The 52,036-nt window shown below is 63.2% G+C and carries 44 protein-coding genes (1 of these 44 only partly in view); 27 read left to right on the top strand and 17 right to left on the bottom strand.

The features are described from left to right. Nucleotides 1-851: 851 nt before the first annotated feature. From rpsT to EB815_RS33385, 4 genes are all read right to left on the bottom strand, one after another. Entirely contained in the window at nt 852-1,118 is a 267-nt protein-coding gene (gene rpsT, locus EB815_RS33400; protein WP_056569958.1) for a 30S ribosomal protein S20, read from the bottom strand. Between the two features lie 181 nt (nt 1,119-1,299). Next, nucleotides 1,300-2,073: an enoyl-CoA hydratase gene (locus EB815_RS33395; protein WP_056569959.1), complete on the bottom strand. Its 774-nt coding sequence runs from the start codon at nt 2,071-2,073 to the stop codon at nt 1,300-1,302. Between the two features lie 88 nt (nt 2,074-2,161). Continuing rightward, nucleotides 2,162-3,052 carry a bifunctional DNA-formamidopyrimidine glycosylase/DNA-(apurinic or apyrimidinic site) lyase gene (gene mutM, locus EB815_RS33390; protein ID WP_056570454.1) on the bottom strand — a complete coding sequence of 297 codons (891 nt, stop codon included), beginning with the start codon at nt 3,050-3,052 and terminating at the stop codon, nt 2,162-2,164. Next, the gene (locus EB815_RS33385) at nt 3,045-4,286 is read right to left on the bottom strand and encodes a phosphopentomutase (RefSeq protein ID WP_056569960.1); all 1,242 of its coding nucleotides are present in this window, start codon (nt 4,284-4,286) and stop codon (nt 3,045-3,047) included. The genes mutM and EB815_RS33385 overlap by 8 nt, the downstream gene beginning before the upstream one ends. Nucleotides 4,287-4,678: 392 nt before the next feature. On the opposite strand from EB815_RS33385, the gene EB815_RS33380 reads away from it, so the two are divergent. Continuing rightward, on the top strand, nt 4,679-5,602 hold the full coding sequence (locus EB815_RS33380) for a phosphate/phosphite/phosphonate ABC transporter substrate-binding protein (RefSeq protein WP_065005398.1): 924 nt from the start codon (nt 4,679-4,681) through the stop codon (nt 5,600-5,602). Between the two features lie 6 nt (nt 5,603-5,608). Here EB815_RS33380 and EB815_RS33375 read toward each other — a convergent pair whose 3' ends face one another. The 3 genes from EB815_RS33375 to EB815_RS33365 all read right to left on the bottom strand — a co-directional run bounded on the left by EB815_RS33375 (nt 5,609) and on the right by EB815_RS33365 (nt 7,418). Further along, the gene (locus EB815_RS33375) at nt 5,609-6,232 is read right to left on the bottom strand and encodes a TadE/TadG family type IV pilus assembly protein (protein ID WP_056569962.1); all 624 of its coding nucleotides are present in this window, start codon (nt 6,230-6,232) and stop codon (nt 5,609-5,611) included. A 34-nt stretch (nt 6,233-6,266) separates the two neighbouring features. Continuing rightward, nucleotides 6,267-6,857: a TadE/TadG family type IV pilus assembly protein gene (locus EB815_RS33370; RefSeq protein ID WP_056569963.1), complete on the bottom strand. Its 591-nt coding sequence runs from the start codon at nt 6,855-6,857 to the stop codon at nt 6,267-6,269. A 138-nt stretch (nt 6,858-6,995) separates the two neighbouring features. Next, nucleotides 6,996-7,418, bottom strand: a complete 423-nt coding sequence (locus EB815_RS33365; protein ID WP_056569964.1) for a pilus assembly protein N-terminal domain-containing protein — start codon at nt 7,416-7,418, stop codon at nt 6,996-6,998. A gap of 356 nt (nt 7,419-7,774) precedes the next feature. Between EB815_RS33365 and EB815_RS33360 the strand changes: the two genes are divergently transcribed. The 9 genes from EB815_RS33360 to EB815_RS33320 all read left to right on the top strand — a co-directional run bounded on the left by EB815_RS33360 (nt 7,775) and on the right by EB815_RS33320 (nt 16,912). Next, nucleotides 7,775-7,951, top strand: coding sequence for a Flp family type IVb pilin (locus EB815_RS33360; protein WP_056569967.1), 177 nt, complete (start codon nt 7,775-7,777; stop codon nt 7,949-7,951). Nucleotides 7,952-8,137: 186 nt separating this feature from the next. After that, nucleotides 8,138-8,656, top strand: a complete 519-nt coding sequence (locus EB815_RS33355) for an A24 family peptidase (protein ID WP_056569971.1) — start codon at nt 8,138-8,140, stop codon at nt 8,654-8,656. Between the two features lie 221 nt (nt 8,657-8,877). After that, nucleotides 8,878-9,693 carry a Flp pilus assembly protein CpaB gene (cpaB, locus tag EB815_RS33350; protein WP_065005397.1) on the top strand — a complete coding sequence of 272 codons (816 nt, stop codon included), beginning with the start codon at nt 8,878-8,880 and terminating at the stop codon, nt 9,691-9,693. Next, complete coding sequence (locus EB815_RS33345; RefSeq protein ID WP_056569975.1) at nt 9,690-11,222, top strand: type II and III secretion system protein family protein; 1,533 nt, start codon at nt 9,690-9,692, stop codon at nt 11,220-11,222. Before cpaB ends, EB815_RS33345 begins: the two co-directional genes overlap by 4 nt. 14 nt (nt 11,223-11,236) lie before the next feature. After that, nucleotides 11,237-11,974 (top strand): CpaD family pilus assembly protein, encoded by a 738-nt coding sequence (locus EB815_RS33340; protein ID WP_065005396.1) that lies wholly within the window; start codon nt 11,237-11,239, stop codon nt 11,972-11,974. A 50-nt stretch (nt 11,975-12,024) separates the two neighbouring features. After that, nucleotides 12,025-13,314: an AAA family ATPase gene (locus EB815_RS33335; RefSeq protein ID WP_056569985.1), complete on the top strand. Its 1,290-nt coding sequence runs from the start codon at nt 12,025-12,027 to the stop codon at nt 13,312-13,314. A gap of 23 nt (nt 13,315-13,337) precedes the next feature. Further along, entirely contained in the window at nt 13,338-14,840 is a 1,503-nt protein-coding gene (locus EB815_RS33330) for a CpaF family protein (RefSeq protein ID WP_056569987.1), read from the top strand. Between the two features lie 23 nt (nt 14,841-14,863). Continuing rightward, complete coding sequence (locus tag EB815_RS33325) at nt 14,864-15,877, top strand: type II secretion system F family protein (RefSeq protein ID WP_056569988.1); 1,014 nt, start codon at nt 14,864-14,866, stop codon at nt 15,875-15,877. A 9-nt stretch (nt 15,878-15,886) separates the two neighbouring features. After that, nucleotides 15,887-16,912, top strand: coding sequence for a type II secretion system F family protein (locus tag EB815_RS33320; protein ID WP_056569991.1), 1,026 nt, complete (start codon nt 15,887-15,889; stop codon nt 16,910-16,912). An 81-nt stretch (nt 16,913-16,993) separates the two neighbouring features. Here the strand turns inward: EB815_RS33320 and EB815_RS33315 are convergent, their stop codons facing one another. Further along, on the bottom strand, nt 16,994-17,815 hold the full coding sequence (locus EB815_RS33315) for a tetratricopeptide repeat protein (protein WP_065005395.1): 822 nt from the start codon (nt 17,813-17,815) through the stop codon (nt 16,994-16,996). Nucleotides 17,816-17,944: 129 nt separating this feature from the next. Here EB815_RS33315 and EB815_RS33310 point away from each other — a divergent pair, with 129 nt between their 5' ends. From EB815_RS33310 to pdeM, 5 genes are all read left to right on the top strand, one after another. Next, nucleotides 17,945-19,309, top strand: a complete 1,365-nt coding sequence (locus tag EB815_RS33310) for a leucyl aminopeptidase family protein (RefSeq protein WP_081294922.1) — start codon at nt 17,945-17,947, stop codon at nt 19,307-19,309. A gap of 169 nt (nt 19,310-19,478) precedes the next feature. Then, entirely contained in the window at nt 19,479-19,829 is a 351-nt protein-coding gene (locus EB815_RS33305; RefSeq protein ID WP_010913361.1) for a MarR family winged helix-turn-helix transcriptional regulator, read from the top strand. Further along, nucleotides 19,813-20,718 carry a C40 family peptidase gene (locus tag EB815_RS33300; protein WP_081294921.1) on the top strand — a complete coding sequence of 302 codons (906 nt, stop codon included), beginning with the start codon at nt 19,813-19,815 and terminating at the stop codon, nt 20,716-20,718. Before EB815_RS33305 ends, EB815_RS33300 begins: the two co-directional genes overlap by 17 nt. A gap of 102 nt (nt 20,719-20,820) precedes the next feature. Next, entirely contained in the window at nt 20,821-23,355 is a 2,535-nt protein-coding gene (locus tag EB815_RS33295) for a ligase-associated DNA damage response DEXH box helicase (protein WP_056569997.1), read from the top strand. After that, nucleotides 23,352-24,068 (top strand): ligase-associated DNA damage response endonuclease PdeM, encoded by a 717-nt coding sequence (gene pdeM, locus EB815_RS33290; protein ID WP_056569999.1) that lies wholly within the window; start codon nt 23,352-23,354, stop codon nt 24,066-24,068. Before EB815_RS33295 ends, pdeM begins: the two co-directional genes overlap by 4 nt. A gap of 3 nt (nt 24,069-24,071) precedes the next feature. On the opposite strand, the gene EB815_RS33285 is transcribed toward pdeM, so the two are convergent. The 3 genes from EB815_RS33285 to EB815_RS33275 are packed head-to-tail and all read right to left on the bottom strand — an operon-like array spanning nt 24,072 to nt 28,674. Beyond that, nucleotides 24,072-25,007, bottom strand: a complete 936-nt coding sequence (locus EB815_RS33285) for a dimethyl sulfoxide reductase anchor subunit family protein (RefSeq protein WP_065005394.1) — start codon at nt 25,005-25,007, stop codon at nt 24,072-24,074. 5 nt (nt 25,008-25,012) lie between these two features. After that, nucleotides 25,013-25,747 carry a 4Fe-4S dicluster domain-containing protein gene (locus tag EB815_RS33280; RefSeq protein WP_056570002.1) on the bottom strand — a complete coding sequence of 245 codons (735 nt, stop codon included), beginning with the start codon at nt 25,745-25,747 and terminating at the stop codon, nt 25,013-25,015. Next, nucleotides 25,744-28,674: a molybdopterin oxidoreductase family protein gene (locus EB815_RS33275; protein ID WP_056570006.1), complete on the bottom strand. Its 2,931-nt coding sequence runs from the start codon at nt 28,672-28,674 to the stop codon at nt 25,744-25,746. The genes EB815_RS33280 and EB815_RS33275 overlap by 4 nt, the downstream gene beginning before the upstream one ends. A gap of 269 nt (nt 28,675-28,943) precedes the next feature. Between EB815_RS33275 and EB815_RS33270 the strand changes: the two genes are divergently transcribed. Continuing rightward, nucleotides 28,944-29,846 (top strand): LysR family transcriptional regulator, encoded by a 903-nt coding sequence (locus EB815_RS33270; protein ID WP_056570010.1) that lies wholly within the window; start codon nt 28,944-28,946, stop codon nt 29,844-29,846. A gap of 17 nt (nt 29,847-29,863) precedes the next feature. Here the strand turns inward: EB815_RS33270 and EB815_RS33265 are convergent, their stop codons facing one another. From EB815_RS33265 to EB815_RS33250, 4 genes are all read right to left on the bottom strand, one after another. Beyond that, the gene (locus EB815_RS33265) at nt 29,864-31,120 is read right to left on the bottom strand and encodes an Hsp70 family protein (RefSeq protein ID WP_056570012.1); all 1,257 of its coding nucleotides are present in this window, start codon (nt 31,118-31,120) and stop codon (nt 29,864-29,866) included. A 174-nt stretch (nt 31,121-31,294) separates the two neighbouring features. Next, nucleotides 31,295-32,086 (bottom strand): TIGR02186 family protein, encoded by a 792-nt coding sequence (locus EB815_RS33260; protein WP_056570014.1) that lies wholly within the window; start codon nt 32,084-32,086, stop codon nt 31,295-31,297. Then, nucleotides 32,086-33,009: a sulfite exporter TauE/SafE family protein gene (locus EB815_RS33255; RefSeq protein WP_056570016.1), complete on the bottom strand. Its 924-nt coding sequence runs from the start codon at nt 33,007-33,009 to the stop codon at nt 32,086-32,088. Before EB815_RS33255 ends, EB815_RS33260 begins: the two co-directional genes overlap by 1 nt. Before the next feature lie 192 nt (nt 33,010-33,201). Then, entirely contained in the window at nt 33,202-37,215 is a 4,014-nt protein-coding gene (locus EB815_RS33250) for a peptidoglycan-binding protein (RefSeq protein ID WP_056570017.1), read from the bottom strand. 458 nt (nt 37,216-37,673) lie between these two features. On the opposite strand from EB815_RS33250, the gene EB815_RS33245 reads away from it, so the two are divergent. The 8 genes from EB815_RS33245 (at nt 37,674) to EB815_RS33210 (ending at nt 47,214) form a co-directional block, all read left to right on the top strand. Further along, entirely contained in the window at nt 37,674-38,135 is a 462-nt protein-coding gene (locus EB815_RS33245) for a MerR family transcriptional regulator (RefSeq protein ID WP_081295036.1), read from the top strand. 277 nt (nt 38,136-38,412) lie between these two features. Further along, nucleotides 38,413-40,203: an acyl-CoA dehydrogenase gene (locus tag EB815_RS33240; protein WP_056570018.1), complete on the top strand. Its 1,791-nt coding sequence runs from the start codon at nt 38,413-38,415 to the stop codon at nt 40,201-40,203. Between the two features lie 102 nt (nt 40,204-40,305). Next, entirely contained in the window at nt 40,306-41,475 is a 1,170-nt protein-coding gene (locus EB815_RS33235) for an acyl-CoA dehydrogenase family protein (protein ID WP_081294920.1), read from the top strand. Between the two features lie 33 nt (nt 41,476-41,508). Beyond that, nucleotides 41,509-42,717, top strand: a complete 1,209-nt coding sequence (locus EB815_RS33230; protein WP_056570020.1) for an acetyl-CoA C-acetyltransferase — start codon at nt 41,509-41,511, stop codon at nt 42,715-42,717. 13 nt (nt 42,718-42,730) lie between these two features. Continuing rightward, nucleotides 42,731-44,950 (top strand): 3-hydroxyacyl-CoA dehydrogenase NAD-binding domain-containing protein, encoded by a 2,220-nt coding sequence (locus tag EB815_RS33225; RefSeq protein WP_056570025.1) that lies wholly within the window; start codon nt 42,731-42,733, stop codon nt 44,948-44,950. A gap of 65 nt (nt 44,951-45,015) precedes the next feature. Continuing rightward, nucleotides 45,016-45,561 carry a thioesterase family protein gene (locus EB815_RS33220; RefSeq protein ID WP_056570026.1) on the top strand — a complete coding sequence of 182 codons (546 nt, stop codon included), beginning with the start codon at nt 45,016-45,018 and terminating at the stop codon, nt 45,559-45,561. Nucleotides 45,562-45,686: 125 nt separating this feature from the next. Beyond that, a complete protein-coding gene (locus tag EB815_RS33215) occupies nt 45,687-46,325 on the top strand; it encodes a S24 family peptidase (RefSeq protein WP_056570027.1) in 639 nt (212 codons plus the stop codon). A gap of 10 nt (nt 46,326-46,335) precedes the next feature. Next, a complete protein-coding gene (locus tag EB815_RS33210; RefSeq protein ID WP_348626803.1) occupies nt 46,336-47,214 on the top strand; it encodes a thermonuclease family protein in 879 nt (292 codons plus the stop codon). On the opposite strand, the gene EB815_RS33205 is transcribed toward EB815_RS33210, so the two are convergent. Continuing rightward, nucleotides 47,180-48,826 (bottom strand): lysine--tRNA ligase, encoded by a 1,647-nt coding sequence (locus tag EB815_RS33205; protein WP_056570029.1) that lies wholly within the window; start codon nt 48,824-48,826, stop codon nt 47,180-47,182. The two genes, EB815_RS33210 and EB815_RS33205, sit on opposite strands and share 35 nt — an antisense overlap. Before the next feature lie 173 nt (nt 48,827-48,999). Between EB815_RS33205 and EB815_RS33200 the strand changes: the two genes are divergently transcribed. Beyond that, a complete protein-coding gene (locus EB815_RS33200) occupies nt 49,000-49,413 on the top strand; it encodes a tellurite resistance TerB family protein (protein WP_056570030.1) in 414 nt (137 codons plus the stop codon). A 60-nt stretch (nt 49,414-49,473) separates the two neighbouring features. Here the strand turns inward: EB815_RS33200 and EB815_RS33195 are convergent, their stop codons facing one another. Next, nucleotides 49,474-50,283, bottom strand: coding sequence for a transporter substrate-binding domain-containing protein (locus EB815_RS33195; RefSeq protein ID WP_171883372.1), 810 nt, complete (start codon nt 50,281-50,283; stop codon nt 49,474-49,476). A 301-nt stretch (nt 50,284-50,584) separates the two neighbouring features. Between EB815_RS33195 and EB815_RS33190 the strand changes: the two genes are divergently transcribed. Both EB815_RS33190 and EB815_RS33185 read left to right on the top strand, forming a co-directional pair. Continuing rightward, nucleotides 50,585-51,316, top strand: coding sequence for a helix-turn-helix transcriptional regulator (locus EB815_RS33190; protein WP_056570038.1), 732 nt, complete (start codon nt 50,585-50,587; stop codon nt 51,314-51,316). Nucleotides 51,317-51,414: 98 nt separating this feature from the next. After that, nucleotides 51,415-52,036, top strand: partial view of an acyl-homoserine-lactone synthase gene (locus tag EB815_RS33185; RefSeq protein WP_056570040.1) — the 5' portion only. 17 nt of this gene lie beyond the right edge of the window; 622 of the gene's 639 nt are visible here — the first part of the coding sequence; its start codon is at nt 51,415-51,417; its stop codon lies off the right edge, out of view.

The raw sequence follows: 52,036 nt of genomic DNA, 5'->3' as shown, positions 1-52,036 counted from the left end.
GATCGAGTTCCTTGTTTTGTACCTGTTTTTCCGCCGGGGATGCGCCTCCTGCATCCTTCTTCCAGCGACTGCGCTTTGCTACAACGTCCGCTGCCGCCGCTGGCAGTGAACATCGCCCATTGTCTCAGGGAACCGGTGCCGGCCCATGGAAGCCAGTCCGCGTTGGGTATGTCAGGGCAATACAACACCGTCCGGCGAAAACGCCGGCGCGCCGTCGACCTGCCATGTCTAGTTACGCCAGTCCCCTACCGTATCGAAAAAGAGCAAACCAAACCCATCCGCGGACTTGATCCGCGTCGCAAATCCCGCCAATTTAAGCTGGCCGCGTCAGGCTGGGTTAAGGGCCCAGAGGCCCGTCCCTTTCGATGGATCGACATTACCGAAATCGCTGTGGATAGGGCAAGGCCACGTCTAACGGATTTTTAAGGAATCTGGTTACCTCGGGCGCGTCGTAGCGCCATGCCACGGCGGTGTATTTTGACAAAGCCATTGTGATTCAAACCCTTTTCCGGCGAATATGAAAAAGACTGGCCGGCGCGAAATATTCTGAAATAATTTGCTTGACAGCCAGTTGTCCTCCCGCCTCCCCGGGGCGCTGTGGACAAGCTGTGGATGACCACAGATAACTATTTGAAAAATAGCGCTTATTTCTGAGAATTAAGAAATTCTAAGCGGATGCTTTTCAAGCGTGCCAACCATCAGCGGACATGCATGTGCCGGCAAAGCATTTCGAAGCTTGGAATCCGCTTTGACCGCCGTTTCCGAGTATTCTTTTTAAGTGCTTGCCGGCAAACGAAAAAACCCGGCGTGATCGGCCGGGTTTTAAAGAAGATCAGTCTGAAAAGGCGATGTCAGGCAGACAACACCTTGAGGCGCTGGGCCAGGCGCGACACCTTGCGGGACGCGGTGTTCTTGTGGATGACGCCCTTGGTCGCGGCGCGCATCAATTCCGGCTCGGCGGCCTTGAAGGCGGCCTGTGCGGCGGCCTTGTCGCCGGAAGCGAGTGCTTCCTCGACCTGGCGGACATAGGTGCGCACGCGCGAGCGGCGGTTCTTGTTGATCGCTGCGCGGCGGACGATCTTGCGCGTTGCCTTTTTGGCCGAGGATGTGTTGGCCATGATGCCTCTCTTCTGATCTGGTCGGCGCACGCGGCATGCCGCAGGGCGCAAAAAACAAACGGGCAGCCACGGGGCCGCCTCGGTTGGTGCGGCTTATAGTTCAGCTTTTCCGGCGCGTCAACGCTGCCCGGCGTTCTTTTTGGTCGCCGCCCCAGGGTTTCGATCGTCGGCCGGCAACGCTTTACCGATTGGTGAAATTCGGCTTCCGCTTTTCGGCGAAAGCCGCCATGCCTTCCTTCTGGTCTTCGAGCGCGAAAAGCGAATGGAACAGGCGGCGTTCGAACCGCAAGCCCTCCGCCAGCGTCGTCTCATAGGAGCGGTTGACGGCTTCCTTGGCCATCATCACCGACGGCAGCGAGAAATCGGCGATCTTGGCCGCCGCCCTGATCGCCTCCTCGATGAGTTCGCCGGCGGGCACGACCCGCGACACCAGGCCTGAGCGCTCGGCTTCCGCTGCATCCATCATCCGTCCGGTCAGGCACATGTCCATCGCCTTCGACTTTCCGACGAACCGGGTCAGGCGTTGCGACCCCCCCATGCCGGGAATGACACCGAGCGTGATTTCGGGCTGGCCGAATTTGGCCGTGTCGGCGGCAATGATGAAATCGCACATCATCGCCAGTTCGCACCCGCCGCCAAGGGCATAGCCGGCCACCGCCGCAATGATCGGCTTGCGCGCCCGCGTGAACTCTTCCCATCCGACGAAGAAGTCCTGGCTGTAGGCGTCCACATAGGAGATCGCCTGCATCTCCTTGATGTCGGCACCGGCGGCAAAGGCCTTGTCGGAGCCGGTAACAACCATGGCGCCAATGCCGGGGTCGGCGCCGAAACCGTTCACCGCCGAGACGAGTTCGGCAAGGATCTGGGAATTAAGCGCATTGAGCGCCTTTGGCCGGTTCAGCGTGATCAGTCCGACCTTGCCGCGCGTCTCGGTGATGATCGTTTCATAGGCCATGGCTGCTTCTCCTCGCGATCCGGTCTATCTCTTTGTTTTGACGCATTCCCAAGCGCCATGCGCCTTCCCGGGAAAACCGTTCACTAACTCAGCTCTGACACGTCCGGCAATAGAAGGTCGAGCGTCCGCTCTGCACGATACGCTCGATGTGGCCGCCGCAGCCGGGTTTCGGGCACGGCTGCCCCTCGCGGTCGTAGACGGCGAAGGAGTGCTGGAAGTAGCCCAGCGATCCGTCGGTGTGCACATAGTCGCGCAGCGACGACCCTCCGGCGGCGATGGCATCGGATATGACCGAGCGGATCGCCTCGGCCAGGCGTTCGCTTTGTTCCCTGGCCTTCTTGCCCGGCCTGGCGATGGTTCCCGCCTCGCGCAAGGGCGACAGGCCGGCACGCCAAAGCGCTTCCGAGACATAGATATTGCCAAGTCCCGCGATCAGCCTCTGGTCGAGAAGAGCTGCCTTGAGAGGCGATCTGCGGCCTTTCAGCAGCGAGGCGAGCAGCACGCCGTCCAGCGTATTGCCCGTGGGCTCGACGCCCAGCCCGGCCAGCATCGGATGCGTCTCCGGCGATCCTTCCGCGAACAGCATGAAACCGAAACGGCGCGGGTCGTTGAAGATTACGCGCGACAGGGCACCGGCGGCGGAGATCACATGGAACACGACATGGTCGTGCACCGTGCTTTTCGAGCGTTCGTGATGGAACACGCCTGGTGTGTCGCTGTCATCGTCGGTCTCGATGCGAAAGGAGCCCGACATGCCGAGATGGCAGATCAGCAGCGGGCCATCCTGCACATGCATGGTCAGATATTTGGCACGGCGGCCAAGCGCCGTGATCGTCCTGCCGGTCAGCCGTTCCGAAAACCGTTCGGGAAAGGGAAACCGGAGATCCGGCCGCCGCGCCTCGACCCTGGCCAGACGGGCACCTTCCAGGACAGGCTGCAGGCCGCGCCGGACCGTTTCGACTTCGGGCAATTCAGGCATGGCCGCCAATCATCGCATGGAAGGAAGTTCCGTGGCGTCCGGGTGCCAGCCCGAGGTGTTCGGCGACGGTCTCGCCGATATCGGCGAATGTTGTTCTCAGTCCGATGTCACCACCTATCAAACCGGGGCCCGTGCCGATCACCGGTATGCGTTCACGCGTATGATCGGTCCCTCGCCAGGTCGGATCATTGCCGTGATCGGCCGTCAGGATGAGAAGGTCGCCCTGTCGCAGCCTTGCGAGTGCTTCCGGCAGCCGCCGGTCGAAGGCCTCGAGTGCGGCCGCATAGCCGGCGACATCGCGGCGATGACCGAATTCAGTGTCGAAATCGACGAAATTGGCGAAAACCAGATCGCCGTCGGCGGCATCGTCCATCGCGCCGAGCGCCTTGTCGAACATGGCCATGTTGCCGGCGGCCTTGCGCACTTCCGAAATTCCGCGATGGGCGAAGATGTCGCCGATCTTGCCGACGGCGATCACGCGGCTTCCCCGCTCGGTCAGCCGGTCGAGCAAGGTCGGCTCCGGCGGCGGCACGGCATAGTCGTGGCGGTTGTACGTTCGTTCGAAGGTCGCGGCGGTTTCACCGACGAACGGCCGTGCGATCACGCGCCCGATTCTGAGCGGATCAACCAGACGGCGCACGACCTGACAGAACTCATAAAGCCGTTCCAACCCGAAATGGACTTCATGCGCGGCGATCTGCAGGACCGAGTCGACGGAAGTGTAGCAGATCGGCTTGCCGGTGCGGATGTGCTCCTCGCCGAACCGTTCGATGATTTCGGTGCCCGGCGCATGGCAGTTGCCGAGAATGCCTGAAACCTCGCCCTCGCGGATCATCGCCGCGGTCAGATCAGCCGGAAAGGCGGGAACCGTATCCGGGAAATAACCCCAGTCGAAACGCACCGGCAGGCCTGCGATCTCCCAGTGGCCGGAGGGGGTGTCCTTGCCGCTCGAAACTTCCTGCGCCGCGCCATGGAAAGCATTGGCGAGCAGATCCGTACCGAAATGGGCAAAAGCCAATCCTGTCGCCGTCTCGGCTGCCTTGCCGAGCCCGAGTGATGCCATATGAGGGACAAACAGCGGCCCTTGCCGAAGCCGCTCGCGATCCGCGCGCCCTTCGGCGCAAGCTTCGGCGATGTGCGCGAGCGTGTTGGCGCCGGCGTCGCCATAGCGTTCGGCGTCGGCCGCGCCGCCGATGCCGAAAGAATCCAGGACGAAGAGGAAAGCACGCGCCATCGGGTCATTATCGCCAGTTTGGACGCCCAGACATAGGATCCCACGGCGGCATTGGCAATTCGGAAACCAAACGGCAACGGCTTGGCGCGATAGTCCAGTGCATGTCGCCCAAAAGTGCGCAGCGGTTTTGGGGCAATGACATGCGCAAACCAAGGGCCCATGTCGCCCAAAAGTGCGCAGCGGTTTGGGGCAACGACATGCGCAAAACAAGGGCGCATGTCGCCCAAAAGTGCGTAGCGGTTTTGGGGCAACGACATGCGCAAAAAACCAAGGGCCCATGTCGCCCAAAAGTGCGTAGTGGTTTGGGGCAACGACAAGCTCAATCCAGGATGTAAAGTGTCGCGGGCAGCGGGCATGGATATGGACCGAAGAAAACGCAGGACGGCCTTGTCATGAATGCCGCGCGGAAGGCATGCGCCGCCCTTGTGGCCGTGCACGGCGCGCTTTGGTGTGGTCCGGCGCGGGCCGACTGGCGTGATGATATCGGCACGTTTCGCATCGGTATCGTCGCCGAGCCTGGCGCCGGCAACACCGTTCCGGGGCTGGCGCTGTTGACGCAATCCTTTACCAATGCGCTTGGCATGAAGGTGGAGTTCGTCGTCGCGCGCGACTATGCGGCACTGATCGATGCTCAGGCCAATGCCCGGATCGAATATGCCATCTATTCGGCGACGGCCTACGCGACGGCGCTGCAGCGTTGTGGATGCATCGAGCCGCTTGTGGCTCCGGTCGATTCCGACGGGGCGGCCGGCATCCGCTCCGTGCTGCTGACCAGGGACGGCAAGCTGCCCGACCTGGCGGCGATGGAGGCGCACCGGATCGCCATGCCGCCGCCGGACAGCGTCGGAGGTTCGCTTTTGCCGCTGGCGGGCCTGGCCGCCGAACACGTCAAGATCGCTGAAGATTCACCGTTTCTGGTCCATGCCGATTCTTCGTCCGCGGCGGAAAAAATGCTCTTCGATGGCCAGGCTGACGCTATGTTCGGCTGGGTGACGGCGACGGCCGACGGCCAGCCCTTGTTGTCTGACGGCACGCAGGCAAGGTTGGAGGAGGCCGGCCTTGCGCCGTCGGCATTTCAGGTTGTGTGGATGTCGGGTTTGCTGAGATACGGTCCCCATGCCGTGCGCAGCGATCTCGACCCGGAAGCCAAGCGCCGGCTGACCGTCTTCCTCACCAACCTCAAATCGACGACGCCGGATGTCTACGATCTTCTGGAATCAAAACACTCCGGCGGCTTTTTGACCGTTGCCCCAAAGGACTATGCGATGGCGGAGGCGGTCGTGCGCATGGTGACGTCTGATGGTGGTCAGCAGTAGAAGTCTTCAGCAATCGCTGCAGGGGATCGTCAGGCTCCTGCGCGGGCGCAGATAGTAGGTCTCGCCCATCGGGATTGTCGTGGACAGGGATTGGGTCAGTCCAAGCTTCTGTTGGGTGTCCGGCTGCCAGTTGATAATTGGCGAATAGGCGAGGTTGCTCTCGACCCGGATGAGGAAGGTGCCGGCGACCCTGAGCGTTGCCGGAACAGTGGTGGTCGCGGGCAGGGCAGTGGCGATGCTGTAGACGCCATCGACCACCTTGCGCGACCACACCACGTTCACGTTGGGTGGCGTATCGGCGGTGACCTGTATCGCGGTGATGGTGATGTTCGGTGTCGAGCGGTTGTAGGGCTGGATGGTCGAGGTGCCGATTTTCATGATGGCGTCGAGATCCGCCTTGACGATGGTCGGCTGCTGCGTGACGAGGTCGGCAACCATGCTGCCGATGCGGCTGACCTTCTTGCTGGTCTCAATGGCCTGCGAAGCCTCCATGGTCATGAAATACATGACCAGCAGGATCGGCACGATCAGGGCGAACTCGACCGCCGCCACCCCACGGCGATTGGAGCGGAACCCAACCACCTTGCCCCAGATCCCCGCAATTCCCGGATGTGCCCCCGCACGCATCATGTCATTGCCTTTTTTCTTGTTGTCGTCTTCGAACTCAATTGTCGAACGGCTCGTTCTGCCAGGTCACGGACGCGAAGTGCAGCGTCCTGCCTCCGCTCAGATTGGCCATCGACTTGGCCATCAGATCGGTCATGACAGGCCATTTGTAGAAGACCCGCAGCATGTTCTTCGATTCCGCCAGGCCAGGCGTGTTCGCGAAAGTCTGTGAATTCGTGCCTTGCATCAGCACGACGTCGCCGTTCTGGATCTTGAAGCTCGCCGTCGCCGCGTCGGCGAAAGTCGGATACTCGCGAAGATCCACAAGCAACTGTTGCGGGCAATCCGTGGAGACGATGATCTGAAGTCTGCCGCAGATCAGGGTCGTCAGCTTGTCCCCGGCCACATCGGCCGGCTTCAACTGGCCCGTGCGCAACTGGCGCGCGACATCGTCGGTGATGTTGGCCATCACCTCCTGGCCGGCAAACGAGATGCAGCTTTCAAGGATGGCGAACACAAGGAGGGCGAACGGCAATGCGAGCAGCGCGAACTCCAGCGCCGTGCTGCCACGCCGGTCGCGAACGAAGCGCCTGAAAGACCTGGCGCGCTCCACCTTGTGCCGAACTGTCGAGCCGAATCCGTTGCGCATGCCTTGTCCTGCCATCCCTGGACGGTCCTGGCAGGTGTCCTAACGCAAACCAATTGAAGTCCGGTTTGGATGATCGTTAAAGTCGGTGAGGGCGTCTTAACTGGCCGGTAACCTGGACGGCCGCCGGGGCCATGCAGCCTATCTGCTGACGTTCATTTCGGCTTCGGAGGATTTCTCGGCCTCGCTCTTGTAGGAGCTCTCGCAATAGGGCGTGCAAGACATGGTTTGGACCTCGGCGCGCCGGTAGATGCGAACCGACGAGGCTGCCTGCCGCACGACGGTAACCTGTGCGTCGACGATCGGGCTGCCGTCCTGGTCGAGAACGACGAGATTGGTGACACCAAAACCCTTGCCGGTGAGCACGATCGTCGAGGCGTCCTGGACGGAGGCATCGGCGATTGCCGGGTTGCCGACGACGATCGTGTCGGCGGGGCGCGACAGTTTCACGATCTTGGCCTGATTCATGGTGACTTCTATATCGGCGCCGGCTCTGGCTGGCGTGATCAGGCTCGTGGCGGCAAGAAGCACGGCAATCAGGATTGAGGATCTCTGCACGGCCATCGAGGCGCTCCAAGCAAGCAAACTGTTCAACGGAACATGAACGAGATTGGTGAACCAACAGTTAAGTCGGCTTGCTGGCGCCGGATATGGCGATCGGTACAGCTGTTCGCATGGTCGATCCGCTCTGGGTCACAAGATTCCTTAAGTCCTTGCCCTTTGCGGCGTTGGCCTGGGGAACGGTACTTTAGCCGGCGCTTAGCATGGAGTTAACCAAGCACTCCGTTCGAGCCGGGAAAGGAATCGGTAAGGCTGTTTATTAAGCCGATCGAAAGAGCTTCTCCCTAGATTGGCAGCATCCGATCAACCATCACAGAAGTTGACGGAAGTGCTGTAACACGTGGAGTAGGAGCTCTCGAATGTCTAACCTTTTTGCACGTTTCGTGAAGGACGAATCCGGCGCGACCGCTATCGAATATGGTCTGATCGCCGCTCTCATCGCGCTCGCCATCATCACCGGCGCCGGCGCACTCGGCAATGCGATCAACGCCAAGTTCACTTCCATCGGAAGCACCCTGAACAGCAGCGGCAGCTGATCTGCTTATTGTTGAACGCTCCGATAGCGTTCCAGACAGGGGCCGCCACATGGCGGCCCCTGTTTTATTCTGTTTGTCCATGTCACTGCCAATACCAGCCATCTTTTCGTTTCGGGCCTCATCAATCGTTAATCGAACGAGCCTAGGTTGAGCCCCTTGGAATTCTGACAATAGGCATGAGCGCCGATGCTTGAAGCCCTGATCTTCGTCGTCTTTCCGTTCTGCATGCTTTTTGCCGCGATCTCCGACATGCTGTCGATGACGATTGCCAATCGCGTGTCGGTGTTGCTTGTCGCCGTCTTTGCGCTGGTTGCGCCGCTGACGGGTATGGAATGGGCAGCCTACGGTTGGCATTTCGCCGCCGGCGCCCTGGTCCTTGCCGTTACGTTCGGCCTGTTCGCGATGGGTGGCATGGGTGGAGGCGATGCCAAGCTGCTCGCCGCCACGGCCGTGTGGATGGGGTTGAACGTTCATCTTGTCGAATACCTGGTTGTCTCGACATTTATCGGCGGCCTGCTGACGCTTGCCATTCTCGTCTATCGGAAATCGCCGCTGGCGGTTATTACCGGCCGCAATCCATTCCTGCGTCATTTCGCGGATGACACGACCGGGGTTCCCTATGGGATCGCGCTCGGCCTGGGCGGACTGCTGACCTATCCGGATTCGCCCTTGATGGTGTGGGCGCTGGCAAGGCTGGCGAGCTGAACGCGATCTGAATTCCGTCACCTTGATCGGGTTGCCCGACCGGCTTTGGAAAGCGCCGGCGGCCGGGACCCTCTTTTGCATCCGTGGCCGGGCGATCCAGCTAATTTATGTAAACCTTAAATTAATCACGATCGTAAGCATTGCATTAACCTTGTTTTGACGATTGCCGCTGCAAAGTCCGGCTTGGCTAGGTGGTTTGCCAAGGGCGAGGGTTCGGACAGATGCCAGCATCCCGACTGATTATTCTGAGCGTGGCGGTGGCCGCGGCAGGTGGCGCTGGCTATGTCGCAAAAAACATGGTCGCCGCGCCGCCGCCCCAGATCGTCGTTAATTCGGGTCCCCAGGCTCCTGCCGTGCCCCTGCAGGACGTGCTTGTGCTCTCGGGCGACGTCGCTATGGGCAACGCGCTCCAGAACAACATCTCCTGGCAAACCTGGCCGGCCGACGGCGTCAACGCGAATTTCATCACCAAGGCAACCGCTCCCGACGCCCTCGACAAATTGAAGGGGTCGATTGCCCGTGTGCCGATGTACGCGGGTGAGCCCGTGCGGCGTTCCAAGCTGATCGGCGAGGGGCAGAGCTTCATGTCGTCCATCCTGCCTTCGGGGATGCGGGCGGTCGCCACCGCCATATCGGCCGACACTTCGGCAGGCGGCTTCATCCTGCCAAACGATTTTGTCGACGTCATCATGACGCGAAGGGCGGATGCCAACAGCGGCAGCACCGGCTTCAACACTGAAACCATCCTCAAGAACATCCGCGTCCTGGCGATCGACCAGACCATCCAGGAGGACGAGGAGGGCAAGAAGACCAGGGTCGGCCAGACCGCCACGCTGGAGCTCACGCCCAAACAGGCGGAGATCATCACCGTTGCCCAGCAGATGGCCGATCGCCTGACCCTGGCGCTGCGGGCGATCACGGACACCCAGGAAAAGAATGTGGACGAGGCCGACTATCTCGTTTCCGGCAATGGCCGCAAGGGAACGGTGAGATTGATCAAGTCGGGTGAAGTATCCGAAGTAGGGGCAAGGAAATGAGGCTAAGCGGTAAACTGCCGGCAATCGCAGCCGCGGCATTCGGCCTGCTGCTCGTCGGAACGAATGTGCAGGGCGTCGTCGAGGCCAAGAGTACGCAGGTGACGGCTACGACAGCCACGCAGCGCGTCAAGCTGGGCCTCAACAAATCGGTGGTCATAGATCTGCCGAGCGATGCCTACGACATTCTTGTCGCCAACCCGAGCGTTGCCGATGCGGTGACCCGCACCGCAAGGCGTATCTACCTGTTCGGCAAGTCGGTCGGCGAGACCAATATCTTCGTCTTCGGTCCGAACGGCGAACAGATCGCCAGTCTGGATCTGGCCGTCGAACGCGACGTTGCCGGTCTGGAAGGCTACATCAAGCGCTTCCTTCCGACCTCGGCCGTCAAGGTGGAACTGCTGAACGACAACGTCGTCCTGACCGGAACCGTCGATACGCCGCTGGATGCGAAGCGGGCGGTCGACCTGGCGACGATCTTCGTCTCGGGCGGTGAAGCGACGACGGGTCAGTATTCGCAGACCGCGGCCGGCGGCTCGGCCCAGAGCGGTGTCGACATCAACAACCCCGACCAGGAACGACGCGTCTCGAAGATCGTCAATCTCCTGCAGATCATCGGTGACGACCAGGTCACGCTGAAAGTGACCGTCGCGGAAGTAAGCCGGTCCGTGATGAAACAGCTCGGCGTCAACATGGTCGGCAGTGGCGGCAGCAACGGCATTAGCTGGGCCGCACTTAGTTCGCCCAACTACGGGTTGGGCAAGCCGCTTTCGTCGACTTCGGGCCTTGGGTTCGCTACTTCGGGTCTGCAGTCCTACATCAATGCCATGGAACAAAGCGGCGTCATGAAGACGCTTGCCGAACCGACCCTGACCGCTGTTTCGGGCGAGAAGGCTACGTTCAAGGTTGGTGGCGAGTACAATGTGGTCTCGGGGCGTACGAGCAACGTATCGTCCGACAACCAGACCGGCCAGACGACATATACTTTCGACAAAGTCGAATACGGCATCGGCCTTGAGTTCCAGCCCGTGGTGCTCTCGGCGGGCCGGATCAGTCTCAAGGTCAGGACTTCCGTATCGGAGCCGACGACGGAAGGTGCCGGCTCCTTGGAAGCGGGAGGCTTGAAGCAACTGGACTTGCAGGGAATGGCGGTTTTGTCGATCCGCAAGCGGCTTGCCGACACGACCGTCGAATTGCCGTCGGGTGGTTCGATGATGATTGCCGGCCTGGTGCGCGATGACGTCCGTCAAGCCGTTGCGGGACTGCCCGGCCTCACCAAGATACCGGTGCTCGGTGCGCTCTTCCGCAGCAGGGACTTCGTGCGCAACGAAAGCGAACTCGTCATCATCATCACGCCCTATCTGGCGAAGCCGGTGGCACGCAACGATCTCGCCAAGCCGGACGACAATTTCAATCCTCCAAGCGACGGCGCCGGCATGTTCCTTGGCAAGGTCAATCGCGTCTACGGCACCATGCAGACCGACAAGCCCAACGGCCGGTATCACGGCGTTGTCGGCTTTATCTACAAGTGAATGGGGAAGCGGACATGTCTCAGTCAGCGTTGAACACAAGGGGCATCGTCACGACGATGCGCACCGGCCGTTCGCGGACCAGCCTGCGGGCGCTCTCGATCCTGGCGGTGGCGGCAACGGCTTTGCTGGCCGGCTGCGCCCAGCGCGACAGCATCACCGTGGGCGCCATTCCGGACGACTATCGCACCAACCATCCGATCGTGATCGCGGAGAAGAACCAGAAGATCGACCTTCCCGTCGGCGCCGGTGACCGTGGCATGACCGGTTCGCAGCGCGACACGCTGCTCGGTTTCCTCGACGGCTATGACAAGAGTGCCGCTCCGACATTGACGATCCAGGTTCCCAGCGGATCGGCCAATCAGGTTGCCGCCTCGGCGGCCGGCCGCGATTTCGCCCGGCTGGCGGTCGCCAGCGGCGTCAAGCGCAACCGGATCATCGTGGTTTCCTATCAGGCCGGATCGAGCGAGGTATCGGCCCCGGTTCGCGTCTCCTATATCGCGGTGAGGGCCCAGACCGACAAATGCGGACGCTGGCCCGACGATCTGACGGAGACGTCGGAGAACAAGCACTATGCCGACTTCGGCTGTTCCTATCAGAACAATCTCGCCGCCCAGATGGCCAACCCGGCCGATCTGCTCGGGCCGCGCAAGCAGACCACCATCGACGCGGAAAACCGCGGCGCGGTGATCGATGTCTATCGCAACAGGGGCATTTCGGATGAATTCCTCGGCAATTCGGAAGTGACCTACTAAGCCGCCCTTGGGAAAGAGAAGACACGGAAAGAACAGGCCACGGAAAGAGCATGACCATGAGCAACCTTGCCTATGACGCCACCGTGGACGGCGGTGACACCTCACCGCAGGACATCGCCGCGATGCAGGCGTTGCGGCCGGTCCCGCGCATCTCGATCCAGGCATTCTGCGAGACCGAGGGCGTTGCCAATCCGGTCGAGCGCGCCGGCGAGGACCGCCGCATGACCAAGGCGCATCTCAAGGTCCATATGGGCGGCGTTCCCACGGCCATCGAGTTCTATCAGTCGGCACCGACGCCGAACCTGATCCTGCTGGAATCACGCAGTGAACCCAAGCAATTGCTGGAGCAGCTCGCCCAGCTCTCCGAACACTGCGATCCATCCTCGAAAGTGGTGGTTATCGGCCATTACAACGACGTCGGTCTCTATCGCGAGCTGATTCGCTCCGGCATCTCCGAATATGTCATCGCGCCGGTGTCGATGGCCGACATCGTCAGCGTCGTGTCGTCGATTTTCGTCGACCCTGAGGCCGAACCGCTCGGCCGTTCGGTGGCCTTTGTCGGTGCCAAGGGCGGCGTCGGCTCCTCCACCATCTCCCACAATGTAGCCTGGGCAATGTCCTCCCTGTTCAAGTCCGAGGTCGTCGTTGCCGACCTCGACCTCGCCTTCGGCACGGCCAACATCAATTTCGACCAGGACCCGGCACAGGGCATCGCCGAAGCGGTGTTTTCGCCCGAACGCATCGACGAAGTCTATCTCGACCGGCTGCTGACCCAGTGCGCGGAGCACCTGTCGCTGCTCGCGGCGCCCTCGACGCTGGAACGTGTCTACGACTTCGATCCCGATGCCTTCGCGCAGCTTGTCGATACCGCGCAGCGCAGCGTACCCCTTCTGGTACTGGACGTTCCCCATGTCTGGACGGGATGGGCCAAGAACACGCTGGTCAAGGCCGACGAGATCGTCATCACGGCGACGCCGGAACTGGCCAATCTGCGCAACACCAAGAACCTGATCGACATGCTCAAGCGGCTTCGCCCCAACGACCCGCCGCCGAAGCTCATCATCAACCAGGCCGGCGTCCCCAAGCGGCCGGAAATTTCGCCGTCCGATTTCGCCGAGCCGCTCGGCCTGACGCCGATGGCGGTCATCGGCTTCGATCCGTTGCTGTTCGGCAATGCCGCCAACAACGGGCGTATGCTCGGCGAAATGGATGCCAAGAACCAGATTGTCGCGACCATCAATGAGATTGCCCATGTGCTCACCGGGCGAAGCGAAATCCGGACGAAAAAGAAGGCCGGCTTGGGCAGCCTGCTCGGCAAGCTCTCGCGCAACAAGAAATGATGCTTTGGAACCGGTAGTCGATCATGTTCGGTAAAAGAGGCAACGACGACGGCAACCGGTTCACACCGGAATTCCGCCAACCAGCACCGGCGCCGGCCGCGCCGCCGGTCGCGGGTTCGACGGATACGGCGGTTCTTGGCCGGGCCGCGGCACCGCCGCCAAGCGCAACGGTCGCTCCACCAGCCCGGCGTGCGGTAGAGGCGCCACCCATCGCGCCGGAGGCGAGGCGGGGCCGCGAAAAGAGCGAGACCTACTACGACACCAAGAGCCAGGTTTTCTCGGCGCTCATCGACACGATCGACCTGTCGCAACTTGCCAAGCTCGAACCCGAAAGCGCGCGCGAGGAAATCCGCGACATCGTCAACGACATCATCGCGATCAAGAACTTCGCGATGTCGATCGCCGAGCAGGAAGAATTGCTCGAAGACATCTGCAACGATGTGCTTGGCTATGGGCCGCTTGAGCCATTGCTCGCCCGCGACGACATCGCCGATATCATGGTCAACGGGTCCAAGAACGTCTACATCGAAGTCAATGGCAAGGTCGAGCAGACCACCATCCGCTTTCGTGACAATCAGCAGCTTCTCAACATCTGCCAGCGCATCGTCAGCCAGGTCGGCCGCCGCGTTGATGAATCCAGCCCGATCTGCGACGCACGCCTTCCCGACGGCTCCCGCGTCAACGTCATCGCGCCTCCGCTCTCCATCGATGGAGCCGCACTTACCATCCGAAAGTTCAAGAAGGACAAGCTGACGCTCGATCAGCTGGTCAAGTTTGGCGCCATTTCTCCGCAGGGAGCCGAGGTTCTCAAGATCATCAGCCGCGTTCGCTGCAACATCGTCATCTCCGGCGGCACCGGCTCGGGCAAGACGACACTGCTCAACTGCCTGACCAACTATATCGACCGCGAGGAGCGCGTCATCACCTGCGAGGATTCGGCCGAACTGCAGCTGCAGCAGCCGCATGTCGTTCGCCTGGAGACCCGACCGCCCAACCTCGAAGGCGAAGGCGAAGTGACGATGCGCGACCTGGTCAAGAACTGCCTGCGCATGCGGCCCGAACGCATCATCGTCGGCGAGGTGCGCGGACCCGAAGTGTTCGATCTTCTACAGGCGATGAACACCGGCCATGACGGCTCGATGGGAACGATCCACTCGAACAGTCCGCGCGAATGCCTTAACCGTATCGAATCCATGATCGCCATGGGCGGTTACTCGCTGCCGCAGAAAACCGTGCGCGAAATCGTCGTCGGCTCCATCGATGTGATCATCCAGGCGGCGCGTCTGCGCGATGGATCGCGTCGCATCACCCACATCACCGAGGTCATCGGGATGGAGGGCGACGTCATCATCACGCAGGATATCGTCCTCTACAACATCAAGGGCGAGGACGCCAACGGCAAGCTTCTGGGCGAGCACGTCTCGACCGGCATCGGCCGCCCGCATTTCTGGGACCGTGCCCGTTACTACGGCGAGGAGCAGCGCCTCGCCGTTGCGCTCGAGGCCATGGAGAAACGCGCTGACTGACGTGGCGTTGAGGGCTCTGCTCGATGTTTGGAATTGACGGCACCGTATTGGCGTTTGTCGTGCTCGCCGGCTTCAGCGCCGGCGCGGTCGCCTATGCATTCCTGTTCAACCAGATCAGCAATGAGAAACAGGCCGGCAAGCGGCTTGAAACGATCAAGGCGGCGGAAACGGACCGCTCCATCGTCAAGGCCACCCGCGACCGCGCCGCGGACGCGGCCAAGCGCCGTAAATCTGTGCAGGATTCGCTGAAGGAGCTCGACGAGAAGCAGAAAGCCAAGGACACCGCCGTCAAGAAGCCGCCGCTGAAGGCGCAAATCCGGCAGGCCGGGATGAAGGTTTCGATCGAGCGCTTTTACATCTATTCCGCCATATGCGGCCTCGCGCTGACCATGGTCGCATTCATGGCCGGGGCGCCGACGCTCGTCCTGCCGGGCGTGCTGCTGGCAGGCGCGCTTGGCCTGCCGCGCTGGTTCGTTTCGTTTCGCCGCGCCCGGCGCGTCAAGGCATTCCTCAACGAATTTCCAAACGCCCTCGACATCATCGTGCGCGCGGTCAAGTCCGGCCTGCCGCTGAACGATGCCGTGCGCCTGATCGCCAACGAATCCCCCGAGCCGGTGAAGACCGAGTTTCGCCGCATCGTCGATTCGCAGCAGATGGGCCTGTCGATCCCCGACGCGACCTTGAGGATGCCCGAAACCATGCCATGCACCGAGGCGAGTTTCTTCGGCATCGTCATCCAGATCCAGTCGCAGGCCGGCGGCAACCTGTCCGAGGCGCTGGGCAACCTCTCTCGCGTCCTTCGTGACCGCAAGAAGATGAAGGCCAAGGTCCAGGCGCTGTCCATGGAGGCGAAGGCGTCGGCCGCCATCATCGGCGCGCTGCCTTTCATCGTCGCCTTCCTGGTCTACCTTTCGAGCCCGCTCTACCTGATGCCGCTCTTCAACACCAGTGTTGGCAATCTGATCCTCGGCGTTTCCGCCGTCTGGATGTCGATTGGCATCTTCGTGATGCGCAAGATGATGAACTTTGATGTCTAGGGCCGCGGCATGAGTGAACAAGTCATCAAGTCACTGACGGATCCGGCGTTTCTGATCGCGGTGCTGGTCGCCATCGCCGTGTTCGCGACCGTCTTTACGCTGCTGCCGGCGCTTGGCGGCAACCAGCTCAAGGCGCGCATGAAAACGGTCGCGCTCGAGCGCGATGAGCTTCGCGCCAAGCAGCGCGCGCGGCTTGCCACCGAGGCCGATCGCCGCCGCAAGGGCCTGCGCGAACAACAGTCGATCGGCATGCGCAACATTGTCGACCGGCTAGACCTGCGGCGCGCGCTTGCCGACGAGAACACCTTGCAGAAACTCAAGGTCGCCGGCTTTCGCGGGCAGAACCCGCTGACGCGATTCCTCTTCTTCCGTCTCGTGCTGCCCTTTGTCGGCTTCGCGCTGGCCCTGGTCTACATATTCGTGCTTGGAGGCTTGCCGGACAAACCACTGGTCGTGCGGCTGTTCGTCTGCGTCCTCGTAGCCTATGGCGGCTTCTACGCACCGGTTGTTTATGTCAACAACCGCGCCACCAAGCGCAAGCAGTCGATCCAGATGGCGTGGCCTGATGCGCTCGACCTGATGCTGATCTGCGTGGAGTCGGGCATGTCGGTGGAAGCCGCGCTGCGCAAGGTTGCCGACGAGATCGGCGCCCAGTCGGTGGCTCTGGCGGAAGAATTCATCCTCACCAACGCCGAGCTTTCCTATCTGCAGGAACGCAAGCAGGCCTATGAGAATCTTGCCAGCCGTACCGGCCTGGAATCGGTCAAATCGGTGTCGCAGGCGCTCGTCCAGGCCGAACGCTACGGCACGCCCGTGGCGCACGCGTTGCGCGTGCTTGCCGCCGAAAGCCGCGACATGCGTATGAACGCCGCCGAGAAGAAGGCCGCCGCCTTGCCGCCCAAACTCACCGTGCCGATGATCTTGTTCTTCCTGCCGGTGCTCTTCGCCATCATCCTGGGACCCGCCGGTATCCAGGTCAGCCAGCGCGGCATCTTTGGCGATCATTCCGGGGCGCCGGCGTCGACCAGCCAGTAAAAATCGCGGCAGGTTCTCGCCCAAAGACAAAAGCCGCGCTGCATGCAGCGCGGCTTTCAACGTCTGTCGGCGAAATCGTTGTCAGTTGGTTGCCGGTTTCGCCTTGTCCTGGTCCTTGAGCTGGGTCCAGGCATTCTGCTGGGCCAGCATCTGCCTGAGATAGGCGACATTGGCCTGTGCCTGTTCGGGCGATAGCTCCTGCGAGGCGATTTTCTCGGCTTCGTCGAAACGGCCCTGCAGACCGACGACCAACGCCAGGTTCTGGCGCACACGGCTGTCGGCCCCGGGCTGCTGGGCGGCCGAGCGCATATAGGTCTCGGCGGTGCGCAGATCCCCTCCCAGCACATAGGACATGCCGAGATTGGAGAGAACCGAGGGCTCGTTCGGCTTGAGTTCGAGGGCCTTGCGGTAAAGCTGGCGCGCGTCGTCCTTCTGGCCGAGCTGGTCAAGGATGGCTGCCTCCGCCGAGACCAGCTTCCAGTCAGGGTATTCCGGCGTCTGCGCGCGACGCACGGCGTCGAGCGCTGCCTCGAACTGGCCGTTGGCGGCCAGCGCCTTGCCATAGGCGGCGAGCACGTCGCGGTCCTTGGGGTAAGCGATCGCCAGCTTGCGCATCACGGCGAGCGACTGGTCGGCATCGCCATCCATCTGCAACGCGGCCGCGAAATTGGTCGCGATTCGCTTGTCGTTGGGGTTCCTGGCGTAGGACTGGCCAAGGGCGGCCGTGGCATTGTGCAGTTCTCCGGCCGACATGGTCTCCAGCGGTTTGCCGCCGGTGCGGCCGATCGAGCCGGTGGTGAGCTTGTCGGTTCCGCAGCCGGCGACGCCCGCCGCGAGCGCCAGCATGAGGGCCGTGGTGACGAGCCGTTTTCCCCTGGCATTCACTGTGCGGTCGGTCGGCATCGCTACCCAAGCCTCCATTCATGCGCGGCCATTGCGTGGCCATCTTCCCTCCCGGAGAAATATTCTGTTAACCCTAACGGAGAGTTAAGAAACGCCGACTCGATTTGGGTTCGGCATGGAGAACATCGAATGCCTGTCGAACTCGTCGAGAAGAAATTGGACGGCGCGTTGCCGGTGCACCTGGTGGCCAGGGACGGTCTGGAGACCGCGGGCCTTGCGCCGTCCACGGTCGCCTGGGCCAGGGCCAACGGCTTTTTCGGCGAGGCAGGCAGGACGCTGGCCGTGCCCGGCCAAAACGGCGCGCTTGCCGGGGCCTTGTTCGGCATTGGAGACGGTGAGGGGGCGCTGGCACTGGGTGTATTGTCCAGAAACCTGCCGGAAGGCGACTGGCATTTCGCCGCGACGCCGGCCGAGCCGGAACTCGCGGCAATCGCGCTGGCGCTCGGCGGCTATGTCTTTACCCGCTACGGCAAGAAGTCAGGCAAGGCGCTGCGCTTCGATCTGCCGGCCGGCGTCGATGCAGGGCGTGTTCGCCGCATCGCCGATGGCGTGTTCCTGGCACGCGACCTGGTCAACACGCCGACCAGCGACATGGGACCGGACGATCTGGAGATGGCGGTGCGGACCTTGGCCGGGGTTCATGAAGCCGAAGTCTCCGTCATCAAGGGTGACGACCTGCTCGCCCAGAATTTCCCGATGATCCATGCCGTCGGCCGTGCCTCGACCAGCGCGCCGCGCCTGATCGACATGACATGGGGGTCGAAGGCCGCGCCGAAGGTGACGCTGGTCGGCAAGGGCGTCTGCTTCGACACTGGCGGCCTCGACATCAAGCCGTCATCGGGCATGCTGCTGATGAAGAAGGATATGGGCGGCGCTGCCAACGTGCTTGGCCTGGCGTCCATGATCATGGCCGCGGGATTGAACGTGCGGTTGCGGGTGCTGATCCCCGCGGTCGAGAATTCGATCTCAGGCAATGCTTTCCGACCGGGCGACGTGCTGGCGAGCCGCAAGGGCATCACTGTCGAGATCGGCAACACGGACGCCGAAGGGAGGCTCGTGCTGGGCGACGCGCTGGCGCTAGCCGACGACGAGGAACCGCAGCTCCTGGTCGACATGGCGACGCTGACGGGAGCCGCCCGTGTCGCGCTTGGCCCCGATCTGCCGCCCTTCTACACCGGTGACGAGGCACTGGCCTCGGATTTGGCGGCGGCTTCCGCCGCGGTCGAGGATCCGCTGTGGCGCATGCCGCTGTGGCGGCCTTACGATGCGAAACTGTCATCGAAGATCGCCGACATCAACAATGTCACCACGGACGGGTTCGCCGGCTCGATCACCGCTGCCCTGTTCCTCAAGCGCTTTGTCGAGAAGACCGCGAGCTGGGCGCATTTCGACATCTTCGCCTGGAACCCCGTCGACCGCCCGCACGGTCCTGCCGGCGGCGAAGCCCAGGGTATCAGGGCTTTGGAGCAGGTCATTTCGAGACGGTTTGGATAGAGCAATTCCAGGAAAGGCGTGAAACGGTTTTCGTCCGGAATTGCGTAAACAAATAGTAGAGCAGTTAGCCGTTTCCGTGAAATGGTGAACTGCTCCAGACCCGCCAACAGAGCCGGCAAATTGCTGAAACTGAAACGGAACCGAAACAATTTGGCGTCATGCTGGTGCGATGTCGATTGCGATGCGCCCGAGCCAGGCCTTGCGACTGTGGCAGCAAGTGATGCTGTCGCAGGTGCGTGACGACGCACCCGACCTGACCATGCGCCAGACGGCGATCCTGTTCACCATCTATCTCGATCCGCCGCCACACACGGTGCGCGGACTGGCTGCTCGCCTCAACGTCACCAAGCCCGTCATCACGCGCGCGCTCGACACGATGGGCGCGCTGAAGCTGGTCTCGCGCCATCGCGACGAACTCGACAAGCGCAATGTCCTGATCAAGCGAACGGTCGAGGGCGCGCTCTTTGTCGAGCGCTTCGGCGATGGTATCATTGCCAGGGCGCATGAACTGCCCATCTGACCACCAGCCATTTGACCGGATTGCCGATTTGACCGCCAGGGATGCCCGCCTTCACGCTTTCCGTTCCGACCTTGCCGACGCAAGGCTGAAGGGCGAGGTCGTCGCCGACCGCTTCGTCGCCGGCCGGCCGGCGCGGATTTCGGCATCGGTGGCCGATATCCGCAAGGCGCCCAGGGCGGATGCGGGCATCAACACGCAAGCCCTGTTTGGCGACGATGTGCTGGTTTTCGAGGATGCCGAGGGCTGGGCCTGGATCCAGGCCGAACGCGATGGCTATGTCGGCTATGTCGACGCAACCATGCTGGGCGGACGGGACCACGCGCCCACTCATATCGTTTCGGTGCCCCGCACCTTCCTCTACCCCGGCGCGGATCTGCGCTTTCCGATCGCGGGACGGCTATCAATGGGATCGACGGTGACCGTGACGGGGAGCGCCGAGACGCGCGGCACGCATTATGCCGTCCTGCCCTCTGGCGAGGCGATCATCGCCGCCCATTTGCGGCCCATCGGCGAAGTCGCCGCCGACTATGTCGCGGTGGCCGAGGCCTTTCTTGGGACACCGTATCTTTGGGGTGGCGCGTCCGGCTTCGGCATTGACTGTTCGGGCCTCGTGCAACTGGGGATGCGCATGGCTGGCCGGGACGTGCTGCGCGATTCCGACATGCAGGCGGCAAGCATCGGCGAGCCGCTCGATCCAGGCCCGGACCATGCCGGATTGCGCCGGGGCGACCTCGTTTTCTGGAAAGGTCATGTCGCGGTCATGACCGATACCGAGACCATGATCCATGCCAATGGCCACACCATGCTGGTCTCGCGCGAAGGGCTGAAGGATGCCATCGCCCGCATCGGGTACCTCTATGGCGGCCCGACGGGGTTCCGGCGGCCGTAAGCTTCTTCCTCCTCCCGTATGGTGACGGGGAAGAGCGCTCCTCGATCCCCTTTTGTTCCGATTTCCCTTGGCGATTGCCCGTGGCCGCGCTACCTCTGGCGCGTGACAGTTGAGCCGCGCCTTGCCGAACAGAATGCCACCGTGGCCCTGCCCGAGCCATTCCTCAGATGGTTCGCGGAGAAGGGCTGGTCGCCGCGCGCCCATCAGATCGAATTGTTGGCGAAGGCTCAAAGCGGGCAATCGGTGCTGCTGATCGCGCCGACCGGGGCTGGCAAGACGCTGGCCGGCTTCCTGCCCTCGCTGACCGAACTGGCCGTCAGGCCAAGGCGAAAGCCGGGGCAGGCGCATCGCGGCATACACACGCTCTACATCTCGCCGCTCAAGGCGCTGGCCGTCGACATCGAGCGCAATCTCGGCAAGCCGGTCGAGGAGATCGGGTTGCCGATCAGCATCGAGACACGCACCGGCGACACGCCGTCGCACAAACGCCAGCGGCAGAAGCTGGTGCCGCCCGATATTCTGCTGACCACCCCCGAGCAACTCGCGTTGCTGATCGCTGCCGGCGATGCCAGGCGCTTCTTCGAAGACCTGCGCTATGTCGTGCTCGACGAACTGCATTCCCTGGTGACGTCGAAACGCGGCCATCTGCTGGCACTCGGCCTGGCGCGGCTGCGCAGCTTTGTGCCCGGCCTGCAGACAATCGGCCTGTCGGCGACGGTGGCCGAACCGGACGAACTGCGACGTTGGCTGGTCAGCCAGAATCCACCCGGCGACATGTCCGAATTGATCGTCGTCACGGGTGGCGCGAAGCCTGAGATCTCCATCCTCGATTCCGAAGAGCGCGTGCCATGGGCAGGGCATTCGGCCCGCTATGCCACGCCGGAGATTTATCGCGAGATCAAGCGCCACAAGACGACGCTGCTGTTCGTCAACACCCGCAGCCAGGCGGAACTGCTGTTCCAGGAATTGTGGCGGGTCAACGAGGACACCTTGCCGATCGCGCTTCATCACGGCTCACTCGATGTCGCCCAGCGCCGACGCGTAGAGAAGGCGATGGGCGAGAACGCGCTGCGTGCCATCGTCGCCACCTCGACGCTCGATCTCGGCATCGACTGGGGTGATGTCGATCTGGTCGTGCATGTCGGCGCGCCGAAGGGAGCGAGCCGGCTGGCGCAGCGCATCGGCCGCGCCAACCACCGCATGGACGAACCGTCAAAGGCGATCCTCATCCCCGCCAATCGCTTCGAGGTGCTGGAATGCCGGGCCGCGCTCGACGCCAACTATCTCGGTGCACAGGATACACCGCCGCTGGTCGATGGCGGCCTCGATGTGCTGGCGCAGCATGTGCTCGGCTGCGCCTGTGGCGCGCCCTTCCGCGCCGATGATCTGTTCGAGGAGGTGCGAACGGCGGCACCCTATGCCAGCCTCGATCGGCCAACCTTCGACCGCGTCATCGATTTCGTCGCCACCGGCGGCTACGCGCTGAAGAACTATGAGCGCTACGCCCGGATCCGCCTGAACAAGGATGGCCTATGGCGGGTTTCCAATCCGCGCGTCGCTCAGCAATACAGGCTCAATGTCGGCACCATCATCGAAGTGCCGGCGCTCAACGTGCGTTACGTCAAGGCTGGCAGCAAAGGCTCGGCTACGCGAGGCGGCAGCGTTCTCGGCAGGATCGAGGAGGCCTTCCTCGAAACGCTGACGCATGGCGACACCTTCATGTTTGCCGGCAAGGTGCTGCGCTTCGAAGGTATTCGCGAGAACGAATGCTTCGTGTCGAACGCGCCCGGCAGCGATGCCAAGGTGCCCTACTATGGCGGCGGCAAGTTTCCGCTTTCGACCTATCTCGCCGAACAGGTCCGCATCATGCTGGACGATCCGCAGCGCTGGAAGAAGCTGCCCGAGCAGGTGGCCGACTGGCTGCGATTCCAGGCCGACAAATCGGTGCTGCCCAAACGCGATGACCTGCTGATCGAGACCTTTCCGCGCGGCAACCGCTATTATCTCGTCGCCTATCCCTTCGAGGGCAGGCTGGCCCACCAGACGCTCGGCATGTTGCTCACCCGCCGTCTCGACAGGGCAGGCGCACGACCACTCGGCTTCGTCGCCACTGACTATGCGCTGGCCATATGGTCGCTGGGCGACATGGGTGCGATGTTCAAGGCCCGCAAACCGTCGCTCGGTGCCCTGTTCGACCAGGACATGCTGGGTGACGATCTCGAAGCCTGGCTGGCCGACAGCTGGCTTCTCAAGCGCACCTTCCGCAACTGCGCTCTGATTTCGGGGCTGATCGAGAAACGCCACCCGGGTCAGGAGAAAAGCGGCCGCCAGGTCACCGTGTCGACCGACCTCATCTACGACGTGCTGCGCAGCCACGAACCGGACCATATCCTGCTTCAGGCGACACGCGCCGATGCGGCGGCCGGTTTGCTCGATGTCAGCAGACTTGCCGACATGCTCTCGCGCATCCAGGGTCGAATCATGCATAAGAATCTGGAGCAGATTTCGCCGCTCGCCGTGCCCATCATGCTCGAGATCGGCAAGATGCCGGTGAACGGCGAAGCCGACGAAACCCTGTTGATGGACGCGGCGACACTGGTCGAGGAGGCCATGGGGCCGGAGATGGTCAAGGAATGAATTTTTCGCTGGCGCGCACGTCGCTGATTGGTGAGGCCGACCTTGTCGGTATCGCCGGCGAGCGCGCGGTCTGCGATCCGCGCGGCGTGCTCTATTTTCCCGAGTTTCGGCTTCTGGCGGTGTCCGACCTGCACCTGGAAAAGGGCTCGTCGCTGGCAAGGCGCGGCACGCTGATCCCGCCTTACGACACCGGCGCGACCTTGCTGCGGCTGCAAGCGGTGATCGCGGATTATCAGCCTTCGATCGTCATCAGCCTGGGCGACAGCTTCCACGATGGCGGTGGCGCCGAGCGCATGCATGCAAGCTTCCGCGAGCGGCTGGAAGCGCTGATGGCAGGTCGCGACTGGTTCTGGGTCGCCGGCAATCATGATCCGGAAGCGCCGGCCGACCTGCCCGGCGAAACGGTGCGTGAACTTGCCATCGGTTCGTTGCTGTTCCGGCACGAGCCATCCAAGATGCGCGTCGAGGGCGAGATTTCAGGCCATCTGCACCCTTGCGCGCGGATCGTGCAACAAGGCCGCTCGGTGCGCAGGCGCTGCTTTGCCGGCGATGGCGGCCGCATGATCATGCCGGCCTTCGGCGCGTATACTGGTTCGCTCAATGTGCTCGACCGCGCCTATGCCGGCCTGTTCCGGCTGGAGACGCTGATGGCTTACATGCTTGGCACCCAGCGCATCTTCGCGATTTCCGGTTCGATGCTGCGGCCGGGCTGACTGTCAACGGCCGTAATAAAGGGTGACCGTATGCTTCGCCTCGGCGAAGAACAGCCAGCGCTCGACCAGCATGCCGGTGAACTGGACGATCGCCGCGAACCCTGAAAACACCGCCGCAAAGGGCCAGGGCAGGACGAAGGCGGCGGTGAGCAGCAGGACGGGCAGAGCGAAGGCCAGCAACTGCGTGATCCGGCGCAGCTTCGCACCGTGCTTGCGCGCGATGCGAAAGCCCATTTCCTTGAGCAGGTAGTTTTCCTCGGTATGCGGCCATTCCAGCGACCGCACCGTCCCGCCGGCCAGACCGGTCGCGGTGTTGGCGGTGGTTGGGATCTCGAGCCGGTCATTGTGCCGCCAGGTCGCGAGCTTCCAGCCCCAGCCGAACACCGTCAACAGCACGCACGCCGCCAGAAGCATTTTCGAGCCGATCGCAAAGCCCTGGCATAGTGCGTTCAGAAGCACACTGCCGGTCATTGCCGCGAAGATCAGATAGGCCGGCAAAGTGTAGCGGCTATGCCACTGGGCAATCGGCTTCAGTGACGCATAGATCATCCCTGTGGTGCAGACCGTGACGATCGCACCGATGGCGGCCAGCAATCCGGCAATGGCCACCCAGCCATCGGTGTGGCCCAGGAACACCCAGCCGATGCCGAACAGTCCCGCCGGGATGAAGGTAATGACCGACGACACGCCTTCGCGCGACAGCCAGGAACTGCGCCACTGCGAGAACGCTCGCCAGGCGCGCTCGGGTCGGCCGAGATGACCGGTCGAGGACAACAGTCCCGCCGCGATCAGGCCGAGCGCCAGCGCCAGGCCGACGAGGCCGAGCCAGAAATCGGCCGGGATGATCTGGAGCCCACCGAGCACGCCAAGCAGCGCGAGCAGGCCGTAGCCGGCCCCCGTGGCGGTGGTGAAGAAGACAACGGAGAAGGCTGGATGCATGGATGTCAGTTCGAAAGCATGCGGTCGACCCAGCCGAGGAAACCGCCTTCGGCCCGCACCGGCTCCAGTGCGGGGGCTGTCACCGATGCGGCGCGTTGCGTATGGGCGCGCGGGGGCAGGTATTTGTTGGTCGGGCGATAGCCGAGTTCCGGCATCAGGTCGACCCCGCCGCGCTCCGCCACCAGTTGCGAGACAGCCGAGAGGGGATCGCCGAGATCGCCGAAGTGCCGCGCGCTTGTCGGGCAGGCGGCGACGCAGGCCGGCACGCGGTCTTCCTCGGCCAGATTGTCGTTGTAGATGCGGTCGACGCAGAGCGTGCATTTCTTCATGACACCGACATCGGTGTCGAATTCGCGCGCGCCATAGGGACAGGCCCAGCTGCACAATTTGCAGCCGATGCACTTGTCCTCGTCGATCAGCACGATGCCGTCCGAGGCCCGCTTGTAAGAGGCGCCGGTCGGGCAGACGGTGACACAGGCCGGCGTCTCGCAATGCAGGCAAGAGCGGGGGAAGTTCACCGTGCGCCCACCCATCTCGGTGGTGTGCTCATAGCTGTGCACGCGGTTGAACCAGACGCCGTCGACGTTGCCACCATAGGGATCGATATCGGTCAGCGGCGCCATGTGGCCGCCGGTGTTCCATTCCTTGCAGGCGGTGACGCAGGCCTGGCAGCCGACGCAGGTGTCGAGATCGATGACGAGGCCGAGCTTTTTGCCGGTTTGACTTGGCAGACAGGTCATTCGGCCGCCTCTCGTGCTCGGCGAAACTCGGCGCCGAAAGTCAGCTTGTCGGGCGAGGGTTCGAAATGCGGCGGCTGGCGGAATCGCTCGAATTGCGGCTCGGTGAAGCCGGCTTCCTTATCAGGGCATTTGACGATGCGCACGCGAAGGTCGAACCAAGCTGCCTGGCCTGTCACCGGATCAGAGTTGGAATAGCGCTTCCCCTGCGCGTCGGCCGAGGTCTGGTCGCCGATGACATGGTTGAGCAGGAAGCCGCGATTGCTCTCTGCCGCATCATCCTTCAGGCCCCAGCTGCCGCGCCGCTTGCCGATCGCGTTCCAGGTCCAGACCGTGCTTTCATTCACCCCGTCGATCAGCTTGATCTGGCCCTTCACCCTGCCGTTGATGCTCTCGATCCAGACCCAGTCGTCATCGACGAGACCGAGGCCGGCGCCGGTCCGGTGATGCACGAACAGCCGGTTCTGGCTGGTGATCTGCCGCAGCCAGGCATTCTGCGAGCCCCAGGAATGATACATGTGCATCGGTCGCTGTGTCAGCGCATGCAGCGGATATTTCTCGAGGTCGACGGCCGCTTCCTCGAAGGGCATGTACCAGAACGGCAGCGGATCCATGTAGCTCTCGATCCGCTGACGCTCGCCTTCCGGCGGCAGGACACGGCCATGGCCGCGCGCGGCGAGGCGGAAGCGCTGCATCGGCTCGGAATAGAGCTGGAAAATGATCGGCTCGGCCTTGGGGATAAAACCCATCTGCACCGCGAAATCGAGATAGGAGCGGTTGGCCATCTTGTAGTAGCGCTGGTCGTCGGCAAAGTCGTGGTGCCAGAAGCCGCCATTGTCGATGTAGCGCTGCAACTGGTTCGGATTGGCCTCGCCCTTGCCGATCGCGGTGCCGCCCTTGCCGCGCCATCCGGCCAGCGGACCGATGCCTGATGTGCGCTCGTGGTTGACGATGTAGTCCGCATAGTCGGCATATTTGGCCGTTCCGTCGTCATTGACGAAGCCGGGGAGTCCCAGCCGCGCACCCAACTCGATCAGCACCGACTGGAACGGCCTGACGTCGCGGTCCGGCTCGACGACGGGATGGCGGATGGCATCGCCCGGCCCGTCGGCGTGGCTGATCGGCCGGTCGAGCAGGCTGATGCAGTCATGGCGTTCGAGATAGGTGGTGTCGGGCAGCACCAGATCCGCGAACGGCACGGTCTCGGAATAATAGGCGTCGGAATAGATGATGAAGGGTATCTTGTAGTTCCCGGCCCCGTCATGGTCGGTCAGCATGGCAATCGTCTCGACGGTGTTCATCGAGGAATTCCAGGCCATGTTCGACATGTACATCATCAGCGTGTCGATCGGATACGGGTCGCCGGCCCACGCATTTCGGATGACGGTGTGCATCAGTCCGTGTGCCGCCAGCGGAGCGTCCCAGGAATAGGCCTTGTCGATGCGAAGCGGCGTGCCGGCCTCGTCGACCAGCAGATCGTCCGGCCCGCAGACGAAGCCGAGCGGCATGCCGTCGAGCGGCGTCATCGGCTTGACGGTCTTGCCGGCGGGTTTCGGGCCAGGCGGCGCTGATCTGGGGTAGGGCGGCTTGAAGCGGAATCCGCCGGGAACGTCCACCGTGCCCAGCAGCACCTGCAGCAGGTGGATGGCGCGGCATGTGTGAAAACCGTTCGAATGGGCGGAGATGCCGCGCATGGCATGCATCGAAACCGGCCGACCCTTGATCGTTTCGTGCCGGCGCCCGGCCCAGTCGGTCCAGGCAACCGGCAGTTCGATCGTCTGCTCGAAGGCGACATGGGCGAGTTCGGCGGCGATCCGGCGGATCGTATCGGCGGCGATGCCGCAACGCTCGGCGACCGCATCGGGGGCATAGCTCCCGTCAAGATATCGGTCGGCGATCAGCTGGAACACCGGCGTGCACCGGCGTCCGTCGACTTCGAAGCTGCCGGTCAGCGCCGGCTTCGCCTCCGGGTCGGTTGCCTTGGCGGCGGTCTTCGCCACCCTGTCCCACGCCAGCGGATTGCCGTCGGCATCCCTGACGAACAGCCCGTCGTCGGAGGCGCCAGGCTCCTGCACGACGAGGATATGGGCGTTGGTGTAGCGCAGCAGATAATCGAGATCGACGCGGCCAGCCTTCAACAGCTCGTGGATGAGAGCAAACACGAACAGGCCATCCGTGCCGGGCCGGATGCCGATCCAGTCGTCGGCAATGGCATTGTAGCCGGTCCGGCACGGATTGATCGAGACCACCTTGGCGCCGCGCGCCTTGAGTTTGCCGAGGCCGATCTTGATCGGGTTGGAATCATGATCCTCGGCGACGCCGAACAGCATGAAATATCGCGTGTTGTCCCAGTCGGGCTCGCCGAACTCCCAGAACGAGCCGCCGATCGAGTAAAGGCCTCCGGCCGCCATGTTGACCGAACAGAAGCCGCCATGGGCGGCGAAATTCGGCGTGCCGAACTGGCTTGCCCACCAGCCGGTGAGAGACTGCGACTGGTCGCGGCCGGTGAAGAAGGCGAGCCTTTTGGGATCGTTCCGGCGTATCGTCGAAAGCCGCTCTGTCGCGATCGCAAACGCTTCTTCCCATTCGATCTCGCGAAACTCGCCGGAGCCGCGCGGGCCAGTGCGCAGCAATGGCTTCTTCAGCCGGGCCGGGCTGTAGTGCTGCATGATGCCGGAACTGCCCTTGCCGCAGATCACGCCGCGATTGACCGGATGGTCCTTGTTGCCGTTGATGTAGCGGACCTTGCCGTCCTTGATGTGCACGTCGATGCCGCAGCGGCAGGCGCACATGTAGCAGGTGGTCTTGGCGATGCTGTCGGAAATGCCTGGCGACGTGTCGACACCGTCGCCTTCATCAGGCGCGCGCGTGTCGGCAAGTGGGCGTTGCGATGGTGCCGAATTCGCGCCGCGCGGCGGTCGGTGGCTCATGATCCGGCGGTACCCCCGGACTTGGCCCGCGTCTTCGGCCCGGGGCCGCGCATATAGTGTTCCTCCGGATGATAGCGATCGCCGGCCAGCCGCCGCCTTATGCCACGGGCCCAATGGGCAAGCAGGGATCTGAACCGCCCGATCATTTTATTCGCTGCGACCTGAAGGCCAATTTTTTCTAACTTCACCGGAAAAAGTAGAATAAAGCTATTGATCCGTCTAATCAGTTGTTCTTGTAAATTCGATCGATATTGGTTCTTAATACATCCATGACCCTGGATCAGTTGCGCATTTTCGTCGCCGTCGCCGAGCGCGGCCACATGACCAAGGCGGCGGAGCTTTTGGGCATTTCCCAGTCGGCGGCATCGGCCGCCATCCGCGCGCTGGAAGAGCAGCACGGCGTCCATCTGTTCAACCGCGTCGGCCGCAACATCGAACTTGCCCAGACTGGTCACCGGTTCCTGCCGGAGGCCAAGGCCGTGCTGGAGCGGGCCGCCGCCGCGCGCAATGTGCTGGAACATGTCTCCCAGACGGTCGCCGGCAGTCTGTCGATCGCCGCCAGCCTCACCATCGCCAGCTACTGGCTGCCGCGCCGGCTGGCGTCTTTCCATGAGGCCTATCCGGCGGTGCGGCTGAGCGTCAGCATCGGCAACACAAGGCAGGTCGAGGCCAGTGTGCTGGATGGGACCGCCGATCTCGGCCTGGTCGAGGGGCGCACCGAATCCGACATATTGCGCCGCGCCAAGGTCGATACCGACCGGCTGATGCTGGTGGTTGCCGCGTCACATCCCGGGATTACCGAAATTGCGCCGAGCCGCCCGGATATCAGGGGCTTGCGCTGGATCATTCGCGAGGGCGGTTCGGGCACGCGCGAGGTGCTGGAGGACCTTGCGCGGCGCGAGGGGATTTCGCTTGCCGATTTGCGGATATTCCTGGTGCTGCCCAGCAACGAAGCCGTCCGCCAGGCGGTCGAGGCCGGGGCCGGCGCCACCATCATTTCGGAACTCGTCGTCGGACGCGCCGTGGCTGAGGGCAGCCTGAGGGCCGTGCCGATTGAACTGCCGAAGCGCGACTTCGCCATGATCACGCACCGCGATCGGCAGGCAAGCCTGGCCCAGATGGCGCTGAAGGCACATCTGGCTACAGAGATGAGCGGGTCCGCGCCGGGGTAGAATATCAGTGAAACCGTTCAGCCGAACTTGCGCTGGGCATCCAGAGCCAGGCCAAGCCCGACCGAGCCGAACATGTCGCCGTCGATGACGGAAGCGTGCGGCACCAGCGACAGGATTTCCCGCCTCGCCAGCGGTATCGCCGTCGAGCCTCCGGTCAGGAAGACCGCCGTGATGTCGGACGGCCTGACCTGCGCATCGCGGATGGTCTCAGCCACCGTTGTGGTGACGCGCTCGATATCCCTGGCGATCGTGGCGTCCAGCCCGTCGCGCGTGATCTCGGCGGCGAACTCCACGTCGGATAGCCGCACCGCGACTTCCGCCGATGACTGGTCGGTCAGCTCGATCTTGGCCTTTTCAACCAATGCCGCCAGCGCGTGCCCGTAGCGGTGCTCGACGATGTGGATGAAGCGGTCGACCAGATCGGCGCGCGCGGCCTCGTAGCGGATCTGGCGCAGATGCGTCATCGCCTTGGCGGTGTAGACCAGGTTGATGCGCTGCCATGTCGCGAGATCGATAAAATAGCTGGCCGGCAGATTGCGCTTGCCGTCCCTGGTCGGAGAGAGATAGCCGAGCTGCGGCATGACATGGGCGATGCTGAGCAGCCGGTCGAAATCCGTGCCGCCAATATGAACACCCCGGCTGGCCAGGATGTCGTCCTTGCGGTCCGGGGATCGGGCCCGCTCGGGCGAGACGCGCACGACGGAGAAATCCGACGTGCCGCCGCCCATGTCGATGATCAGCGCCAGTTCCTCGCGCGTCACCCTCTGCTCATAGTCGAGCGCCGCCGCGATCGGCTCGAACTGGAAGGCGATCTGCTTGAAGCCCTGCGCGTGCGCGGCCTTTTCCAGGTCGCTCTGGGCATTGGCGTCGGCTTGCGCGTCGTCATCGACGAACTGCACCGGGCGGCCGAGCACCACGGTCTCCACCTGGTCGCCGCCATCCTCCTCCAGCCTTTTCCTGAGATGCCCGAGGAACAGGCCGATGATCTCCATGAAGCCGATCGAGCGGGCCTTGATGCGTGTCTTTTCATGCGCCAGCGAGCTGCCGAGCACGCTCTTCAGCGAACGCATCAGCCGGCCTTCCACGCTGTCGGTGTAGTTGGCGATCGCCTGGCGGCCAAAGAAGATGCGGCCATCCTCGAAATTGAAGAACACGGCACTCGGCAGCGTGACCTGGCCGTCCTCAAGCGTGACGAGGCGAGGTTGCCCGTTGCGGACCACGCCGACAGTGGAGTTCGAAGTGCCGAAGTCGATGCCGGCGAATGCTGGTCGCAAGGCAGCCTCCTGTCATTGGCGCCAGGCAGTGGATCGGCGCTCGCTGTAGACGCGTGCGCTGCGGTTTCGGGCGACCGAACCACTTTGCCGAATTGAATTGTGCGTGCTTGCCCGGTGGGCGGGGAGGTGCGGTCTATAGCATGAGGCGGGAAAGGGAAACCCCCTTTGGGATGCCTAGTCTTTGCGGAAGACCAGCCTGCCGAGCCAGCCTGTCAGCATGGCCAGCGATATGGCGAAGACGCCATAGAGGAAGGAGTAGTCGTGGGCGACCCGGAAGATCGACTGTTCGAAGCCGGACTTGCGGATTTCGAGCTGGGCCGAGCTCTCCTTGATGAATAGGCCGCTCCTGAACAGGAAGGCGCGCGCCTTGTGGGTGCCGACCGGCACATTCGGCGCAAGCCTGACGGTGGCGCGGAACAGGTTCTGCGACAGGAATTGCACCCCGCCGACATTTTCGCTGTAGAGGCCGGTCGCGGCCTTGCGTTCGCGCAATGCCGCGGTGAATTCCTGGATCGTTGCCGGACTGTCGCCGGCGTCGGCGGGCTGCATATAGAGGTTGGAGGCGCCGAGCGACAGCTGCTTGTAGCTGTTCGGTTCGGTGATGTCCTGCAGCGGCCGCGTCGTCGCCACCGAATAGGACATCGGCACGTTCTCGAAGGTTTCGGAATCGAGATTGACCCACACGCCAAGCACCCGGTCCTTGCGGCGCACCACCACCGGTCGCGGCGGGCCTTCGAGCACGACGATGACATCGTAGCGGTTCTGACGGGCTATAAGCGGGTCGGGATTTTCCAGCGAACCGAAGATAGTCAGGTCGGCGCCGGAAAAGCCGGCGGTGATCGAGACATTGTCGGTGGAGAGCCCGATCTGGATGCCTTCCGGCAAGGGCGACTGTGCCTTCGCCGGTGCGGCGGCCGCAAGCAATGACAGGAGGATGGCGGCTGCGAACGCTTTAGGGCCCGTCATCAGTTGAGGCCCACGCCGGACAGCGAATAGAGATTGGGCGGGGTGACGAAGAGATCGATGGCGAGCCTTATCGCCACGGCCAGCACCAGCAAGGCCAGCAACGCCCTGAGTTGCTCGCCGCGCAGCCTCTGGCCGGCCTTGGCGCCATATTGCGCGCCGGCCACGCCACCCGCCATCAACAGGAAGGCCAGCACGACATCGACCGTCTGGTTGGTGGTGGCGTGGACCAGCGTTGTATAGGCGGACGTGAAGATGATCTGGAACAGTGAGGTACCGATAACGACATTGGTCGGCACCTTGAGCAGATAGATCAGCGCCGGCACCATGATGAAGCCGCCGCCGACGCCCATGATCGACGACAGGAAGCCGATGCCGGCGCCAAGGCCAAGCACGGGGATGACGCTGACGAACAGCTTAGACGCCCTGAAGCGCATCTTCAGCGGCAGCCGGTGGATCCAGTTGTGCTGGCCGGATTTCTTCAGCACCGGGGCGGCACCGCTGCGTGTTGCGCGCAGTGCATTGATGCTCTCGACCAGCATCAGTCCGCCGACCGTGCCGAGCAGCACGACATAGAGCAGCGAGATGAACAGGTCGAGCTGGCCAAGCCGGCGCAGGAAGGCGAAGACGTAGATGCCGGCGGTGGAGCCGACGATGCCGCCGGCCAGAAGCACGCCGCCGAGCTTGAAGTCGAGCGTGCCTCGCTTCATGTGAGAAAGGACGCCTGAGACGGAAGAGGCGATGACCTGGTTGGCGCCCGTGGCAACCGCGATCGCCGGGGGAATGTTGTAGAAAATCAAGAGTGGCGTGATGAGGAACCCGCCACCGACGCCGAACATGCCCGACAGGAAGCCCACCGCCGCGCCCATGGCCAGCAGCACGAAGACGTTGACGGAAATTTCCGCAATCGGGAGATAGATGCCCACCCGTCAGTCTCGATCAGTTTGCCTGTCGGCGAATACAGCCGTTGTGAGCAGTCTCGCACCGAAAAGCCAATTTTTCCTTGCGCCGACGCGGCGGCGGGGTCAAACCCCGTCGCCGCGCCGAAACAAAAAATATCTCAATCAGTTAACAGGCAAATGTATGGCAAGAGCGTCGTGTAAACGACGCTTGTTCTGTTATTTGCGCGCCAGCAGCGCCCGGACCAGTTTCTCATCGACGGCGCCGGTCGCCGGCAGCTTGTTGTCGGTCTGGAAAGCGATGATCGCGTTCTTGGTCTTGTCGCCCATGACGCCGTCGGCGCCGCCGGCATCATAGCCGTTCTTGTTGAGGATGAGCTGGATGTTCTTGACCGCCTTCTTCATGTCGATGCCGGCGGTCGTTTGCGGCGTACCTTCCTGCCAGGACTCGGGAATGTCGGCCGAATTGGATGCCGCGTTGAGCGGCTTGGCCTTCCACAATTCGGTCGCGGCGCGCGCCCGCTCAAGCTGCTCGGGCCGCAGCGCGTTGGCAATCTCGTCGCGCTTGGCGGCCGCGTCCTTGTCGCCGGTCTTGGCGACGAGCGCGAACCATTTGTAGGATTCCTCGAGGTTCTGCTTCATGCCGACGCCCTTGGCGGCGAGGATGCCGAGATTGAACTGGCTGTCCTTGACGCCGAGGTCGGCAGCCTCCTGGAACCAGTGCGCTGCCGATTCATTGTCGGTCACGCCATCGGCGGCCATGGCGAACAGCACGGCCAGATTGTGCATGGCACTGGCGTTGCCCTGTTCGGCGGCCAGCTGGTACCAGGTCTTCGACTTCTTGATGTCGCGCGCGACGCCGATGCCCTTCTCGTAGAAATTGCCGATGCGGTATTCGGCCGGCGCGAAACCGAGTTCAGCCGATTTCTCGTACCATTTGGCCGCTGCCGCCATGTCTTCCTTGACGCCGCGCGACTCGGCATAGCGCGAGCCGATCTCGAACAGCGCCTTGGCGTCGCCATTGGCGGCGGCATCGCGCAGTGCGGCCGGGCCGGCATCGGCCGGAATGTCGAACTTGGTCGCGGCTGCCGGTGCATCCGTCGGCGCAACGGCACCGGTGGTGAGTTTGGACGTGGTCTCATTGGCCGCCGCCGGGGCAACCGCTGCCGGCTGGGCATCGGTATCCGCAACGGGCGCGGCTGGTGCCGGAGCCATCGCATCGGAGGCGGCTGCGCTCGGGCCGGAGGAGGCGGCCGAAGCCGCGGGCGCCGCAACCGGTGCTGTATCCGCCATTGCATCCATGTCCGACGGCATCGCCAGGGCGGTCTGCGTCACCATGTCGTCCTTGGTCGCGGACGGGGATGGTTCCGCCTGCCTGACGGCGCGGGACGGCGCACTGTCCGTTGCGGCCGACTGGGCTTCCGCCTTCGGCTGGCTCGTCGTGTCGACGGACGCAGTTTGTACAGGCTTCGCGGCGACGATCGGTGCCGCGTCATTGTTTGCCACCTGGGCGGGATCCGAGAAAAACGCCTTGCCGAGCTGCAGGCCGGCAAGCGCAAGCATGATCGCCGCCGCCGCCATCAGGATCGGCTTGCGCCGCGCCTTGAGCAGGTCGCCGATCCTGAGCGCCTTCACCGGTCCCTTCATCGTCGACTGGCGCTTCAAGGCGTCGGCCTCGGCCGCGGCGGCCTGGGCCGCGCGCCGAGCGGCGGCGATGAAGTCGGACTTCGCGGCGTCGCCTTCGCTGAGCTTGGCCGGCTGACCACGCTCGTCGCGCACCCGCTTCATGATGGCGTTGAGGTCCGGCGCACCGGAGCCGGGCTCCAGCGGGCGATTGGCCACTTTCGGGTCGAGGGGCTCGTCGAGATCGACATTCGGGACATCGCTGCTCGGCGCCGAGCCGGCCAGTGGCGGAATATCAGCCGCCTTCTTGCCCTTGAAGGCGCGTGCCAGCCCGCCGAACATCGATTTGCGGCCTGCCGGCTGGTCCTTCTCGGCGATGGTGTCGGACCCGAGGGCTGCGATGGCGGCAGCCGCGGCTGCTTCCGCCGGCGTGCGCGTGCCCAGGTCGCCACGCGTGCCCAAGTCGCCACGCGTGCCCAGGTCGCCACGTGCGCCGTGCTCGTTGCGCAGTATGGCGGCGGCGCGGCCGTCGAGATCGGCCATGTCGCCGGTCAGCGGCATAGGCGCGTCGATATCCAGGGACGGTGCCTCGACAGCCATCTTGGCGATCCGCGTGCGGCGCTTGCCGGCCGCTTCGTCCGATCGCGTGTCCAGAAGCTCGCTCACCGCTTCGGACGGTTCGCTGGTCTCCAGCGAACCAAGCCTGTCGACGATCTTGAGCAATGTGTCGTGGATGGCCTCAAACGTTCTCGAATTGCGCTCGTCGGAACGCCGCGTCAGCGTTTCCAGCGTCTTCAGGTCCTGGGCGAGGCCGGAAACGGCCGTCGTGTTGGCGCTCGACCCGGCCAGCGAACGCACCGCGTTCTCGGCCGCTTCGCGTGCCGCGCCGAGGATGGAATCGCGGGTGCCGGCCAGCGCCTTCTCGATTTCGTCGAGGCGCGGGCTGATGTCCTCGAATTCCGGAAGTGGGGTGCTCGGCCTGGAAAGATGGGCGGACAGGCCGGCGACCTGCGCTTCCAGGCTGCGGATCAGCGCCGGGTCGATGCCGGCCACCTGGGCCGCCGATGCGTCGAGCCGGCTGGAAATGTCCTCGAGCCGGCTTTCCAGGCCACGGATCGCCGCTTCGCCGGCCGGATCGGGAACGCGCGTCTCCATGCGCGTCGCGAGCGCGGTGAAGCGTGCGTCGATGGCTTCCATGATGCCGGCGCTGTCCACTTGCGGCACGATGCGCTGGTCGAGCCGGTCGGCAACCTCGTCCAGGCGGCGCTCGAGATCGCGAAACAGCATGTTGCCCTGTTCGATGGCGTCGCCCTGCCGGCGTTCCATCATGCCGGACAGCACATCGAAGCGCTGCTCGAGCCCCTGGAAGATATAGTCGGCGTCGGGCATGGCCGGCGCCTGGTCGATCTTGTCGGCGATGAGCGTGATCTGCTTGGCCAGCCGTTCCATCGCCTGTTCGGGAAGGTTGGCGCGGCCGGCGAGTTCGTCGACCCGGCTCGATAGCGTGCTCAGCCGATCCATGACAGCGTCGCCTGGGCGATCCTGTGCCACTTCCTCGATCTGCCGGGCGAGCGAGTCGATGCGCTTCTCGATGCGGTCGAAGGCTTCGTGGTCGACCGAATTGGCCTGTGCCGCGACCGTCGAGGCCACGATGGCGCGGGAGATCTCGTCCAGCCGCTCGTCGATCATGGCAAGCGTGTCACCGCCGCGATTGTCCTGCTGCTGGCTGGCGAAGTGATCGACAGCGCCGGCCAGGGTACGGACCTTTTCCTCGAGCGAGCGCAGCGACAGCGATTCCGGCAGGTTGTTGACGGCGTTGCTGATCTGCTCCAGCCGGTCGGTCAGCGCCGCAAGGGCGGGATCGTCGGAGCGTTTGCGCTGGTCGGCGTCGACGCGGTCTTCGAAAGCCGTCCAGCGGCGGTCGAATTCGTCCCAGCGGCGGTCGACCTTCTGCACGCTCTCCTCGCGCGCCAGCGTGTCGAGCGCGGCCTTGACCTGCTCGAGCTCCAGCCGCAGCAGATTGACGCTTCTGTCGTCGCTCTTCTCCGACAGCGACTTGATGGCGCCGGAAAGCCGTTCGAACTCGACGCCGAGTTCGGCGCTGCCCTTGCCTGCCGCGCCGGGCTTGGCGTTCGCCTGGAAGGCGCGGTCGATATCCTTGCGCAGCGCATCGAATTCGCGCTGCAGGCCTGCCGTCATCTGGTGGCGCAGTTCCTCGCGCATGCCGCGCAGCTCGCCGGCGATCTTGCCGACCATGGCGACACTGTCTTCCTGGCCGCGCACACGGTCGATGTCGCGGGCGATGGCTTGGTAATTCTGGTCGAATGAAGGGGCTGGCGCCGGGCTCTGCGGGCGTGGTGCCGGTTGCGGATCCTCGTACCAGCGCTGCTGGCCGGTTGGCTGCGCGGCGGGGTAGCGCGGCTCCATGGCGGGATAACGCGGGTCGGCGCCGTATTGGCGCGGAGCCGGACGTGCCGTCACCTCCTCGCGGGTCTGCCCCAATCGCTGCTCCAGCGTCTCCAGCGAACGGTTCAGCTGCTCGAGCGTGGTCTGCGGCCTGCGCTGCCTGCCGGCGTTGAGTGTGTCGAGGTAGGACCGCTTGCTGTTCATCGGTGCGTCCGTCTTTCAGATTGGCCGGCTTGCGGCCAGCTCCCCAAGTCCCTGCCGGAACGAAGGCGACCGCGCTTCCATGCCACGGTGGAAGACAAGCTTCCCGGGGGTTCACCCGCGCTCCGAAAAACCGTGAAAAATTCGATACAGGATAAACACGGGTAGCCGACGCGCCCACATTTCCCTCAACGTGGTAAACAACGCGTTAACCAAGCTTAAGAAGTTGCAAGAAGTTGGCTGCCGCTGCCCGCGGTGCGGCATAAAGCGCCTTCATAGAACGCCCCTTGCGTCATGAGGCGGCTATCGGTATAGAATTGACGTAAACGTAAAAGGCGCATTCGAGTGTGCTGTTTGCGATTTTGTTTGTCGAAACCACGGCCGGAAGCACGCCCCCGCTTCCAGTCAGGCGACGCATGGTCCAGGACCGCGACGCCACCAGACGGGGAAAGCCAGTGACCATGAAGCTTATCTCGGCCGGCGAGACCGCCGCCAATACCAATAATGTATCTGTCGAAGCCGGTGAGGACCTCGTCCGCATCGGCGAAATGGCCAAGAAATACGGCGTGACGCTGCGTACGCTGCGTTTCTACGAAGACAAGGGCCTGCTCAACCCGCAGCGCGACGGTTCGACCCGTCTCTACACACGCCGCGACAAGGCCCGGCTGAAGCTGATCCTGCTTGGCCGCAAGGTCGGGTTCTCGCTGCGCGACGTCAAGCAGATGATGGATCTATACGATCCGACCGGTTCCAACACCAAGCAGCTGCGGCTGGCGCTGGACAAGTCGGAGAAGCAGCTTGCCCGCCTGCAGAAGCAGCGAGCGCTGATCGACGACGCCATCAACGAACTTTCCGGCTCGATGTCGGCGGTTCGCCAGATGCTGGCCGAGCGCACGGCGCCGCAGGCGAGCGTCGCAAGCTAAGCAAACCGCCGGTTCCGGCACGATCAAGCCGCGTGGCTCTGCCACGCGGCTTTTTCGCTTTGTGAATCTGCCTCTCTCCGATCCCTCGGCTCTGGCCCGCACGACGTTGCGCCGCTAGGCTCACCAGGCTTGGTAGGGGGAAATCTTATCGCATCGAAGAAATTGACGTTTACGCAAACGTCAATTTTTGCTATCTCGGCTCCAACACGGGTCCGCATGCTGCCCTGACACATGAATTCGGGGCTTTCGGACCAGGTCCGCAGGGTGGAGAAAAAGCATGCCGACATACAGGGCTCCGGTTCAGGATACGCTGTTCGTACTCACCGAGGTGCTAGGCTATCAGCGCTATTCCAACCTTCCCGGATTTGCCGACGCCACGCCCGACGTTCTGGAAGCGATCCTCGCCGAGGGCGCCAAGCTCGCCGAAAATGTCATGCATCCGCTCAACCGCGTCGGCGACATGGAAGGCTGCGTGCGTCACGACGACGGCTCGGTGACGACGCCAAAAGGCTTCAAGGAGGCCTTCGACCAGTATCGCGAGGGCGGCTGGATGGGGTTGGCCGCACCGGTCGAGTTCGGCGGCCAGGGCCTGCCCTATGCCGTCCACACGGCCGTCGCCGAATACATGGTCTCGGCCAACATGTCGCTGATGATGTATCCGGGCCTGACGCAGGGCGCGATCGCGGCGATCATCACCCACGGCACCGATGAGCAGAAGGCGACCTGGCTGCCCAGGATGGTCGAGGGCTCCTGGACCGGCACCATGAACCTCACCGAGCCGCATTGCGGCACCGATCTCGGCCTGCTGCGCACCAAGGCGGTGCCGAATGGCAACGGCACCTACAGGATTTCAGGCCAGAAGATCTTCATCTCGGCCGGCGAGCACGACATGTCGGACAACATCGTCCATCTGGTGCTGGCCCGCATCGAGGGCGCGCCGGAAGGTGTGAAGGGCATATCGCTGTTCATCGTGCCGAAGCTCAAGCTCGATGCGTCGGGCAATCCGGGCGAGAAGAACACGCTCTCCTGCGGCTCGATCGAGGAGAAGATGGGCATCCACGGCAATTCGACCTGCGTCATGAACTATGACGAGGCCGAAGGCACGCTGCTCGGCGAGGAGAATGGTGGCCTCAAGGCGATGTTCACGATGATGAACGAGGCCCGCCTTGGCGTCGGCCTGCAAGGGCTGTCGCTGTCGGAGATTGCCTACCAGAACGCCGTCGCCTACGCCAAGGACCGCTTGCAGGGCCGTTCGCTGTCAGGCGCCAAGGCGCCGGACAAGAAGGCCGACCCGATCATCGTCCATCCCGACATCCGCCGTTCGCTGATGACCATGAAGGCCTTCAACGAGGCCGGCCGCGCGCTGGCGCTGTGGACGGCGATCAAGTCCGACATTGCCCACCGCTCCGCCGACGACAAGGACCGCCAGGCCGCCGACGACTACACCGGGCTGATGACGCCGGTGGTCAAGGGCGTGCTCACCGACAAGGGTTTCGACCATGCGGTGATGGCCCAGCAGGTGTTCGGCGGCCACGGCTATATCGAAGAACACGGCATGAGCCAGTTCGTGCGCGATGCCCGCATCGCCATGATCTATGAAGGCGCCAACGGCATCCAGGCGCTCGACCTCGTCGGCCGCAAACTCGGCCTGAATGGCGGTCGCGCCGTCCAGGCCTTCTTCAAGGAGGTCGGCGAATTCTGCGAGGAAAACCGCGCCGACGAGAAGATGGCGCCCTTCACCAAGGGATTGAAGAAGGGTCTCAACGACCTGCAGGCGGCGACCATGTGGCTGGTGCAGAACGGTATGGCCAAGCCCGACAATGCCGGTGCGGCCTCGACAGACTATATGCACCTCTTCGGCCTTGTGGCGCTGGGCTACATGTGGGCGCAGATGGCCAAGGTGGCACAGGGCAAGACCGGCGCCAACGGCACCCAGTCCTTCTACGACAACAAGGTGGTGACGGCGCGCTTCTTCATGGAGCGGATCATGCCGGAGACGTCGGCCCATCTCGCCCGTATTTCGAGTGGCGCGGACACGCTGATGGCCCTGCCCGCGGAAGCGTTCTAAAGATGGTTGCCCTCTCCCTCGAGGGGAGGGTCGGTTGAGGCCCGCGTGACGTGCGCCGGCCTCAACCCTGACGATGCGCTCTGGGAGGAGTACCATATCCACATGACCAACCCCGCCGAAATTCTTGGCCTTCCCAAGCCCGCCTGGGCGGCGGACGAGGTCGGCATGCTCTACGACATGGCAACCCGCTTCATGGCGGAGGAGATCGCGCCGCGCTACGACGAGTTCGAGAAGAACGAGATGGTCGACCGCGAGAGCTGGCTGAAGGCCGGTGCCGCCGGCCTGCTCTGCGCCTCGATGCCGGAGGAATATGGCGGCTCCGGCGGCACCTTCGCGCATGAGAGCGCCATCATCGAGGCGATCGGCCATGTCGGCGTCGACGGTTTCGGCATCGGCCTGCACAATTCGATCGTCGCGCCCTACATCCTTCACTACGGCTCCGAGGAGCAGAAGAAGAAGTGGCTGCCGAAGCTCGCGACCGGCGAGCTGATCGGCGCCATCGCCATGACCGAACCAGGCGCCGGCTCCGACCTGCAGGGCGTCAAGACGCGGGCCGAGAAAGACGGCAACCAGTACCGGATCAACGGCTCCAAGACCTTCATCACCAACGGCCAGCTCGCCAACTTCATCATCGTCGTCACCAAGACCGATCCGGAAAAGGGCGCCAAGGGCACCTCGCTGATCGTCGTCGAGACCGACGAGGTCGACGGTTTCGAGCGCGGCCGCAACCTCGACAAGATCGGTCTGAAGGCCAACGACACGTCGGAACTGTTCTTCAACGACGTGCGCGTGCCGACCGCCAATCTGCTTGGCCACGAGGAAGGGCAGGGCTTCATCCAGCTGATGCAGCAGCTGCCGCAGGAGCGGTTGCAGATCGGCACCGGCGCCATCGCCATGATCGAGCGGGCGCTGGCGCTGACCATCGATTACGTGAAGGAACGCAAGGCCTTCGGCAAGGCGATCATCGACTTCCAGAACACCCAGTTCAAGCTGGCCGAGCTCAAGACCGAGGCCACCATCGGCCGCGTCTTCTACAATGATTGCGTCACCCGCCACATCAATGGCGGCCTCGATCCGGTGACGGCCTCGATGGCCAAATACTGGCTCTCCGACCTGCAGGGAAAAGTCGTCGACGAATGCCTTCAATTGCATGGCGGCTATGGCTACATGAATGAATATCCGATCGCCCGCATGTTCCGCGACGCTCGCGTCCAGCGCATCTACGGCGGCACCAACGAGATCATGAAATTGCTGATCGGACGCTCTCTCTGAGAGTGGCGGCCGGCAAACCCAAGGAGCAAGGAAATGGCTGAGGCTTACGTCTACGACGCCGTGCGCACGCCGCGCGGCAAGGGCAAGAAGGACGGATCGCTGCACGAAGTGCCGGCGGTGCGGCTTGCCGCCAAGACGCTCGAGGCGTTGCGCGACCGCAATGGGCTCGACACCGGTACAGTCGACGACATCATCTTCGGCTGCGTCGATCCGGTCGGCGAGGCGGGTTCGGTCATTCCGCGCGCCGCCGCCTTCGAGGCCGGCTACGACACCAAGGCACCTGGCATGCAGATCTCGCGCTTCTGCGCCTCGGGTCTCGACGCCATCAATTTCGGCGCCGCCAAGATCGCGCAGGGCGCCGATGAGATCGTCATCGCCGGTGGCGTCGAATCCATGTCGCGCGTCGGCATGGGCGCCTCGGGTGGCGCCTGGTTCATGGATCCCTCGGTCGGCCTGCCCGGCTGGTTCGTGCCGCAAGGCATTTCGGCCGACCTGATCGCCACCAAATACGGTTTTTCCCGTGACGACGTCGACGCCTATGCCGTCGAGAGCCAGAAGCGGGCGGCAAAATCCTGGGCCGACGGTCGCTTCAAGAACTCCGTCATTCCGATCAAGGACCAGAACGGGCTCACCATCCTCGACCATGACGAGCACATGCGGCCTTCGACCGACATGCAGTCGCTCGCCTCGCTCAACCCATCCTTCGTCATGCCTGGTGAAATGGGCGGTTTCGACGCGGTCGCGGTGCAGAAGCACCCCGAGGTGGAAGAGGTCAACCACGTCCACCACGCCGGCAACTCGTCCGGCATCGTCGATGGCGCGGCGGCCGTGCTGCTCGGCTCGAAGAAGGCCGGAAAATCCATGGGCCTCAAACCCCGCGCGCGCATCCGCACCTTCGCCAATATCGGTTCCGAGCCGGTGCTGATGCTGACCGGCCCGGTCGACGTCACCGAAAAGCTTCTGAAGCGCGCCAAGATGAAGCTGTCCGACATCGATCTGTTCGAGCTCAACGAGGCCTTCGCCTCGGTGGTGTTGCGCTACATGCAGGCCTTCGACATCCCGCACGACAGGATCAACGTCAATGGCGGCGCCATCGCCATGGGCCACCCGCTCGGCGCCACCGGCGCGATGATCTTCGGCACGGTGCTGGACGAACTCGAGCGCCGCGACCTCAACACCGCGCTGGTGACGCTCTGCATCGGCGCCGGCATGGGCACCGCAACGATCATCGAACGCGTCTGACGGGGAGAGAACAATGAGCTACATCAATTTCACCCTCGACACCGACGCTGACGGCATTGCGCTCGTCACCTGGAACATGCCCGACCGCTCGATGAACGTGTTCACCGAGGAGGTGATGGGCGAGTTGGACAAGATCATCGACCAGGTGGTGGCCGATGCCGGCATCAAGGGTGCGGTGATCACCTCGGGCAAGGACAGCTTCTCCGGCGGCGCCGATCTCACCATGCTCCAGAAGATGCTGGCGGTCTTTGCCATGGAGAAAGACAAGGATCCGGAGAAGGCGGCAAAGCTGCTGTTCGACAATGCCGGCCGCATGGGCGGCCTGTGGCGCAAGCTCGAAACGTCCGGCAAGCCTTGGGTGTCGGCGATCAACGGCACCTGCATGGGCGGTGCCTTCGAACTGTCGCTGGCCTGCCACGGCCGCGTCGCGGCTGACTCGGACAAGGTCAAGATGGCCCTGCCGGAAGTCAAGGTCGGTATCTTCCCCGGCGCCGGCGGCACCCAGCGCGTGCCGCGGCTGACCGATCAGCAGCAGGCGCTGCAGATGCTGACCTCGGGCCAGAACCTGTCGCCGCAGAAGGCCAAGGCCATGGGCCTTATCCACGAGATAGCCGAGCCAGCCAAGCTGATCGAGACGGCAAAGGCCATGATCAAGAACGGCCTGAAGGCCGTCCAGCCCTGGGACGAGAAGGGCTTCAAGCTGCCCGGCGGCCAGATCTATTCGCCGGCCGGCTTCAATCTCTGGCCGCCGGCCATCGCCATCCTGCGTCGGGAGACCTATGGCAATTACCCGGCCGCCGCCGCCATCCTGAAATGCGTCTATGAAGGCCTGCTGGTGCCGTTCGACACCGCGCTCAGGATCGAGCAGCGCTATTTCACCGAGATCATGCGGACCAGGGAAGCGGCGGCGATGATCCGCTCGCTGTTCGTATCGCTGCAGGAATTGAACAAGGGCGCGCGCCGCCCGGCCGGCGTGCCGGAAACCAAATTCAAGAAGATCGGCATTCTCGGCGCCGGTTTCATGGGCGCCGGCATCGCTTATGTCACGGCCAAGGCCGGTATCCCGGTGGTGCTGCTCGACCGCGATATCGAGTCCGCTCAGAAGGGCAAGGCGCATTCCGACAGCCTGGTCTCGGATCAGGTCAAGAAGGGCCGCGCCAAGCCGGAGGAGAAGGACAAGCTCCTGTCGCTGATCACGCCCACGGCCGACTATGCCGACCTTGCCGGTTGCGACCTCGTCGTCGAGGCGGTGTTCGAGGATTCCGCTGTCAAGAAGGCCGCCACCGAGCAGGCGGAAGCGGTGCTGAAGTCGTCGGCGATCTTCGCCTCCAACACTTCGACCATCCCGATCACCTCGCTGGCCAAGAATTCGGCGCGGCCGAAGAATTTTGTCGGCATTCACTTCTTCTCGCCGGTCGACAAGATGATGCTGGTCGAGATCATTTTGGGCAAGAAGACCGGCGACAAGGCGCTGGCGACCGCGATCGACTTCGTCCGCGCCATCAAGAAGACGCCGATCGTCGTCAACGACACGCGCGGCTTCTACGTCAATCGCTGCGTGCTGCGCTATATGTCTGAGGCCTACAAGATGCTGATCGAAGGCGTTCCCGCGCCGATGATCGAGAATGCGGCAAAGGCCGCCGGCATGCCGGTTGGCCCGCTGGCGCTGACCGACGAGACGGCGATCGACCTTGCCCAGAAGATCATGAAGCAGACCATCAGGGATCTCGGCGACAAGGCCGTCGACCCCAGGCAGATGGCGCTGATCAACACCATGGTCGACGACCATGGCCGTTTCGGCCGCAAGAATGGCAAGGGCTTTTATGACTATCCGGCCAAGCCCGCCAAGAAGAAGCTGTGGCCGGGGTTGAAGGACCTCTATCCGCAGCTAGAGCCCGAGACAGTCGATTACGAGGAACTCCAGCAGCGGTTGCTCGTCACCATCGCCCTGGAGGCGGCACGGGTGATGGAAGAGGGCATCGTCACCGATCCGCGCGAGGCCGATGTTGGGTCGATCCTGGCCTTCGGCTTCGCGCCCTATACCGGCGGTGCGCTGTCCTATATCGACGGCATCGGCGCCAAGCGCTTCGTCAAGATCGCCAAGGGGCTGCAGAAGAAATACGGCGCCGAATTCAAGGCGCCCAGGCTTCTCATCGACATGGCCGAGAAGGGCGAGACCTTCTACGAACGCTTCGACCCCTATGCCAAGGGTGACGTGAAGCAAGCCGCCTGACGCATGGGTAGAGTCGAAAGTGTTACAGCGTCCTTTGCGCGTCCAACAGGACGCGCGGCGCTGTAATGTATGTCTGGGCGCGTATGGCGCGCATGCTGGCCACGGCGCGAAGCCGTGGCCCCTATGTGATGGGCGGTGAAAGCCGGCTGGCTTTTCGCTGCCTGCCGACCGACATCGATTTCAACATCCATCTCAACAATGCGCGCTACATGATGCTGGCCGATCTCGGCCGCATTGACCTCTTTGTCCGCGCCGGGCTGATCACGCTGGCGCGAAAGAATGGCTGGGCGCCGATGATGGGCGGGCTGCAGGCGGTCTACGCACGCGAGATCCGGCTGTGGCGCCGGTTCGAAGTGGTGTCGTCGATCGAAACCTGGGAAGGTAGCCAGGTCATCGGCAAGCACCGTTTCGTCCTCGACAATGGCGAGACGGCTGCTTTGATCCTGACGACCGCCGGCGTCTATGACCGCAAGGCTCGCCGCTTCCTCGACATTGCCGAGGTTGTTGCAGCCCTTGGTCGCACAGCCGATCCACGACAGCCAACGGAGGCGGAACGGATTTTCATGGCTTCGCACCAGGGTTTGCGTACCCTCGCCAAGGCGGCCAGTTGATCCCGGGAATCCCAATGTCTAGGGTCGACACGAATGTGTGTCGGGTGAGCGGTGCTGGTGGACAAAGCGGCCTTCGCGGACTAGAACGAACAGGCATTTTTTCCTGTTTCGAAGGAGAGCACGACATGCTCTCGCACGACCGCGTCTGGGCCGCCATCGATGCTCTCGCCGAGCGCTATTCGCTTTCGGCTTCAGGTCTGGCAAGGCGCGCGGGGCTCGATTCGACTGCTTTCAACAAATCGAAACGCCTGTCGTCCGACGGCCGGCCACGCTGGCCTTCGACCGAATCGCTGGCCAAGATCATCGAGGCGACGGGTGCTTCACTCGACGAATTCACCGGGCTTATCGAAGGCCGCATGGGCGCCGCGCCCGCCTACCGGCGATCGGTGCCCTTGCTTGGCTTTGCCCAGGCCGGCGCCGGCGGTTTTTTCGACGATGCCGGTTTTCCTGCAGGGCAGGGCTGGGATCTGGTCGAACTGCCGGCGCAGTCGACCGAAAGCTCCTATGCGCTGCAGGTGCAAGGCGACTCCATGCTGCCGCTCTACCGCAATGGCGACGTCCTCATCGTCGAGCCGGGCGCGGCCACCCGCAAGGGTGATCGCGTCGTCGTCAAGACCACGTCAGGCGAGGTGATGGCAAAGGTGCTCGAGCGCCAGACCGTCAAGTCGATCGCGCTGGTCTCCCTCAATCCCGATCATCCCGACCGCGACATTCCCATGCGCGATGTCGAATGGGTGGCGCGGATTGTCTGGGCGAGTCAGTAGGTCCGAGCTGGTGCGGCTTCCTCATCTTGCCCTGGCGGTTGTGATGGTTCCGGTGATGGCGGCCCTGGTCGTCGCCGGCGGCCGTACGCTGAAAGGAAGCGAAAGCACCGTCGCGGTGGACCAGATCGATCCTGGCGTTGATACGATCTCTCAGGCAGGCACCGATGCCGGGCCGGAAGAGCCGGCCACGTCAGCCATTCCAGCGCCTGCCGCTCCGCCACCGGCAAAGCCGGCGGTGCATTCGCGGGCGATTGATCCGGAGGTCGTCGCGCCGCCGGACCTGCCCGCCGGAGAAATCGAGCGGATCGAGCCGCGCGAACCGCTGAGCAAGCTGGCGCTGGCCATGCCGCCAAAGCCGAAGATGCCCGACGACTGGAACGGCACGAAGCTGTTCCAGCCGGTCGCGCCGGCCGCCGGCCTTATCGAGGCGAAAGGCTATTCCGTCGCGGTTTCCGGCATCGATGTCGTCGCGCAGGACGAGGCCTGCACCACGGACGGCAAATCCTGGCCGTGCGGCATTCGCGCGCGCAGCGCCTTCAGGGCCTTTCTGCGCGGCCGCGCGGTGATTTGCACGGTCCCGCCTGAAGGCGGCCGCGACCGGATCGCGGCCGAATGCCGGATCGGCAAGCAGGACGTCGGCCAGTGGCTGGTCGAAAACGGCTGGGCGCGTGCCGCCAAGGGCGGGCCCTATGTCGAGGCCGGCGAAAAGGCGCAAAGCGGCAAGAAGGGCATTTTCGGGCCGGCGCCGGATCTTGCCGGCATCTCGGCGATGCCCGCCGCGCCCGCCCCGGCGCCTCAGGCGCCGGGCTCGATCCTGGAAGAGGGCTCGATCCTGAAAGAGGAGGGCGGCGCCCTCAAGCCAGTTGACCAGCCAGCGCCTGCTGAATGAGCTCACGGGTCTCGGCGACGCCGTAGAGCGCGGCGAACGATCCGAAGCGCGGGCCGCGCTCCTGCCCGATGAGCACCTGGTAGATCATCTGGAAGAAGGCGCCAGAAACGCCTGGGCCGCCTTCCGGGCTCTGCTTGGAATGGTCCTGATAGCGTTCGATCTTGCGCGCCACGTTGAGTGAAGCGTTCTGGATCGCTTCGCCGCTGGCATCCGTCGGCAGCGTGCCAAGCGCCGCGTCCAGCGCCTGCAGCGCCTCGCGCTCGACATCGTCGGCGGCGCGGAACGTTTTCGTCGGCTTTACGAAGTCGTCGAAATAGCGGATCGCATAGCCCGTCAGCCTGTCGAGTTCGGGATGGGTGGCCGGCGTCACGCCGGCGGCGTGGCGTGAGATGAAGCCCCACAGCACATCCTTGTTCTGCGCATTGGAAGCACTGACCAGGTTGAGCAGCAGCGAGAACGGCACCGGCATGTCGATGGCCGGCGGATTGCCGTCATGCATATGCCAGACCGGGTTGCCCAGCCGCTCCTTCCAGTCCTGCCGTGGGTAGGCGGCAAGGAAGGTGTAATATTCATCCACGGCCCGTGGGATGACGTCGAAATAGAGCTTCTTGGCCTGCCGCGGCCGTTGATACATGTAGAGCCCGAGGCTCTCGGTCGGCGCGTAGGTCAGCCATTCGTCGATGGTCAGGCCGTTGCCCTTCGACTTCGAGATCTTCTGGCCGTTCTCGTCCAGGAACAGTTCGTAGACGAAATGCTCCGGCGCGCGTCCGCCCAGGATGTCGCAGATGCGGTCATAAACGACCGCGTTGGTCTGGTGGTCCTTGCCGAACATTTCGAAATCGACGCCCAGCGCCGCCCAGCGCATGCCGAAATCCGGCTTCCATTGCAGCTTCACCCGGCCGCCGGTGATCGAAAGCGTGGTCTCGGTGCCTTCGTCGTCGAAGGTGATGGTGCCGGCCTTGGCATCGACATGCTTCATCGGCACGTAAAGCACGCGGCCGCTCTTCGGAGAAATCGGCAGGAACGGGCTGTAGGTCGCCTGCCGCTCCGGTCCGAGCGTCGGCAGCATCACTGCCATGATCTTGTCGTAGCGCTCGGCGGCGCGAAGCAGCATCGCGTCGAAACGGCCGGACTTGTAGTACTGCGTCGCACTGGCGAATTCGTAGTCGAAGCCGAACGTGTCCAGGAAGCGGCAGAGCATCGCGTTGTTGTGGTCGGCGAAGCTCGCATAGTCGCCGCCGAACGGATTGGGAACCGAAGAGAGCGGCTTGTGCAGATGCGGCTCAAGCGCTGCGCGGTCCGGCACGTTGTCGGGTATCTTGCGCATGCCATCCATGTCGTCGGAAAAGCACAGCAGCTTCGTGGCGACCTTGTCTTGCGTCAGCACACGGAACGCATGGCGCACCATCGAGGTGCGCGCCACCTCGCCGAACGTGCCGATATGCGGCAGGCCGGACGGGCCATATCCGGTCTCGAACAGGACCGTTTCGGGAAAGTCGGCGCCTTTGTAGCGCTCGATGATCTTTTTGGCCTCCTCGAACGGCCACGCCTTGCTCTCGGCGGCGGCCGCCAGCAGTTCGGGGTTGAGATCGAGGATGTTTGATCCCGCCATGGTGCTGTTTCCAAATTATTCGCCGGCCAGACTATTTTCGCTGGTTTGGCCGCGGTGTCGATTTTCAACCGGTCTCTAGGCGCGCGGGGCCGGAGCGTCAACGATTGCGGCGCTTTTTCCTTGCGGCCTCCGAGCGCCGTTCCTACCTTCGAAGCCCGTTCAAGGAGTACCGAATGCCATCGCCGACGCCGCATGAAGCCCTGATCTACCTGATGGTCATCACCTCGGCCTCCGATCGGGACATGACCGATGTCGAACTGGCCCGGATCGGCGATGTTGTCCGCTCATGGCCGGTGTTCGAGGATTTCAAGCAGGATAGGCTGGTTCCCGTCGCCCAGGCTTGCCAGAAGCTGCTGCATGAAAAGGACGGCCTGGAGGGTGTCCTGGCACAAGTCGCCGAAGCCCTGCCGGAGCGCCTGCGCGACACCGCCTATGCCGCTGCCTTCGAAGTGGCCGCCGTCGATCTCGAAATGCGCATGGAGGAAGTGCGCGTGCTGCAGTTGATCCGCCGGCAGCTCGATCTCGACACACTGACCGTCGCCGCCATCGGCCGCGCGGCCAAGGCGCGGCTGCGCACTCTGACCTGACTGCGTTACGGGCGGATCAGAAAACCGGAACCGGATCGGAAAAAACTGACCGGGACCGGATCAGAAAAAACTGACCGGGAAATAGCGCAGGTAGAATTCGGCGAAGGTACCTTTCATCGAAATCTCCTGCAGCGCGTAGTCGATCGCGGCGGCCAGGGCCGGATTGTCCGCCCGTGTGGCGATGGCCATGCCCGTGCCCAGATATTCTGGCGCCAGATAGGGACCGCCGGCAAAGCGGCAGCAGCCTGCGGCGTGCGAGCCGCCCAGCCAGAAGGCGAAGCGCATGCCGTCGCCAAAGGCCGCATCGATCTTGCCCGCCTTGAGGTCGGCGTAAAGGGCTTCCGGTCCGTCGAAGGAGACGACCTGGACCGTGTTGAAATAGTCGCGCAGCATGCGCTCATGCGCCGAGCCGGCGATCACGCCAACGCGCTTGCCGTGCAATTTGTCGAAGACCGGTTCCGTCAACGCCTTGCCCTTCGGCATGATGAAACGCGACGGAAACTGCAGATAGGAGCGTGAGAAGGCATATGTCTGGCGTGCCTGTGGCGTTGCGGCGATGCCGGCGATGATGGCTTCGCCCTCGCCTTTCTCAAGCGCCCCTTCGAGCTCGGCCCAGGGCAATGCCTGGATCTGGCATTTGTCGATGATGCCGAGTTCGGCGCAGATGGCGCGTGCCAGGTCGATGTGGAAACCGGACAGCTTTCCCGAGCCGTCGAGGAAATTGAAGGGTGGAAAATCCGTGGTCGTCAGGAACCGCAGCCGTGGCAGGGCCGAAAGATCTGGCTTGGGCAACCGTTCCTTGGCGTCCCACAGCACCGGCACCTGCGGTTCCGCCGCGCGCGCGCCAGAAGCCGCCGGCAGTGCCGCCATCAGCAGCGACGCCAGGACCAGGAACCGCCATTGGAACGCCACGATAGAACTCCGCCGCACTCGTTTTCGCACTGGTTTTGGTACGAAAATGATACAGGCACAATGGTTTTTGATTTCAACGCGCCGATTTCAGGATATGATTTAGCGCGTTTGCAAACAGCGGTGGCTGCCTTGGTTGGGGGACCAGGGTCGAGAACCACAACCGGAAAAGTGCGATTGCAATCCGTGGTCGGTGGCAAAGTGCAGGCAAGGCATGGACCATCGGTCTCAATGCATGAGGCAACATGGGGTTGATGTTGCGATGGGTCAATTCGATCGTACGCTGGAATACATAGACCAACTGCAGCACGCCGGAACGGCGGCGGTGGTTTGCGAGAAGCTGTTGGGCATAACGTCGGATTTCGGTCTGACCGCGCTTATGGCCGGAACCGTTCCGCAGCCGGGCACGCCGGCCGGGCAGCAAAAGCAGCATGTCCTGCTGTGCGACTGGCCTGTCGAATGGCTGGAGCGCTACGTGTCGCGCAATTATGTCGATCACGATCCCGTGGTCAGCCACATGAAACAACTGCAGGCGCCGTTCCAGTGGCGGGAAGCCGCCGAGGGCATTCGCTTCGACAAGAGCAGCGGCGAAGTGATGGGCGATGCCGGCGCCTTCAAGCTGCGCGACGGCTTGGCTTTCCCGCTGATCACACTCGACGGCCAGATCGTCATGGTGTCGCTGGGTGGCGAGGCCGTGCAGCTGTCGGCGGAAGAGTTCGGCCTGGTGTCGCTGGTCTCTACCTATGCCGTTGGCCGCGCCATGCAGCTCCACACCATGGCGGCCAAGACCATCGACCATATCGAGTTGACTCCGCGCGAGCGCGAATGCCTGCAATGGGCGGCTGTCGGCAAGTCCGAATGGGAGATTTCGCAAATCCTCGGCATCTCGGAGCACACCTCGGAGAAACATCTTCTTAACGCCAAAAGCAAACTCGGTGCCGTCAACCGGGTTCAGGCTGTCGCCGAAGCGATAAGGCGCGGCTACATTAGTTAGGTCGGCCGTGCCGACCTAGAAATTCTTGCCTACGTGATCACGCAATTTTCTCACTGAAGCACGGCCGTATCTTCCTCTTAAACCCAGGAGACGACGGCATGCTTTTTTGTCTTACAACTCAGGAATTGATGGAACGTCCCGACCTTTGGGAGGCCGTCCATCGGCTGCGCTACCAGATATTTGTCGAAGAAATGGGGTGGGAGGACCTGCGGCGCCCGGACGGATTCGAGGTCGACCAGTTCGACCATGACGAGGCGGTGCATCAGATCGTCATCAGAGGCAACGAAATCGCAGGCTATCAAAGGATGTTGCCGACCACGCGGCCCCATCTGCTGACCGAAGTCCTGACCGACCTTTCCGAGGGAACGCCGCCATCGGGCCCAAACATCTGGGAATTGACCCGCTATGCGGTGGCTCCAGGCTTCCGCGATGGCCGTCGCGGCGTTTCGACGGTCGGCACCGAATTGATCGCCGGCTTCGTCGAGTGGGGGCTGAAGCGCGGCGTCGACAAGGTGATCATCGAGTTCGAGCCGATGTGGGTATTGCGCGCCTTGCAACTGCATTTCCTGGCGACGCCGCTAGGCTACCAGCGCACCTACGGAAATCAGCAGGTCGTGGCGACACTGCTCTCCTTCACCGAGCACACGCTGGATGTGGTGCGTTCGCGCCGCAATCATCATGCTCCCGTTCTGGCCAGGGGATATCCAGACATGTTCGGCC

This window comes from Mesorhizobium loti, assembly GCF_013170705.1.
Taxonomy (GTDB): domain Bacteria; phylum Pseudomonadota; class Alphaproteobacteria; order Rhizobiales; family Rhizobiaceae; genus Mesorhizobium; species Mesorhizobium loti_D.
This window is presented reverse-complemented; position numbering and strand designations above follow the sequence as displayed.

Coding starts and splice junctions, on each gene's coding strand:
- EB815_RS33225 (WP_056570025.1), top strand. CDS start 42,731: ATGAGCTACATCAATTTCACCCTCGACACCGACGCTGACGGCATTGCG.
- EB815_RS33215 (WP_056570027.1), top strand. CDS start 45,687: ATGCTCTCGCACGACCGCGTCTGGGCCGCCATCGATGCTCTCGCCGAG.
- EB815_RS33285 (WP_065005394.1), bottom strand. CDS start 25,007: ATGCATCCAGCCTTCTCCGTTGTCTTCTTCACCACCGCCACGGGGGCC.
- EB815_RS33195 (WP_171883372.1), bottom strand. CDS start 50,283: ATGGCGGCACTGCCGGCGGCTTCTGGCGCGCGCGCGGCGGAACCGCAG.
- EB815_RS33300 (WP_081294921.1), top strand. CDS start 19,813: ATGAACTGCCCATCTGACCACCAGCCATTTGACCGGATTGCCGATTTG.
- EB815_RS33200 (WP_056570030.1), top strand. CDS start 49,000: ATGCCATCGCCGACGCCGCATGAAGCCCTGATCTACCTGATGGTCATC.
- mutM (WP_056570454.1), bottom strand. CDS start 3,052: ATGCCTGAATTGCCCGAAGTCGAAACGGTCCGGCGCGGCCTGCAGCCT.
- EB815_RS33230 (WP_056570020.1), top strand. CDS start 41,509: ATGGCTGAGGCTTACGTCTACGACGCCGTGCGCACGCCGCGCGGCAAG.
- EB815_RS33235 (WP_081294920.1), top strand. CDS start 40,306: ATGACCAACCCCGCCGAAATTCTTGGCCTTCCCAAGCCCGCCTGGGCG.
- EB815_RS33280 (WP_056570002.1), bottom strand. CDS start 25,747: ATGACCTGTCTGCCAAGTCAAACCGGCAAAAAGCTCGGCCTCGTCATC.
- EB815_RS33190 (WP_056570038.1), top strand. CDS start 50,585: ATGGGTCAATTCGATCGTACGCTGGAATACATAGACCAACTGCAGCAC.
- EB815_RS33385 (WP_056569960.1), bottom strand. CDS start 4,286: ATGGCGCGTGCTTTCCTCTTCGTCCTGGATTCTTTCGGCATCGGCGGC.
- EB815_RS33365 (WP_056569964.1), bottom strand. CDS start 7,418: ATGGCCGTGCAGAGATCCTCAATCCTGATTGCCGTGCTTCTTGCCGCC.
- EB815_RS33375 (WP_056569962.1), bottom strand. CDS start 6,232: ATGATGCGTGCGGGGGCACATCCGGGAATTGCGGGGATCTGGGGCAAG.
- EB815_RS33395 (WP_056569959.1), bottom strand. CDS start 2,073: ATGGCCTATGAAACGATCATCACCGAGACGCGCGGCAAGGTCGGACTG.
- EB815_RS33370 (WP_056569963.1), bottom strand. CDS start 6,857: ATGCGCAACGGATTCGGCTCGACAGTTCGGCACAAGGTGGAGCGCGCC.
- EB815_RS33315 (WP_065005395.1), bottom strand. CDS start 17,815: ATGCCGACCGACCGCACAGTGAATGCCAGGGGAAAACGGCTCGTCACC.
- EB815_RS33335 (WP_056569985.1), top strand. CDS start 12,025: ATGACCATGAGCAACCTTGCCTATGACGCCACCGTGGACGGCGGTGAC.
- EB815_RS33250 (WP_056570017.1), bottom strand. CDS start 37,215: ATGAACAGCAAGCGGTCCTACCTCGACACACTCAACGCCGGCAGGCAG.
- EB815_RS33360 (WP_056569967.1), top strand. CDS start 7,775: ATGTCTAACCTTTTTGCACGTTTCGTGAAGGACGAATCCGGCGCGACC.
- EB815_RS33240 (WP_056570018.1), top strand. CDS start 38,413: ATGCCGACATACAGGGCTCCGGTTCAGGATACGCTGTTCGTACTCACC.
- EB815_RS33270 (WP_056570010.1), top strand. CDS start 28,944: ATGACCCTGGATCAGTTGCGCATTTTCGTCGCCGTCGCCGAGCGCGGC.
- EB815_RS33220 (WP_056570026.1), top strand. CDS start 45,016: ATGTATGTCTGGGCGCGTATGGCGCGCATGCTGGCCACGGCGCGAAGC.
- cpaB (WP_065005397.1), top strand. CDS start 8,878: ATGCCAGCATCCCGACTGATTATTCTGAGCGTGGCGGTGGCCGCGGCA.
- EB815_RS33260 (WP_056570014.1), bottom strand. CDS start 32,086: ATGACGGGCCCTAAAGCGTTCGCAGCCGCCATCCTCCTGTCATTGCTT.
- EB815_RS33310 (WP_081294922.1), top strand. CDS start 17,945: ATGCCTGTCGAACTCGTCGAGAAGAAATTGGACGGCGCGTTGCCGGTG.
- EB815_RS33245 (WP_081295036.1), top strand. CDS start 37,674: ATGAAGCTTATCTCGGCCGGCGAGACCGCCGCCAATACCAATAATGTA.
- EB815_RS33340 (WP_065005396.1), top strand. CDS start 11,237: ATGTCTCAGTCAGCGTTGAACACAAGGGGCATCGTCACGACGATGCGC.
- EB815_RS33305 (WP_010913361.1), top strand. CDS start 19,479: ATGTCGATTGCGATGCGCCCGAGCCAGGCCTTGCGACTGTGGCAGCAA.
- EB815_RS33380 (WP_065005398.1), top strand. CDS start 4,679: ATGAATGCCGCGCGGAAGGCATGCGCCGCCCTTGTGGCCGTGCACGGC.
- pdeM (WP_056569999.1), top strand. CDS start 23,352: ATGAATTTTTCGCTGGCGCGCACGTCGCTGATTGGTGAGGCCGACCTT.
- EB815_RS33355 (WP_056569971.1), top strand. CDS start 8,138: ATGCTTGAAGCCCTGATCTTCGTCGTCTTTCCGTTCTGCATGCTTTTT.
- EB815_RS33275 (WP_056570006.1), bottom strand. CDS start 28,674: ATGAGCCACCGACCGCCGCGCGGCGCGAATTCGGCACCATCGCAACGC.
- EB815_RS33205 (WP_056570029.1), bottom strand. CDS start 48,826: ATGGCGGGATCAAACATCCTCGATCTCAACCCCGAACTGCTGGCGGCC.
- EB815_RS33345 (WP_056569975.1), top strand. CDS start 9,690: ATGAGGCTAAGCGGTAAACTGCCGGCAATCGCAGCCGCGGCATTCGGC.
- EB815_RS33320 (WP_056569991.1), top strand. CDS start 15,887: ATGAGTGAACAAGTCATCAAGTCACTGACGGATCCGGCGTTTCTGATC.
- rpsT (WP_056569958.1), bottom strand. CDS start 1,118: ATGGCCAACACATCCTCGGCCAAAAAGGCAACGCGCAAGATCGTCCGC.
- EB815_RS33330 (WP_056569987.1), top strand. CDS start 13,338: ATGTTCGGTAAAAGAGGCAACGACGACGGCAACCGGTTCACACCGGAA.
- EB815_RS33325 (WP_056569988.1), top strand. CDS start 14,864: ATGTTTGGAATTGACGGCACCGTATTGGCGTTTGTCGTGCTCGCCGGC.